The organism is Actinomycetospora sp., assembly GCF_036497245.1.
Lineage (GTDB): Bacteria > Actinomycetota > Actinomycetes > Mycobacteriales > Pseudonocardiaceae > Actinomycetospora.
The window spans coordinates 1-55,738 of sequence record NZ_DASXJS010000095.1; the positions used below are offsets into that span (position 1 = coordinate 1).

The window sequence follows — 55,738 nt, forward strand, 5'->3', positions numbered from 1 at the left end:
TGACGATCGCGGAGAGGCCGGTGCGGATGCCAGTGCCGGAGAGCAGGTCGTCGGGCAGCGAGTAGCCGAGGAAGCCCTCGATCATGCCGGTGAGCAGCAGGACGACGCCGAGCACCCAGTTGGTCTCGCGCGGGCGGCGGAACGCTCCGGTGAAGAACGTCCGCATCATGTGCGCGATCATCGCGGCGACGAACAGCAGCGCCGCCCAGTGGTGCAGCTGGCGGATGAACAGCCCGCCCCGCACGTCCATCGAGATGTCGACCGCGGACTCGTACGCCTTGGACATGATGACGCCGCGCAGGCCCGCGTACGAGCCCTCGTAGGTCGTCTCGGCCATCGACGGGTCGAAGAAGATGGCCAGCCAGGTGCCCGTGAGCAGCAGCACGATGAAGCTGTAGAGCGCGATCTCGCCCAGCATGAACGACCAGTGCGTGGGGAAGACCTTGTTGATCTGGCGCCGGACGGGCCCCGCGGGGTGGACGCGGCTGTCGACCTCGTCCGCAGCCGTCCCGAGGAGCTTCATCGCTGCGCTCCCGCTGCGCTTCGGCGTGGTGATGGCACTCATGGTCTGCGCTCCCAGAAGCCGGGCCCCACCGGCTCGATGAAGTCACTGCGGGCGTACAGGTACCCCTGATCGTCCACGGCGATGGGCAATTGCGCCAACGGGCGGGCCGCCGGTCCGAAGACCGGGCGGGCGTACTCGTTGGCCTGGAACTGCGACTGGTGGCACGGGCACAGGATGCGCATCGTCTGGTCCTCGTAGAGGGACGTCGGGCACCCCATGTGACTGCAGATCTTCGAGTACGCGAAGAGCGAGCCGTAGTTGAAGTCCTCCTGGCCTGCCCGCTTGATCACCGACACGTTCGAGCGCAGCCGGATGAGCATGACGGGGGAGTCGGCGGATCGGACCGTCTCGGCGAGCTTCTCCGGGTTGTTCCGGTCCGACTCCTTGAACGGGAAGACCGTCTCCATCGAGCCCGGCTCGAGGTCGCCCGCCCGCACCAGGACGACGTCCTCGGCGTCTCCGTTGAACTTGCGGACGTAGACCCGCTCCCCGTTCTCCGAGCGCCACTCCGTGACGAGGAGGGGCGACTCGTCGCCCTCCTTCCACGGGTTCTTCACCAGTCCGCCGAACGCCGCGACCGCGACGCCCGCCCCGAGGATGCCCCCGGCGGCGCCGATCGAGCGGACGATCAGCTTGCGGCGGCCGAGGCCGCTCTGCTGCCCGGCTTGGACCAGGCGGGCGGTGGCGGTGCGACGCTCGAGCTCCTGCGACCGGCCGTCGTGGCGCTGCTGGATCGTCAGGTCCTCGGGCAGCAGCTTCTTCGAGTAGGCGATGACGCCCATGCCGGTGGCGAGGACCGCGACGCCCAGTGTGACGCCGATGATCGGGGTGTAGAGGGCGTACGCGACCGCGCCGGCGTCCGTCGGGGACACGTACTCGTGGGGCCACGCGATGAAGGCGACGATGAACGCCAGGCCCATGACGGCGGCGATGATGAACCAGCCGGCCACCTGCCGCTCCGCCCGCTTCTCGGCCCGGGTGCCGGGCACGGGGAAGCGGGGACGGTCCGAGACGACCTCGATGTCGTCGATGCGGTTGCCGAGACGCACCAGGTCGTCGGTGCTCATCTCGGCGAGTTCGGCATCGCTGGGGATGCGCAGCTCGTCGGAGGCGTGACTGCTGCCGGACTCGGTGCCGGAGCCGTGGTCTCCGGACCGGCCGGACGGGGTTTCGGGTGGTGCACTCACTGGCGGGATCCGATCCAGAGGGAGATTCCGATCAGGGCGGCGAGGCCGACGAAGAAGGCGACGAGGCCCTCGGGCACCGGGCCGAAGCCACCGAGGCCGTTGCCGCCGGGGTTCGAGCCGGTGTTGTCCGAGCTCACCGACTTGACGTAGCCGATGATGTCCCGCTTCTCCTCGGGGGACAGCTGCGAGTCCGCGAAGGTCGGCATGTTGCCGGGGCCGGCGAGCATGGCCGCGTAGATCTGGTGCGGGCTCGCCGGGTCGAGCACCGGCGCGAACTTGCCGGAGGACAGCGCCCCGCCGCGGCCGGTGAAGTTGTGGCACTGCGCGCAGTTGAGGCGGAACAGCTCGCCGCCACGCCCCAGGTCGGATCCGACGACCGCGTCCTCCGGGCCGGCCGGGACGCTCGGACCGCCGCCGTTGGCCTCGATGTAGGCGCCGAGGGCGTCGGTCTGGGCCGCGTCGAACGCGGGCTTCTTCCGGTCGGCCTGCGCGCCCTGGACCTTCAGCGGCATGCGGCCGGTGGACACCTGGAAGTACACGGACGCCTGTCCGACGCCGATGAGGCTCGGGCCGCGCCCCTGGACGCCCTGCAGGTTCGAGCCGTGGCACGTGATGCAGGAGTTGTCGAAGAGCGACTGCCCCTCGCGGACGAGGGCCGCGTCCTGGCCGGCGGCGGTCTGCGGGGCGGGCTGCACCGCCGCGTAGATACCGCCGACGGCGAGCAGCGCCACGCCGAGGGCGAGGAACCCCGCGACGCGACGGCGCGTCCTGGTGCCCGCTCGCGCCCACGGCCTCCTGCGCGAGGGTGGCGTCCGGTCGCTCATCTCCTGCCCAACCCCTGACTCTCGTGGTGGAAAAGTCACCGCGGCGGTGCCGGTTCCTGCCGTTATCGGATGAAGTAGATGACCGCGAACAGGCCGATCCAGACCACGTCCACGAAGTGCCAGTAGTACGAGACGACGATCGCCGCGGTCGCCTGTGCCGGGGTGAACCGGCTCAGGAACGTGCGGCTGATCAACAGGATGAACGCGACCAGGCCGCCCGTGACGTGCAGCGCGTGGAACCCGGTCGTGATGTAGAAGACCGAGCCGTAGGCGCCCGAGGCCATCGTCGTGCCGTGCTCGGTGACGAGGGTGTGGTACTCGTTCACCTGGCCCAGCACGAAGATCAGGCCCATCACGAAGGTCACCGCGTACCAGCGGCGCAGGCCGAACACGTCGCCGCGCTCGGCCGCGAACACGCCGTACTGACACGTGAACGACGACGCCACCAGGATGATCGTGTTCACGAGCGCGTACGGGACGTTGAGCTCGGTCGGCGGCGGCGGCCACTCGCCCACGTTCTGGGCTCGCGCCACGAAGTACATGGCGAAGAGACCGGCGAAGAACATCAGCTCACTGGAGAGCCAGATGATCGTCCCGACACTGACCACATTGGGCCGGTTGAGGGAGTGGATCCGCGCGCTGAAGGAGGGCGCCGGCGCACTCGGGGCGGTCGTCACGGGCGACATCATGTCACCTCGTCCCGACATCAGCCGGTCGGGGCGACGGGTGGTGATCAGCCCGCCGACCTGCACCGCCGCTCACCTGCGGATACTCCTACTGGGCGTCGTACGTCGTGTCGTAGTCGAGACCCGGATCGCGGGTCGGGCCCCGCCGCGCGTGGTCTCCGGAGCGACGTGGGCCACCCCGCGGCGCGCCTCCCGACTAGGCTGCGGCGCACCGTTCGTACGCGCCTGGGAGGGCCCGCGAGATGACCGCCGACAGTGGTGCCGGACAGCCGCTCGACGTCGTGGTGATGAGCCACCGTCCCGAGGTCCGCGAGGCCGTGATGTCCGCGGTCGGGAGGCGCCCGGCCCGCGACGTACCGCGGTTGACCTTCACCGAGGCCGACGGCATCGCCGGGGTGCTCGGCGCGGCCGACGGCGGCAGGCTCGACCTCGCCGTGCTCGACGCGGAGGCGCAGCCGACCGGCGGGATGGGCGTGTGCCGCCAGCTCAAGAACGAGCGGACCGACCCCGCGCCGGTGATCGTCGTGGTCCGGCGTGAGGACGACCGCTGGCTCGCGACGTGGTCCCAGGCCGACGCGGTGCTCGTGCAGCCGCTCGACCCCGTGACCGCCGCCCGCACGGTCGCCGACGTCCTGCGCGCCGGGCAGCCGGTGCCGGCCCCCCAGGGGTGACCGAGCCGGTGGTCGGGCTCCGCTCCGGCGCCGGGCCCGCCGCGGCGACGGCCGGGGCGTCCGCAGCCGGGGTGACTCCTCAGCCCGTCGCGGTGACGCCGACCTGGCCGTCCCTGCTCGGCAGGCTCCTGCGCGGCGAGGACCTCGCCGGGCCCGAGGCGGCCTGGGCGATGGACCGGATGATGTCCGGGGAGGCGTCGCCCGCCCAGGTGGCCGCCTTCGCCGTGGCACTGCGCGGCAAGGGGGAGACCGCCGAGGAGATCGGCGGCCTCGCCGAGGTCATGCGCGCGCACGCGCGGGAGGTGACGGTCGACGGCGTCGTCGTCGACATCGTGGGCACCGGCGGCGACCAGGCGCACACCGTCAACATCTCCACGATGGCCGCGGTGATCATGGCGGCCGCGGGCGCGCGGGTGGTCAAGCACGGCGGGCGGGCCGCGTCGTCCGCGTGCGGCTCGGTGGACCTGCTCGAGGAGCTCGGGGTCCCCGTCGACCTCGGCCCGGAGGCGGTCGCGGCGAGCGTGGACCAGGTCGGCATCGGGTTCTGCTTCGCCCAGACCTTCCACCCGGCGATGCGCCACGTCGGTGGGGTGCGCCGCGAGATCGGCGTGCCGACCGCGTTCAACCTGCTCGGCCCGCTGACCAATCCGGCGCGCCCCGCGGCGGCGCTCATCGGCTGCGCCGACGCACGGTTCGCGCCGGTCCTCGCCGCGGTGCTGGCGGACCGGGGCGACACCGCCCTGGTGGTGCGCGGCGACGACGGGCTCGACGAGATCACGACGACGACCACCACCACCGTGTGGCGGGCCCGCCCCTCGGGCGTCACCGTCGAGACCCTCGACCCGACGCGGATCGGGGTGCCCGTCTCGGCCCCCGGCGAGCTGCGCGGTGGGGACGCGGGCGTCAACGCCCGCGTCGCGCGCTCGGTGTTCGCCGGCGACCCCGGGCCGGTGCGCGAGGCCGTCCTCCTCAACGCCGGGGCAGCGCTGGCCGCCCACGAGGAGGCCGAGACCGGGCGGACCGACGAGCTGCACGACGCCGTGGCCCGCGGGCGCGATCGGGCGGCGGCCGCGGTGGACGCCGGGGCGGCGGAGTCGCTGCTGGAGCGCTGGATCGAGGTCGCGACCCGCCTGCGGGGGTGAGCCCGTGGGTGGCGTGAGTGGCCCGGTCCGGCCGCTCGCGACGAGGGGCACAGTGCGCAGCTCGCGGGGCGTGTTGAGCTGCCTGGTGTGCTGTTGATCAGCGGGGCCGGGTGGGGCCAGGCGGGAGGCCCGGGCCTCAGTCGAGCCCGACCGCGAACGCCGCGTCCGTGTCGCCCGCGGAGTACGAGCGGAACGCGATGTGGGTGGACGTCGACTGCACCCCGGGCACCCGGCTCAGGCTGCCCGCGATGACGTCGGCGAGCTGCTCGTGCTCGCGGACGCGGACCATCGCGACGAGGTCGACGTCCCCGGCGCAGGAGTAGACCTCCGCGACCCCCTCGAGGTCGGCGATGGCCTGCGCGGTCTCGGGGATCCGGTCGGCGTTCGCGTGGATCATGACGATGGCCGTGATCACGGGGGCTCCCTGGGTCGGCGCCGCGGTCGGCGGTCGGCGGGGGTGGAGCCGGCGGGCATCCTGCGCGGGGCGCCGGGTCCGGCGGGAAGCCTAGGCCCCGCCGCGTCGTCCGGCCCGGAAGCCCGGCCCCGCTGCCTGGTCCGACTCCGGCCCCGACGTCGGCCCGGGTGCCGGACGCCCGGCCTCCCGGGCCTGCGACACCCACCCCGACCACGCGCCCGCACCGTGGGCCGCGACCGCCCACGGCGTGGTGGTGCGGACCATGCGGGTGCCGGGTCGCTCCAGCCAGCGGATGATCACGGCGACCTCCTCCGGCGGTGCCCCGCGCAGCGGCCCCGTCCCCGGCCGCACCGTCTCCGCCGAGACCACCAGCGAGTCCACCACCGGCATCGGCGGCACCCCGCGCCGCGCGGTCCCGGCCGCGGCGAGGCGCCCGTGGCGCACGACGGCGAGGTCCCAGCCCCCCGCGCCGTCCGGGCGCGCGGCGATCAGTTCCTCGGCGCGGGCGAGGCCCGAGAGGCGCTGGACCCGAGCCAGGGCGCCCGCGAGCTCGGCGAGCCGGTCGCGGTGGGCGGCGGCGTCGTCGAACCGCTCGCCCACCGCCAGGGCCGTGACCTTGTCGCGCAGGCGGACCAGGCCGTCGTCGGACCCGCCGTGGACCAGGGCGAGGGCTCCGGCGACGGCGGGGGAGTAGTCCTCGGCGGTCTGCAGCCCCGCGCAGGGCGCCCCGCAGCGGCCCATCCCGTGCAGCGCGCAGGGGCTGCCGTGGCCGCCCCGCGCCGGGATCCGCTGGGTGCAGGGTCGTAGCCGGGAGGCGTCCGCGAGCGCCTCCACGGCCCGAACCGCGTCCCGGCGCCGCCCGAACGGGCCCACGGCGTCGTCGCGAGGTGTGCGCACCACCGACCACCGCGGGAACGGCTCGTCGGTGAGCGCCACCCACCAGCCGCGGTGCGGGTAGCGGGAGCGCCGGTTGTAGCGCGGCGCGTGCCCGGCGAGCAGGCGCAGCTCCCGGACCTCCGCCTCGAGGCCGTGGGCGCACTCCACCCAGTCCACCCGCTCGGCGAGCCCCACCATCTCCTTGACGCGCGCCCGTTTCTCCGAGCCGGTGAAGTACGACCCCACCCGGCGGCGCAGGTCGGTCGACGTGCCGACGTAGAGCACCTCGTCGGCGGGCCCGCGGAAGAGGTAGACGCCCGGGGTGTGCGGCACCGCTTCCGCGAGGTGGCGCTTGCCGCGCTGGGCCGGCGTGGTCTCGACCTGCAGCGCCAGGAGGTCTTCGAGGGTGGCGACCCCGTGCCCGCCGACCCGCTCCAGGAGCGCGTGCAGCACGTCGACGGTGGCCTGCGCGTCGTCGAGCGCCCGGTGGATCGGCCGCGTCCCCGCCCGGAAGAGAGCCGCGAGGGCGGAGAGCCGGCACGACGGCGCCTCGTCGCGCGTGAGGACCTTGCGCGCCAGCCGGGCGGTGCAGACCACCGGCGGGCGCGGCCAGAGCTCCCCGTGCCTGCGGCACGCGGCGCGCAGGTGCCCGACGTCGAAGGGCGCGTTGTGCGCCACCACCACCGCGCCCGCGCAGAACTCGAGGAACCCCGGCAGCACCGCGTCCAGGCGCGGCGCATCGCTCACCATCGCCGTGGTGATGCCGGTCAGCGCCACGATCTGCGGCGGCACGGCCATCCCCGGGTCGACCAGCGTGGCGTACTCGCCCACGACCACCCCGCCCCGGACCTTCACCGCGCCGATCTCGGTGATGGCGTCGGGGCGCGGCGCGGCCAGCGGGTCGGTCCCCTCGGGGTCCGGTCCGGCGGGCGGCCCCCCGGTGGTCTCGAGGTCGAGCACGACGAACGTCGCCGTGTGCAGCGGCGTGCCCAGCTCCTCGAAGGTGAGCTGCGGGTCGGGCCCCGTCACCGGGCGTGGTGCGTTCATCGCGGCGGACGCTAGGACGAGCCCCCGACAGTCACCCCCGCGAGTACGCCCCGGCCGCCGCTAACCTGGGCTAATGGTCGACGGGGAGGTGTCGGGGGCGGACGGGGACGACTCCGCCGACCCCTCACCGGCCGTCGCGCCCGCGGTCCGGGCGGCGCTTCTGGACGCCGCGCCCGAGACCGTCCGCGGCCGCGTCGCGGACCTGGTTTCCCAGGCGGTCGGCCAGATGCCCGCGTCCGAGCTGCCGGCCCCGGTGCGCCCCGTCGCCCGCTTCGCCCCCGCCAAGCGGGCGAAGGTCGGGGCCGGGCCGATGCTCGCCGCCCTGGGCAGCGCCGAGGGGTTCGCCGACGAGGTCGTGTCGTGGTGGCGCGAGCACCGCCCCGACGAGTGGGCGCCGCCGATCGCGGAGCCGGTCCACGCCGCGGCGGTCGCGGTCCTGACCGGCGACGAGGACGCCGCCCGCGGGCTGCTGCGTGACGCGGGAGAACGGGCCGACGTCGGGCGGCTGCGGGCGGAGCGCGACGCCGCGGTGGCCCGGGCGGACAAGCTCGCCGCGGACCTCGAGCGGGTCACCGCCGAGCGCGACGAGGCGCGGGCCGCCTCCCGGGTGGCGACCCCCGACCTGTCCGACGAGGTCGCGAAGCTGCGGTCCCGGCTGCGTGAGCAGGGCGTCCGGGTCCGTCGGGCGGAGGACACCGCGGCCGAGGCCGCCGCCCGCCTGGAGGACGACCGGGGCGACCTGCAGCGCGAGGTCGAGGATCTGCGCCGCGAGCGCACCCGCGGCCACGAGGCGGTGGCCGCCGCGGAGGCGCGGGCGCGGCGGGCGACGGCCGAGCTGGAGTCGGCCCGCCGGGCGGCCAACGAGGCCCGCCGCGCCGACGACGCCCGGCTCGCGCTGCTCGTCGACACGGTCGCGGGCGCCGCGTCCGGCCTGCGCCACGAGCTGGGCCTGCGCGCCGACGACCGGCACGTGGGGCCCCGGCCCGCCGAGCTCGTCGGGTCGATCGCCCGCGCCCCGATGGCCCGCGTCACCGACCCCGCCACCCTCGACCGCGTGCTCGCGCTGCCCGAGGTGCACCTGCTGGTCGACGGCTACAACGTGACCAAGACCGGCTGGCCGAGCCTCTCGCTCGCCGCGCAGCGCGACCGGCTGGTGGCCTCGGTCGCGCCGCTCGCGGCCCGCACCCACGCCGAGACCACGCTGGTGTTCGACGGTGCGGGCATCACCGGGGTGCCCACCGCCTCGGTGCGGGGGGTGCGGGTGCTCTTCTCCGACCCCGGGGTGATCGCCGACGACCTCATCCGCCTGCTGGTCGACGCCGAGCCCGAGGGACGGCCCCTCGTCGTGGTCACCTCCGACCGTGCGGTGGTCGACTCGGTGCGCCGCCGCGGTGCGCACCCGGTGCCCTCGAGCGTCCTGCTCGACCGGCTCGCCCGGATCTGAGACCTGGGTCACATCGACTGCTTCCGACGGCCGAGGCTGTCGGACCCCCCTCCTACCGTCCGCCACGACTCCCCCGGAGAACCCGGGGCCGGACCGGCGGAGGCCGCGATGATCATCGACTGCGACACGTGCGTGGTGCGCCACCAGGCCTGCGACGACTGCGTCGTCGGGGTCCTGCTCGGCGTCCCGGAGGTCCCTGAGCGGGCCGTGGACGAGGGTGTGGGGGACGGGGCCGGGGCGCCGCGCGAGCCCGCCGCCCCCGGGGCGCCGCTGCCGGTGGAGTTCGGGGCCGTGGAGCGCAGAGCGCTCGAGGTCCTCGCCGACCACGGGCTCATCCCGCACCTGCGACTCGTGACGGCGGGCCCGGAGACGGCCGCACCGTCGACGACGGGCGTCGAGCGGGTGCCCGCTCCGCGCGGGCCCGGGCGGCGCCGCGACGTCGGCTGACGGGCGCCGGGGAGCGGCCGTCCGGCGCACACCGGGGCCGGGGCGGGCACCACGCGGACGGGCGCGCGGGGTGGTCCGTTACCGTCCTGTCACCTCTCGCGGACGCGCTCCCCGAACCGACCGTCGAGCAGGCGGTCACTGTTCGAGAAAAGGACTCCCCGCCCGTGATGCCCGGACCGTCTCCCCGTCGTGCGCGGCTGATGACCGCGTCCGCGGTCCTCGTGCTGCTCGCCCTGCTCGGTCTGGTGGCCCCGGCCACCGCGGCGGCCGACCCGATCGTCCCGCCCGGCGCCAGCGACGTCGTCCGCCGCCTCGCCGACGCCAACGCCCGCGCCGAGGCCGCGAACGAACAGGCCATGGGCGCCCGCGAGCAGCTGCCGGTCAAGCGGGCCGAGGCCGGCCGCACGACGAAGGCCGCCGCCGCGGCGCGCACCGCCGTCGACGCGGCCCACGCCCGGCTGGACAAGGCCTACGTGGCCGTCGACCAGTTCACGCGCAGCTCCTACCAGGGCGGGGACCTGAACCAGCTGGGCGCGCTGCTGTCCAGCCCCTCCCCGCAGTCCTACCTGGACAAGGTCAGCCTGCTCGACACCGTCTCGGAGTCCAACCGGGCGGCCCTGCAGAGCTATCTCGACGCCTCGTCGGCCGCGGATTCCGCTCAGCGCGACGCCGACGCCCGGGCGCTCGACGCCCGCCGGGCCGCCGACGACGCCCAGCAGGCCGTCACCGACGCCGCTCGCACGAAGTCCGACGCCGACCGCGACGTCGCGGCCGCGAACGCCGTCCTGTCGCGCCTCTCGTCGTCCGACCGGTCGCAGCTGCGCAGCGGCGGCACCACGAAGTTCCCGACGAACATCGCGGGCGACTCGCTCGGCATCGCCGCCCTGCGGGCCGCGCTGAGCCGGCAGGGCCTGCCCTACGTGTGGGGCGCGACCGGGCCCGGCACGTTCGACTGCTCGGGGCTCGTGCAGTGGGCCTTCCGGCAGATCGGGATCGGGATGCCCCGGGTCGCCGCCGCCCAGCAGCAGGTCGGCCAGTCCGTCACCCCGGACCAGGCCCAGCCCGGCGACCTCGTGTTCTTCGGTGATCCCGCCTACCACGTGGGCTTCTACGTCGGCGGCGGCCAGTTCCTGGAGGCGCCGCAGTCCGGGGACGTCGTCAAGGTCGCGCCCCTGCGGGGCAACGTCTCGTCGATCCGGCGCATCGCGCCGCCGCCGGCATAGGGGCCGCGCCGCCGGTGTCCGTGCCCGACGCCGCGAGGACGCTCCTCGTCACCAACGACTTCCCGCCGCGGCCCGGCGGCATCCAGTCGTATCTGCACGAGCTCGCGGTGCGCCTGCCTCCGGGCGCGCTCACCGTGCTCGCCTCGACCTGGCCCGACGCCCATGACACCGACGGCCGGTGTGCCCGCTTCGACGCCGAGCAGCCGTTCGCCGTGCACCGGCTCCCGACGACGATGATGCTGCCCACCCCCGCCGCGGTCCGCCGCGCGACCGAGATCGCCCGGTCGGAGGGCTGTGACACGGTGTGGTTCGGCGCGGCGGCGCCGCTGGGGCTGATGGCGCCGACCCTGCGCCGCCGGGCGGGGGTGTCCCGCCTCCTGGCCAGCACCCACGGCCACGAGGTCGGCTGGTCGATGCTGCCCGGGTCGCGGCAGGCGCTCGGGCGCATCGGGCGGGACGTCGACGTCGTCACCACGGTCAGCCGGTACACCCGCGGGCGCATCGCCGCCGCGCTCGGCCCGGACGCGGCGCTCGAACCGCTGCCCCCGGGTATCGACACCCGCCGCTTCGCGCCCGACCCGGGCGCGCGGGCGACGATCCGCGCTCGCCACGGGCTCGGGGACCGCCCGGTGGTCGGGTGCGTGTCCCGGCTGGTCCGGCGCAAGGGGCAGGACGTGCTGATCCGCGCGCTGCCCGCCCTCCGGAGGCGGGTGCCCGGGGCGGCGCTGCTCATCGCGGGCGACGGGCCCGACCGTGACCGGCTCCACCGCCTCGCCCGCGAGCACGACGTCGTCGAGCACGTGGTGTTCACCGGACCGGTCGCGCACGAGGAGATCCCCGCCCACCACGCGGCCCTCGACGTGTTCGCCCTGCCGTGCCGCACCCTCGGGCGCGGCCTCGACGTCGAGGGGCTGGGGATCGTGCTGCTCGAGGCGTCCGCGAGCGGGGTGCCCGTCGTCGCCGGCCGCTCGGGCGGCGCCCCGGAGACGGTCCTCGGCGGCCCGCCCGGCACCCGCACCGGCCGGCTCACCGACGGCCGTGACCCGGCGGACGTCGCCGAGGTCGTGGGGGACCTGCTCGCCGACCCGGACGCCGCCGCGACCGCGGGCGCGGCGGGCCGACGATGGATGCAGGCCGCGTGGACGTGGTCCTCGCGCGCCCGCCGACTCGGCGCGCTCGCCCGTCCGGAGTAGCGCCCCCGCGTTCGGACGATCACCCCTTCCGAACGAACGACTCGTTCGTGCACATAGAAGCCACGAACGAGTCGTTCGTTCCGAAGGGGGGAGGGCTCAGCGCTGGGCGTACACCTGCTCGATGTCGGCCGCGCGCTCCTCGGCGATGACGTTGCGCTTGAGCTTCATCGTGGGCGTGAGCTCGCCCGAGTCCTCGGTGAAGTCCGAGGTCAGGATGCGGAACTGGCGCACCGACTCGGCCTTCGACACCGCGGCGTTCCCGTCGTCGACCGCGGCCTGGATCTCGGCGCGCAGGTCGGCGTCCTCCGCGAGGTCGTCGGCGGTCGTCCCGGACTTGCCGTGCTCGGCGGCCCAGTCCGGCAGCGCCTCGGCGTCGAGGGTGACCAGCGCCGCGACGTAGGGACGGTTGTCCCCGACGACGAGCGCCTGGCTGACCAGCCGGTGGGCGCGGATGCGGTCCTCGATCACCGCGGGGGCGACGTTCTTGCCGCCCGCGGTGACGATCAGCTCCTTCTTGCGCCCGGTGATGGACAGGAAGCCGTCGTCGAGGGCGCCGATGTCACCGGTGTGGTACCAGCCATCGACGATCGTCTCCTCGGTCGCCTCCCGGTTGCGCCAGTAGCCCGGGAAGACCACGTCGCCCTTGGCGAGCACCTCGCCGTCGTCGGCGATCGCGACCGTGATGCCCGGCAGCGGGCGCCCGACGGTGCCGACGCGCAGCCCGTGCTCCCCGTTGGCGGTGATGGCCGCCGAGGTCTCAGTCAGGCCGTAGCCCTCGTAGATCGGCACCCCGACGCCGCGGAAGAAGTGCCCGATGCGCGCGCCGAGGGCGGAGCCGCCGGACACCGCACCGCGGCACTGCCCGCCGAGGGCCTCGCGCAGCTTGCCGTACACCAGCGCGTCGAACACCGCGTGCTTGGCGCGCAGCAGCAGGCCGGGGCCCGAGCCGTCGAGCGCGGTGCTGTACTCGACCGCCGTCGCCTCGGCCATGTCGAAGATCCGGCCCTTGCCGCCCTGGTAGGCCTTCTGCTTGGCGGAGTTGTAGACCTTCTCGAACACCCGAGGCACCGAGAGGATGAAGTCGGGCTTGAAACGGGGGAGTTCGGCCGAGAGCTTCGACGTGTCGGCGAAGTGCCCGACGACGTAGCGGTGCTCCTGGGCGGCGATCTGCACGACGCGGGCGAAGATGTGCGCGAGCGGCAGGAACAGCAGCGTCGAGTTCCCCGCCTGCATCAGCGAGCCGAAGACCTCGCCCGCGGCGCGCACCTCGAACAGCAGGTTGCGGTGGGTGATCTCGCAGCCCTTGGGGCGGCCGGTGGTGCCGGACGTGTAGATGAGCGTGGCCAGGTCGTCGGCGCGGACCCCGGTGCGGCGGGCCTCGACGTCGGCGTCGGACACGGCGGCGCCCGCGGACTTCAGGGCCTCCACGGCCGGTGTGGCGCCGTCGATCTGCCACACATGGGCGAGGTCGGGCAGCGAGCCGATCACCTGGTCCAGGGTGGCGCGGTGCTCGTCGGTCTCGAGGACCACTCCGCGGGCCCCGGAGTTCGACAGGCACCACTCGTACTGCGTGGCCGAGGACGTCTCGTAGATCGGCAGGCCGGCACAGCCCGCGGTCCAGAGCGCGTAGTCCAGCACCGTCCACTCGTAGCGGGTCCGCGCGACGATCCCGACCCGGTCACCGGGCTGCAGGCCGGCGGCGACGAAGCCCTTGGCGACGGCGACGACGTCGTCGCGGAACTCGCGGAAGGTCACCGGCGTCCACTCGCCCCCGACGGAGCGGCGGTAGGCGACGTCGTCCGGGTGCTCGTCGGCGTTGGCCCACACCGCATCGGTGAGCCGGTCGTCGTCCGCCACTTTCGCCGCGGCCGGCACGCTGTACTCCTGCACCCCGCACACACCCTCTCGAGACGACCGAGGTCCTCGACGACCCCCGGTCAGCGCAGCCTAGGGCGAGGGCGACGGTCCGTCACTACCCCCTGGTAACCGAACGAAACGCCTGAACAGGACGAATCGTTCAGGACTCCCGGTGCGGAGCAGGTGATCGTCGGGCAGGCTGGGTCCGTGGCCGCCCTGGACGTGATCGACGAGACGTTCGTGCTCGCCGCACGGGCGGAGGTGGCCGCCGCGTTCGCGGACCCCGACGAGTGGCCGCGGCTGTGGCCGGACCTCGATCTCACGGTCTTCGACGACCGCGGCCCGGCCGGTATCCGCTGGTCGGTCACCGGGGGCTGGGTCGGCAGCGCGGAGGTGTGGTGCGAACCGATCGCGCTGGGTCCCGGACCGGAGGCGGGCGGGGAGGAAGGCACCCTCCTGCACTGGTTCCTGCGCGTCGACCCCGCGCCCGGACCCGATGGCGCGCCCGCCCGGCGCCTGCTGCGCGGACGGTCGGGCGCCACGCGCGAGGGCCTGCGTCGGCAGCGCGCGGCGAAGCAGATCGCCTTCGGCCTCAAGGCACGGCTGGAGCGGGGACGCCGGCCCGGCGAGCCCGCGATCCCGGCGACCGCCTGATCCACGACGGGACGAGTGCCAGACCGTGTTGGTTCATGTCGTCTCCGACATCCACGGCAACGCCGCCGACCTCGCCCGGGCCGCCGACGGGGCCGAGGCCCTGGTCGTGCTGGGCGACCTCCTGGACTTCGTCGACTACGACGACCCGGCGCAGGGCATCCTCGCGGAGATCCTCGGGCCGCAGGCCACGGTCGAGTTCGCGCGGCTGCGCTCCGAGGGCGGCCCCGGGGCGCTGCGCGAGTACACCCGGCGGCTCTGGGCGGACCTCGACGATCCCGCGGCGCTGGTCGACGCGGCCGTGCGGCGCCGCTACGAGCAGATGTTCGCCGTCCTCGGGGCCATCGACGTCCCGGTGTGGCTGATCCCCGGCAACGTCGACGTCCCCGCGCTGTGGCCCGAGTTCCTCGCCGCGTACCCGCACCTGCGCAGCGTCGACGGCGAGGTCGTCGAGATCGGGGAGCACCGGGTCGGGTTCGTCGGCGGGGTGCCGCTGCCGCCCGGGATGGAGCCGCGCGCCGGGGTGTTCCGCGCCTACATGCGCGAGGCGGGGGAGTACGCCGCGGCGGTGGAGGCGCTCGGTCCCGTCGACGTGCTCTGCAGCCACGCGCCGCCTGCGGTCGCGGAACTGGCCTACGACGTCGTCGCGCGCACCCACGAGCTGACCTCGCCCACGCTGGTCGAGCACATCCGGGAGTACCGCCCACGCCTGGCGCTCTACGGCCACGTGCACGCCCCGCTCACCGGTCGTGCCCGGATCGGGCCCACGGAGTGCGTCAACGTCGGGCACTTCCGCCGCCGGGGGACGCCCGCGGCCGTGCGCTGGTGAGCTGGACGACAGCCGCAGCCTTGGCGTGTTCCACATCGTGAGATGCGTCGCCCCCGGGTGGGGTGGCCTGGATGACGGCGGGGACGAACGCGTGAGGCGACGGCGGTAGCCTCCGCGCCATGGCGGACGAGTCCACGCAGTCCATCACCGTCGCGGCAGCTCCGGCGGCCGTGCTCGACGTGATCGCCGACTTCCCCGCCTATCCGGAGTGGGCGGACTCGATCACCTCGGCCAAGGTCCTCACGCACGACGAGGAGGGCCGACCCGAACAGGTCCGCTTCACCCTGGACGCGGGTCCTCTCAAGGACACGTATGTCCTCGCCTACGACTGGGTCGACGACGGCGTCACCTGGGACCTCGTGTCCGGTCAGATGCAGCGCGGACAGCGCGGCCGCTACCGGCTCGAGGGCTCCGAGAAGGAGACCACCGTGACCTACACCCTGGCCGTCGACCTGGCGGTCCCGATGCCCGGGCTGATCAAGCGCCGGGCCGAGAAGAAGATCATGGACACGGCGCTGACCGGCCTCAAGCGGCGCGTGGAGAACTGATGCGGGTCCTGCTCTTCACGGGCAAGGGCGGAGTGGGCAAGACGACGACCGCCGCCGCGACCGCGGTGGCCCTCGCGCGCTCGGGGCGCAAGGTCCTCGTGCTCTCGACCGACCCGGCGCACTCCCTGGGCGACGCCTTCGGCACGGACCTGGGCAGTGAGCCGACCGAGGTCGCGGGGAACCTGCCCGGCCTGTTCGCGGCGCACGTCGACACCCGGGCCCTCGTCGACGAGGCCTGGGAGCCGCTGCGCGCGCAGTTGCGGACGCTGCTGGCCGGGGCCGGGGTCGAGGAGCTGGTCGCGGACGAGATGACCGTGCTCCCCGGGGTCGAGGAGCTGCTGGCCCTCGAGCAGGTCCGGCGGGCCACCGAGGACGGTCCGTGGGAGGTCGTCGTCGTCGACTGCGGGCCGACCGCCGAGACGTTGCGCCTGCTCAGCCTGCCCGAGGCCTTCGGCGGATATCTGGAGCGGCTCTTCCCGGCGCACCGCCGCGCCGTGCGCGGGGTGCTGGCCGGGCTCGCGGGCAGCGGCGCCCAGGTCGCGAAGTGGGACGCCGCCGCCGGGGCCCTCTCCCGGCTCGCCGAACAGCTCTCCGGCCTGCGGGAACTGCTCGCCGACCGGGAGACCACGACGATCCGGCTCGTCCTCACCCCGGAGCGCGTGGTCGCCGCGGAGACCCGGCGCACGCTGACCGCCCTGGCCCTGCACGACCTGCACATCGACGGCGTCGTCGCGAACCGCCTCGTCCCGCACCCCGGCTCCGGGCGCGGTGCCGCCGCGGCCTGGATGCGGGAGCGCCGCCAGGAGCAGGACGAGGTGCTCGCGGAGCTCAACGAGCTCACGGCGGGGGTCGGGGTGCCGGTGCGCTCGGTCGGCTACCGGGCGGGGGAACCGGTCGGGACCGACGACCTCGCCGGTCTCGCCGAGGACCTCTACGGCGACGACGACCCGCTCGAGGGCGGCGGCGGCCGCCCCCTGCTCGACGTGCGGCGCACCGCGGGAGAGGGCACGTCCGCGGACAGCGAGTACGTCCTGGACCTGCAGGTCCCGGGCATCGGCGACGGTGACGTCGACCTCGCCCGGATCGGCGACGAGCTCGCGGTGACCGTCGCGGGCAGGCGTCGGACGGTGGCGCTGCCGCCGGTCCTGCGCCGCTGCGACGTCGTGACCGCCGACCTCGACGACGACGTGCTCTCCATCGCCTTCCGTCCCGACCCGGCCGTCTGGATGCGGTGACGTGACGGGACCGGGGGGAACCGAGGCCGACCGGGCGGCCCGCGAGCGGCTGGCGCGGGAGGCACGCGAGGCGGCGACGGCGCTGCTGGACTGGGTGGGGACCCGCGTCGACGGCGCCGCGGCGGCGGACACCTCCGGACGGCCCCGGCAGAGTCCCGGGCCGTGCACGTGGTGCCCGGTGTGCGCGCTGGTCGCGGCCCTGCGCGGGGAGCAGCCGGAGCTCACGGCCACCCTCGCCGAGCAGGCGTCCGGGCTGCTCGTCGTCCTGCGCCTGATGGTCCAGGCGCACGCGACGGGCGCGCACGAGCACGCCACTCACGAGCACGGCGCCCACGAGCACGGCACCCACGAGCACACGACGCCGGAGCCCTCCGGTCCGGCCCGGCCGATGGCCGGCGCCGCGCCCACCCCCGCGCCCACCGCCGCGGCGGAGGAACCCCAGGTGCCCTGGGACGTCGCCCCGCACGCACTGTTCGACCCCGGTCCCCGGGCCGCCGCCGCCGGACCCCGGCCCGACGAGGCCCCGCGCCCGGCCCCGGAGCGGCCGACCGGGAAGCGCGGGCCCCGGCCGAGCCCCCGCAGGCAGACCGCCGGTGCGGACTCCCCGACGGAGCCCGACGACGTCGCCGCGTCCGTCCCCGCTGCCGCCGCCGAGCCCCGGCCGTTCCCCCAGCCGCAACCGCAGACGTCTTCCGTCGCGGCGGCGCCGACCGCAGCCGCGACCGCGGCCCCGACGGCCGACCGCTCCGGCCGCGGCGTGCAGCGCATCCCGGTCCGCCGGCGGACGCGACCGTGCTGACCGTCGGCGTCGACGTCGGCGGGACCTCCGCGAAGGCAGGCCTCGTGGACTCCGGGGGCACCCTGGTCGCCACCCGCGTCGCGCCCACCCCGCGCACCGCCCACGAGCTCGACGACACCGTGGCGGGCCTGGTCGACCACCTCGCCGGGCACGCGCGCGCGGACGGTACCGACGTGGCCGCCGTCGGCCTGGCCGTGGCGGGGTTCGTCGACCCGGAACGGCGCTCGGTGTCCTTCGGCGCCCACCTGCCGTGGCGCGACGAACCCGTCGTCGCCCGCATGTCCGAGCGGCTCGGGCTGCCGGTGACCCTCGAGCACGACGCCAACGCCGCGGGGCTCGCGGAGCACCGGGTCGGGGCCGCCGCGGGTGCCCACGTCGCGGTGCTCGTCGCGCTCGGCACCGGGATCGGTGCGGCGCTGCTCGTCGACGGCACCGTCTTCCGCGGGGCGCACGGGGTCGCGCCCGAGCTCGGCCACCTCGTCGTGGTCCCGGACGGGCGACCGTGCCCGTGCGGGAAGCGGGGCTGCCTCGAGCGCTACTGCAGCGGCACGGCCCTGGGGACCGGCGCGGACGAGCTCGTCACGGCCAGCGAGGACTTCTCGACGCTGCGCGCCAGCTGGGAGCGCGGGCTCCCACTCACCGGGCGCGAGGTCGCCGACGCGGCCGCGGCCGGGGACGGGCTCGCGCGCCGCGTGATCGCCGACTTCGCGAGCTGGCTCGGCCGGGGTCTCGCGCTGGTCGCCGACGTCTTCGACCCCGACGTCGTGGTGGTCGGCGGCGAGGTGTCCGCGTCGGCCGCGCTGTTCCTCGAGGACGCGGTCCGCACCTACGGCGAGCAGGTCACCGGCGCGGGGCACCGTCGTCTGGCGGAGGTCCGCCCGGCCGTGCTGGGCGGGGACGCGGGCATGATCGGCGCGGCACTGGACGCCCGCGAGCGGTGCGCCGCGGAGCGCGCCTAGAGCGTGCCTGCCTCGTCGGGTCCGGCGTCGTGCTCGTCGTCCGACGGGCGCCGCATCCCGACGACGAGCCATCCCAGCCCGGCCGCCATCGCCAGCAGCCCCGGGACGATGCCGAGCCCGGCGAGTCCGCCCCCGACCAGGGCGGGCAGCGCGAGCAGCACGACCCCGGCCACCAGCAGCAGCAGACCCAGCAGGCTCGAGAGCCCGATCCGTGGGAGCGGCGGCGGCTCCGGCGGCACGAAGTGGTCGTCCGAGGCGTCGCGCCGCGTGGTCGGCGGCTGCTGGGCCCCCGACGGTCCGGAACCGGTCTTGCGTTGCGGGGTCGGCGGTGCGCCGGGGGACTGCGGTCCCGGGGCCGTCGGCCCGGTGAACAGGTCGTCGTCGCGGCGTTCCGGGTGCGCCTGCGGCTGGCCCTGCGGCGGCGTCGTCAGGCCCACCCCGGAGGACGGGCCGTCCTCGCTCGGGTCCTGCGGCCACCGCGGGGCGTCGGCGCCCGCCCATTCGGCCACGATCGCCGCGAACGCCGCGTCGACGTCGTCGGGCATCTCGAAGCGGCGGGCGTCGGCCGACCCCGACGACAGGCCGGCGTCGTCGGAGCGGCGGGGAGTCTCCGGCCGGGGGGTCTCCTCGGGATCGGGCGAGCTCATGCGGGGTTCCCTGCCGTCGAGCCGGTGATCGGGGTGGAGGTGGAGGTGGAGCCGGCGGTGCGGGCCGCGTCGACGCGGCGCACGAAGGCGGTGCTGCCCGCGAAGATCGTCGGGGCGCCGTGGTCGAGCGTCGCGACGTGGTAGCTGTCGGGCAGGACCACCTCGGAGACGTCGGTCGAGGAGATGCCGTCGAGCACCAGGCGCGCGTTCACCGGCTCCACGACGTGATCGGCCGCGGACCGGTAGAGCAGCGTCGGCTGGTCCACCCGGCCCAGGTCGCCCCGCACCAGGTCCCACAGCTCGCGCAGCGACACGAACGCCTTGAGCGGCACGCGGTCGTAGGCGAGCTCGGTCACCCCGGGCTTGGCGATGTCGTTCGCCACGGCACTCGCCCACGGCCACACCCGGGCGAGGTAGGGAGCGACGGCGGCGTCGCGCCGCAGCGTCGTCACCGAGGGGTTGACCAGGCAGATGCCGGCGATCGCGTCGCCGTACTCCTCGGCGAGACGCAGCGTCAGCGTGCCGCCCATCGACAGCCCGAAGACGAACACCGACCGGCAGCGGCCCGCCAGCTCGTCGACCGCGCGGGCCAGCTCGCCGTACCAGTCCGGCCAGCGGGTGGCCTGCATGTCGCGCCAGGCGGTGCCGTGCCCGGGCAGGCGCGGGCCGCGCACGGCGAAGCCCTCGGCCGCGAGGTGCTCGCCCCAGGGACGCATGCTCTGCGGGGTGCCGGTGAAGCCGTGTGAGAGCACGATCCCGATGCCGGGTTCGCCCACGGGATCGGCGGAGAAGGGCTCCGCCCCGGGCATCACGGGCACGCGCGCCTCCAGCACCAGGGTCTCGGGCGCCGCACGGCCGGGCTGCCCGCGTTCATCGTGGCACGTCCCACACGCCCGCGATACGGCCAGGTGCCCGAACAGGTGGTGGAGTCGACACTCTCTTCGGGGACCCGCGCGACGCGGCGTCGTTGTCCGCGCGGGGAGGGCCTGCCTACGCTGCGACATCCGGGGACCTCGGGCCCGTCGGGGAGGGAGAACGGTGCTCTACTGGCTGATGAAGTGGGTGTTCCTGGGGCCGCTGATGCGCGCCGCGTTCCGCCCCGAGGTCCGCGGCGCGGAGAACCTCCCGCGCTCGGGCGGAGCCCTCGTGGCGTCGAACCACCTGGCGGTCCTGGACTCCTTCGTGCTGCCGCTCATGGTGCCCCGGCGGATGGCCTTCCCGGCCAAGGCGGAGTACTTCACGACGCCGGGTCTGGTCGGCACCCTGCAGCGCTGGTTCTTCTCCGGGATGGGGAACGTCCCGATCGAGCGCGGGAACGGGCGCGCCGCCCGCGCCGCCCTCGACACCGGCATCGGCGTACTGCGCGAGGGGCGGCTGTTCGGGATCTACCCCGAGGGCACGCGGTCGCCCGACGGCAGGCTCTACAAGGGCCGCACCGGCGTCGCCCGGATGGCGCTGGAGGCGAAGGTCCCCGTCGTCCCCGTCGCGATGGTGGGGACCGACCGTGCCAACCCCGTCGGCTCCCGGTTCTGGCGGCCCGTGAAGATCCGCATCGTGATCGGCGAGCCGCTCGACTTCTCGCGCTACTTCGACATCGCCGACGACCGCCAGGTGGAGCGCGCCATCACCGACGAGGTGATGTACACCCTCATGGATCTCGGCGGCCAGGAGTACGTCGACGTGTACGCCTCCAAGGCCAAGGAGGAGGCCGGGACCTCGGACCAGGCCGCCTGACCGGCGGTGGGGGACCGCGCGTACCGGGTGGGGGAGAATCCCCGTCCGTGGCACGGATCTTCTACGACTGCGAGTTCATCGAGGACGGGACGACGATCGAGCTCGTCTCGCTGGGCGCGGTGGACGAGGCGGGCCGCGAGTTCTACGCGGTCTCGCGCCAGTTCGACGCGCTGCGCGCCGGCCCGTGGGTGCGCAAGAACGTGCTCGACAAGCTCCCGGCCATCTCGGACCCGGTCTGGCGCAGCAGGTTGCAGATCCGCGAGGACTTCTACGCGTTCGTGACGGCGGGCGAGGGCGAGGTCGAGCTGTGGGCATGGAACGCGCCCTACGACCACGTCGTCATCGCGCAGCTCTGGGGTGCCATGCCCGACCTGCCGCGCGCCCTGCCCCGGTTCACCCGCGACCTCCGGCAGCGCTGGGACGACGTCGGGCGGCCGGCGCTGCCCGCCGCGCCCGACGACGCCCACGACGCGCTCGCCGACGCCCGGCACAACGTGCGCAAGTGGGAGGTCATCGACGCCCGCTGGCACGAGCTGGGGATGGCCGACGTCGAGGGGCGCGCCGCCCGACGCTGAGCGGCGGCGCGGGAGGGCGGGGACGGCCGACCGCGTGGCATCGTGATCGTCATGCGCATCGGACTGGTGGGGGGCGGGTTCCCCGAGGTGCGGCGCTGCCTCACGGCGGCGCTCGACGAGCTCGCGATCCCGGAGCTCGCCGGGACCGAACTGGTGGACGTGCCCCATGCCGCGCCCGTGCCGGTCGACGTGCTGTCCCCGCTGGGCAGCACCATCGACGGGCCGCTCATGGATGCGTGCGGGGCCCGGTTCGTCCAGCAGTTCGGGGTCGGGGTCTCGGGCGTGGACCTCGACGCCGCCCGCGCCCGGGGCCTCCCCGTGGCCAACGTCCCGGGCGGCGACTCCGGCAACGCGACCGCCGTCGCCGAGCTCGCGGTGCTCCTGCTCCTGGCCCTGCTGCGCCGTTTCCCCGAGGCGCGCGCGAACGTGGCCGAGAAGGCGGTCGGTGCGCCGATGGGGACGATGCTGCGCGGCCGGATGGTCGCCGTGCTCGGCACCGGGGACATCGGCGTCGAGGTCGCGACGCGGCTCGCGGCGTTCGGGGTCCACGTCGTCGGGATCGGCCGCCGGGAGGCCGAGGCCTACCCGGCCGCGGCTGCCGTCGTCGAGACCTACCGGCGCGCGGACGACCTGCCCGCCGCGCTCGACGGCGTCGACGACCTCGTCGTGGCCTGCCCGCTCACCGAGGACACCCGCGGCATCGTCGACGGCGACGCCCTGGCCGCGCTGCGTCCCGGCGGGCACGTGGTGAACGTCGGGCGCGGCCCCGTCGTCGACCGCGACGCGCTGCTCGCGGCCCTGCGCGCGGGGCAGCTCACGGGAGCAGGGCTCGACGTCGCCTGGCAGGAGCCGATCGACCCGCACGACGAACTGCTCGGCGAGAACGTCGTGGTCACCCCGCACATCGGCGGGATCACCGAGGAGTCGTACGCGGGGATGGCGCGCGGCTTCGTCGCCAACGTGGGCCGTTTCGTCCGCGACGAGGAGATCCACCACCGCGTGTGCTGAGAGCCGGTCGGGCCGCGCCCGTAAGCTCATGCCTCGTGTGGTCCGTCGATCTGCCCGTGGATGCCCTGCCCGGCCTGCCCCCGCTGCCCGCCGAGTTGCGGGAGCGCCTGGACACGGCGCTCTCCAAGCCGGCCACCCAACAGCCGGACTGGCCGGATCCGGGGGCGGTGCTGGACGCGCGGACGGTGCTCGAGCACGTACCGCCGATCACGGTGCCCTCGGAGATCGACCGGCTGCGGGGCCAGCTGGCGGCGGTCGCGCGGGGTGAGGCGTTCCTGCTGCAGGGCGGGGACTGCGCGGAGACCTTCGCCGACAACACCGAGCCGCACCTGCGGGGCAACATCCGCACGCTGCTGCAGATGGCGGTGGTGCTGACCTACGGCGCGTCGACGCCGGTGGTGAAGATCGCGCGGATCGCCGGGCAGTACGCGAAGCCGCGCTCGGCGGGCACCGACGCGTTCGGGCTCCCGTCGTACCGCGGGGACATGGTCAACAGCCTGGCCGCGAACGCGGAGCTCCGGGTGCCGGACCCGGGCCGGATGATCCGGGCGTACGCGAACGCGTCGGCGGCGATGAACCTGACCCGGGCGCTGACCTCCGGTGGGATGGCCGATCTGCACGAGGTGCACGACTGGAACCGGGAGTTCGTGCGGACCTCGGCCGCGGGGGAGCGCTACGAGGCGGTCGCGGGGGAGATCGACCGCGCGCTGCGCTTCATGTCGGCGTGTGGGGTGACCGACCACTCGCTGCACTCCACCGAGATCTACGCCTCGCACGAGGCGCTGGTGCTGGACTACGAGCGGGCGCTGCTGCGGCTGGACTCGGCGCGCCGCGACGACCCGAGGCTGTTCTCGCTGGGCGCGCACTTCCTGTGGATCGGGGAGCGCACCCGGGCCCTGGACGGGGCGCACATCGCGTTCGCGGAGCTCTTGGCGAACCCGATCGGGGTGAAGATCGGGCCGTCGACGACCCCGGAGCAGGCCGTGGAGTACGTGGAGCGGCTCGACCCGCGCCAGGAGGCAGGCCGGCTGACGCTGATCTCGCGGATGGGCGCGGGCAAGGTCCGCGAGGTGCTGCCGGCGATCGTGGAGAAGGTGACCGCGTCGGGGCACCAGGTGATCTGGCAGTGCGACCCGATGCACGGCAACACCTACGAGGCCACCACCGGGTTCAAGACGCGGCACTTCGACCAGGTCGTCGACGAGGTGCAGGGGTTCTTCGAGGTCCACCACCGGCTGGGCACCCACCCCGGCGGCATCCACGTCGAGCTGACCGGGGAGAACGTCACCGAGTGCCTCGGGGGCGCGCAGGACATCTCCGACTCCGACCTCGCCGGGCGCTACGAGACCGCCTGCGACCCCCGCCTGAACACCCAGCAGTCCCTCGAGCTGGCGTTCCTCACCGCGGAGATGCTGCGGACGTAGGTGCGCTGCGCGCTCGTGAGCACGACGGATCGTGGCGCGGTGCACCCGACGGTGCGCAATCCGTCGTCTGCCCAGCCCAATGCTTAACCCTGATGGGTGAACTCTTGGAGATCTACTAACACGCGCTGTCATTGCCCCGATCCCGGAGGTGCGAATCACGCACCTTCGACCGACGGAGCGACGACGTCATGACCACCCTTGCGCAGCCGCCCACGTCCGTCCCGGCGCCGGCGCCCAAGCGGCGCCCGAGGGTCGGGCGCACCCTCGCGGTCGTGAGCGGGCTCGCGCTCGCCTACTTCGTCGGTGTCGGCGTGGGTCACTCGGGTCAGACGGTCGAGGCCCGACCGGCGGCGCAGCCCGCACCCGTCGTCATCACCCGTGACGTCCCGGTTCCTGGGCCCACGGTCACCGTTCCGGGACCCACCGTCACGGTGCCCGGCCCGACGGTCACCGTCGAGGCACCGGCTCCCGCGACCGCTCCCGAGCCCGCCGTCGGGGCCACCTTCAGCGCCGGGACCTACGAGGTCGGCACGGAGATCAAGCCCGGCACCTACAAGACCACCGGCTCGTCGTTCTGCTACTTCGAGCGGCTCAAGGACCTGAACGGTGACCTCGACTCGATCGTGACGAACGAGATCGTGAACGGGCAGGGGTCGATGAAGGTCGCCTCGTCGGACAAGTACGTGAAGTTCGACGGTAGCTGCACCTGGACGAAGCAGTAACCGCTCGTCGCTCACAGACCTCCGGCACCCAGGAACCACCCGGCGATCCCCGCGGCCACGGTCGCCGCGCTGACGAGCACGACCCAGGCGGAGAACACCCGCCGCGAGCGGATCCGGTCCCGACGGCGGGCGTGGCGCTCGACGCGGTCGACGACGTCGTCGACGTGGCCCGCGCGGCCGGTGCCGCCGGAGTCCTGGGCGGCCGGCTCGTCGGCCTCCTCGTCCTCGTCGTCGTCCGGCTCGTCGTCGACGGGATCCGGCGCGGGGTCGTCCGCGGGCGCCTCGCGGGGGATCGGGCCGCTGAAGCGCCGGGTCCCGGTGTGCGGGGGTGGCGGGGTGGCCGACCCCGCCCGGGGCCGCCGGGGCGGCGCCACCGGGGCGAACGGCAGGCCCTCCTCCTGGCGCACCCGCCGGGCCGCGTCGAGGAACGCGGCCGCGGAGGCGAGTCGCTCGGCCGGGTCGCGGCGGGTGGCGGCGACGACGAGCCGGTCCAGCGCGCGGGGAATCCCCGGGGCGCACGTGGACGGGGCGGGCACGTCGGCGTTCACGTGCCGGTAGGCGACGGCCAGGGCGGTCTCGCCGCCGTGCGGGGGTGCCCCGGTGAGCAGTTCGAAGAGCACGACGCCCGCGGCGTAGACGTCGCTGCGCTCGTCGGTGCGCCCGTGCTGGACCTGCTCGGGCGCGAGGTAGGCGGCGGTGCCGAGGATCATGTCGTCGGAGGTGGAGCCGCCGGTGTCCAACGAGCCGCCCGCCGCGCCGTCCCACGCGGCGGCCACCAGCCCGAAGTCGGCCACCTTCAGCTGGCCCGACCGCGCCACCAGCACGTTCTCCGGTTTCACGTCCCGGTGGACCATGCCCTGCCGGTGCGCCGTCCGCAGGGCCGCGAGCACCTGCTCGACGACCGTGAGCGCCGTCGCCGGAGCGAGCCGCACCTGCTCGCGGATGACGTCGCGCAGGGTGCCGCCCTCGACGAGCTCGAGGACCAGGAAGATCGTGCCGTCCTCGTCGCGTCCCTGGTCGTGGACCGCGACGATCCCCGGGTGCGAGAGCCGTGCCGCCGCCCGGGCCTCCCGCTCGAAGCGGCGGACGAAGGTCGGGTCCTGCGCGAGCGACGGCTCCATGATCTTCACCGCGACCGGCCGGTCGAGTCGCAGGTCGGTCCCGCGGTGCACCGTGGACATGCCGCCCCGCGCGAGGACGTCGCCGACGCGGTAGCGCCCGTCGAGCATCGTGCGCGACCCGGTCCGCGGGGGACCTGAGGTGTCGCGGGGCATGGGCGGATGCTACGAGCGCAGGACGGTACTGCCCCGCCCGACGCGCGGACTCCTCGGTGGAGCAGGCGATTCCCGACGAGCTCGGTGATGCCGGACGGAGTCCTCTGGCACAGTGTCCCGATGACCGCCGCACTCAACGCTCTCGTCGGACGGGAGATCGAGACCCTCACCCTCGCCGAGGCGGCCGAGCGCCTCGACGTGCCCCGCACCCGTGTCAGCCAGATGATCAAACAAGGCCAGCTGCTCGGGGTGCGCGAGGGCGACCGGTGGATCGTGCCTGCCGCGTTCCTCGGCGAGACCGCGGTGGTGAAGGGCCTGCCCGGCACCATCACGGTGCTGCGCGACGGCGGCTACTCCGACGAGGAGATCCTCCGCTGGCTCTTCCTCGAGGACCCGACGCTGCCGGGCGCACCCATCGAGGCCCTCCGCTCGGACCGCGGCGGCGAGGTCAAGCGCCGCGCGCAGGCGATGGCCCTGTAGGGCAGAGCGCGCCCCAGCTCACCGAGCACCTGACGCAGCGCGGGTGCCAGCGCGGCGGCGCGCCGCGGGCCCAGGGTCGCGACGAGCCCCGCGGCCACCGCCGGGCCGTGCCAGGCCCGGACCTCGTCGGTGCCGTCGGGGCGCACCGTGACCGCGAGCAGGGTCGGCGCCCACGGCGGGTCGGCCCCGTAGGCCTCGGCCCGCCAGGCCCGCACCCGGTAGTCCCGCAGCGGCGCCACCTCGAGCTCGGGGACGCGGCGCGCGGCCGCCGCGCCCGCCGTCCGGCACCGCCGACAGTCCGCGTCGACGGCGAGGACCAGCTCGTCGACGGCACGGCGCACCGGCTCAGCCTACGGTCGTCCGTCGTCCGGGACGCTCCACCCGCGGGCGGGTCGACGGCGGGCGGGTCGACGGCGCGCGAGCACCGCCCGCACCAGCCCGGGGCCCGCCACCGCGGCCCGCCGGGCGTTGCCGACCAGGACGCGGTGGGCGAGCACGTCGTAGTCCACGGCGACGATCTCGTCGAGGATGCCGCCGTAGAGCACCGCCGCGGTCCGCACGCAGGGACGCGACACCGGGTCGAGCTGGGCGATCCCGGGCTCGGCGCGCCGGTAGATCGCGCGGGTCCGGGCCACCAGGTGGGCCAGGGCGCGCCGCACCCGCGGGTCGGTCCGCTGCCGGGCCCGGCACCACAGCAGCAGGTCGCGGTCGACGCCGAACGCGGCCAGCTCGTCGCGCGGCAGGTAGACCCGCCCGCGGTCGAGGTCCTCACCCACGTCGCGCAGGAAGTTCGTCAGCTGGAACGCCACGCCCAGCGCGGCCGCGGCGGGCTCGGCCTCGGCGCGCGGGACCACGGTCCCCAGCACCGGCAGCACCTCCAGCCCGATCACCGCCGCGGAGCCGTGGACGTACTCGCCGAGGTCGTCGAAGGACTCGTAGCCGGTGACCGAGAGGTCCATGGCCATCGAGTCCATGAAGTCCTCGAGGTGGCGGTGGTCGATCCCGTAGCGCTCGACGGTGTGCGCGAGCGCCGCGACCACCGGCTCGTCGGCGAGCAGCGTCGCCGCGTCGGTCGTACCGGCGAGCGCGACCCGCATGCGCGCCCGGACCTCCTCGAGGCGCGCCACCACCTCGTCGGGGCCCGCGGCGCCCGGCGCGTCGACGACGTCGTCGGCCATGCGCGCGAAGCCGTACAGCGCGTGGATCGCCGGCCGCTGCGCCGGGGTGAGCAGGCGGGTCGCGAGGAAGTAGGTGCGCCCGTGGGCCGCGTTGAGCGCCCGGCAGCGCGCGTACGCCCCGCGCAGTTCGGGCGTGGTGATCCCGGCGGCGTCCAGCTCGCCCGCCGCGGCCCGCGGCGCCGCCACGCCCGAGGTCATGCGGCGTCCCCCACGATGCGCTGCGCGGCGAGCTTCCCGGACACGACGACCGTCGGGACCCCGACGCCCGGCGTCGTCCCGCACCCGGCCAGGACGACGTTCTCGACGCCGCGCGGGAGGTTGCCGGGACGGAACGGCCCGGTCTGGGCGAAGGTGTGCGCCGCCGCGAACGGGGTGCCCGCGGCCATCCCCGCCCGCGCCCAGTCGGCGGGGGAGATGCGGTGCTCGGCGACGACGGACGAGGGGTCCAGGTCGATGCCCCGGCCGGCGAGCACGCCGAGGATCTCGTCGCGGTAGCGCGGCCCGATCCGGTCCCAGTCCAGGTCCGGCGCGCTTTCCAGGTGGGGGCACGGAGCGAGCACCGAGACGTAGTCGCCACCGGGTGGGGCGAGCGCGGGGTCGGTGGCGGTCGGGCGCGTGACCAGCAGCGACGGGTCGCTCATCAGCGTTCCCCGGTTGATGATCTCGTCGAAGGTCGACGCCCACGCCCCGCCGAAGGAGATCGTGTGGTGCCCGAGCGTCGGCACCGGCCGGTCCAGCCCGAGGTGCACCACGAACGCCGACGGCGACCAGCGCAGCGGCACCGGGCGCCGCGGGGCACGGCCGAGCAGCCGGTGCACCACCGGCAGGTCGGGAGTGAGGACGACGGCGTCGGCCGCGAGCCGCTCCTGCGCCGTCACGACGGCGGTGACCCGGTCCCCGCGGCGTTCCAGCTCCGTCACCTCCGCCCCGTAGCGGAACGCGACCCCGGCGTCGGCCGCCGCGTCCGCGTAGGCCTGCGGCAGGGCGCGCACGCCCCCCGGCCTCCCGTCACGACCCCGCGGGAAGTACACCCCCGCGATGGTGTCCATGTAGGCGATCACCGCGTAGGCCGCGAGCGCCCGCTCGGGCGGGACCCCGGCGTAGAGGGCCTGGAACGAGAAGATGCGGCGCAGGCGCTCGTCGTCGACGAACCGTCCGATCCGCGGGCCGAGCCTGCCGAACCCGCCGAGCAGGCCCAGTCGGGCCAGGTCAAGGGAGACGACGTCGAACGGGGAGTCGAAGTTGGCGTCGATGAACGTCGACATCTGCACCCGGTAGAGCTCGCCGAGCCACTCGCGCAGGCGGCGGTAGCCCGCCGCGTCGCGCGCGGAGACCTTCTCGCGGATCTCCTGTTCCATCGCGTCGGCCCCGGTGTGCACGTCGATCGCGGAACCGTCGGCGAAGCGCGCGTGGTATGCCGGGTCGAGGGGCACCAGGTCGAGCCGGTCACCGAGCTTCTCCCCGACGGCGGCCAGGGGCGCCTCGAGCAGGTCGGGCATCGTCAGGACGGTCGGCCCGGTGTCGAGGCGGAAGCCCCCGTCGGCGTGCGGCCCTTTCCCGGGGAGGTCGAGGCGGCCCGCCCGGCCGCCCGGGAACTGCTCGCGCTCCACGACGGTGACCTCGCACCCGGCGCCGCGCAGGTGCAGCGCGGCGGTCAGCCCGGCGAGCCCGGCCCCGACGACGACCACGTGGCGCGCCGGCGGCACCGTCCTACGTGGGGGCATCAGCTCTTCCGACGGGTGGAGGCCGCGGCCAGGGCGACGAGACGCTCCCGCCCGTGCGGATCGAGGTCGACCTCGGCGAGGGCCTCGAGCGCGGAGCCGGTGAGCGTCCCGATGCGTTCCTCGACCTCGTCGACCACCCCGAGCCCCACCAGGGCCGTGCGCGCCGCCTCCACCTCCCCGGCGGTGAGGTCCTGCTTGCCCAGCGCGTGCTCGAGCGGGGCGGCGCCGTCCTGGTCGGGGTGGCGGCGGGCGAGGGCGACGAGCAGCGTCCGCTTGCCCTCGCGCAGGTCGTCGCCCGCGGGCTTTCCGGTGACCGCCGGATCCCCGAACATCCCGAGCAGGTCGTCGCGCAGCTGGAACGCGATCCCGAGGTCGGTCCCGAAGCGCCGGTAGGCGGACACGACGTCGTCGTCGGCACCGGCCAGCGCCGCACCCAGGTGCAGCGGCCGTTCGACGGTGTACGCGGCGGTCTTGTACCGGCTGATCCGCAGCACCCCCTCGGGCGTGGCGAGATCGGTGGCGTGGCCGACGACGTCGAGGAACTGCCCGGTGAGCATCTCCGTGCGCATCGCCTCCCACACCGGCGTGGCCCGCGCGAGCACCGCCGGGTCGAGGCCTGCCGCGCGCAGCATGTCGTCGGCCCAGGCCAGGGCGACGTCGCCCACCAGCACCGCGACGGCCGCGCCGAGGCGCTCCGGCGGGCCGATCCAGCCCCGCTCCCGGTGCCGCGCGGTCCACCGCGCGTGCACCGTCGGGAAGCCGCGGCGCAGCGCCGAGTCGTCGATGAGGTCGTCGTGCACCAGCGCGCAGGCCTGGATCAGTTCGAGGGCGGCCACGGCACGGCGCACCACGTCGGGATGGGGCGCATCGGGCGAGGCCGGGCCTCCCGCGGCGCGCCAGCCCCACCACGCGAAGGTGGGGCGCAGTCGTTTGCCCCCGCCGAGCGCGAGCGCGGCGAGGTCGTCCACGGCGTCCACGAACTCCTCCGCCATCTCGGCGCACGCCGCACGGCGGACGTCGAGGAAATCACGGAGGGCATCCGTCACGGCCGCGGGCAGATCGGCGTCGACGGAGGCGAGGACCTCGGTCACGTCCCGGGTCCCGCGCGCTCGCCGAGCCGTCGACCCGTCGTCGGGCCCGAAATCGTCGCCGGTCAGGGCGCTGCTGGGGGTCGCGAGCGTCCGGCCACCCGTCATCCGTTCTCCTCTCGGCGTGTCGCCGGGTTCAGGGTAGGCACGACCGGTCGGACCGGCCGGACGGGCGTCCGGGCGGGCGGCGGCCGTCACACGAGACCCCCATATCGGAGGGGGGGCCACGTATGGTCACCGGATGGCCACTGTCACGGAACGCATCCAGCGTGGGACGCCGACCTTCTCGGTGGAGTTCTTCCCGCCCAAGAACGACGAGGGCGAGCGGACCCTGTGGGAGACGGTGCGCTCGGTCGAACCGCTCGACCCGGCCTTCATCTCGGTGACCTACGGCGCGGGCGGCTCGAGCCGCGATCGCACCGTGCGCACCACGGGCCGGATCGCCACCGAGACCACGCTCACCGCGATGGCCCACCTCACGGCGGTCGACGCGTCCATGGACGACCTGCGCCACGTCATCGGCTCCTACGCCGAGGCGGGCATCTCCAACGTCCTCGCGATCCGGGGCGACCCGCCCAACGACAAGGACGCCGACTGGGTGCCGCACCCCGCAGGCCTGCAGTACTCCGACGAACTGGTCCACATGGTCCGGCGTCTCGGCACGTTCTGCGTCGGCGTGGCGGCGTTCCCGTACCTGCACCCGCGCTCGGAGGACGAGGACGTCGACACCCGGTTCTTCGTGCAGAAGGTGAAGGCTGGCGCCGAGTTCGCGATCACCCAGATGTTCTACGACGCCGACCAGTTCCTCCGGATGCGTGACCGGATCGCGGCGGCGGGGTGCGACATCCCGATCATGCCCGGCCTCATGCCGATCACCACGCCCAAGGCGATGGAGCGCGGCGCCGACTTCTCCGGGGCCGCGCTGCCGCAGGCGATGACCGACCGGCTCGAGCCGCTGACCGACGACACCGCGGCCTTCCGCGAGGCGGGCATCGACCTGTGCGTCGAGCTCTCGCAGCGGATGTACGACGAGGGCGTCGGCAACATCCACTACATCAGCATGAACCGCCACCCCGCGGTGGTGGACGTGGTCAACCGCCTCGGCCTGGTGCCCGACCCCGCCACGGACTGACCCGCTCGCGCCCGGTCAGCGGCGCGCCCGCCGGTCCACCCGGGGGCGCGTCGCGGCGGCCAGCGCGAAGACCACGCCCGCGGCCACGAGCACGACCAGCGTCAGCAGCAGCGCCCAGCTGACCCACGAGGGCGCGTTGGGGTCCGGGTACTCGGCGACGGCGTTGACCTCGCCGACCTCGCCCGGCGCGAAGGTCCACCCGACGACGCCCTGCGAGACCGTGCCGTCGGTCTGGCGCACCGTGCCCGGGAACGCCATCTTCAGCTGCACGTCGGCGCTCTCCGCCGACACGCGCGTCAGGTCCACCTGGCCAGAGAGGATCACCCGGTCACCCGCGCGGCGCAGCTGCAGCCGGATCGCCGACGACGTCGTCGGGCTGATCTGGGGGAGCAGCCGTGACACGTCGTCGAAGGTCAGGTCCTCGAACGACAGGTGCGAGCCGACGTAGCCGTCCTGCTCGTAGCGGGTGACCGTGACGTCCCCGGAGAGGTCCGAGGGCACCTGCAACGGCGGCCCGTTCCCGCCCGGGGCACCGTCGGGGGTCCCGATGTCGATCGTCCCCGACACCGTGTCCTCCGGCGAGACCGCGAGGCCGGCGCGGACCCGGACGCACCCGGTGCTGAGGAGCGCCACGATCGCGAGCATCGCGGCGAGGAGAACGAGGGAGCGTCGACGCGTCGGTCGTCGCGTGGGAGGGGAGCCCAGGGACACGAGCGTCATCGTGCCAGGCACCCCCGACGGTCCCCGGGTGGCCGAGGCGGCGCGTCCGGTTCAGCTCCCGGGATCGGGCTCCATCGGGAGCGGGCGGCCCAGGACCGCGAACGGCCGCGGGTCGCTCGAGAAGCGGTGGTGGCGCAGGAGGTCCCGGAACCCGCACCGGCGGTAGAGCAGCCAGGCGCGGGTCGGGACCGGCGCCTCCGGGGTGGAGAGCAGGACGTGGCCCGCGTCGGCGCGGTCGAGGAGGCGTCGCAGGAGCCCGTGGCCCAGCCCGTGGCCCTGGGCGTCGGTGCGGACGTGCAGCTCGGTGAGCTCGAAGTAGTCCGCGAGGTAGGACTCGGGGTCGTCCTCGAGGGGCCAGGGGTCGAGGTCGGCGGTGGCCGGGACCTGGTTGTTGCCGTTCCCGGTGCGCGCGGCGTCGCCGAGCAGGCGCCCGAGGCCCGCGCCGAGCAGTCCGCCCCCGGCTCCCGTGGACCGGGCCGGGCGTGCGGCCCGGCGCAGCCCGCGGCGCACCTCCTCGTACCACCACTGGCCCGCGGCGCCGGGGTAGCCGTAGGCGATCCCGCGCAGGACGTCGTGCCGGTCGAGGGCCGCGACGCCACGCCAGCCGGGCCTGCGGGAGTGCTCGAGCCACATCGGTGCCCGCTGCCGGGCGGTGCCGGGCGGGTAGCCCATCGCCGCCACGTACAGGTCCAGCGCCTCGTCGAGCCGCGCGGCGAGCTCGGTGGGGTCGAGATCGACCAGCCGGGCCTCCTCGGGCGCAGCCGTCATCGCCGCCCCTCCACCCGGTCGGGGGCCGGGATGCCGCGCGCCCGCGCCCCACCGTCCATCGCGCCATCTCATCACGCCCGTCGAGTCGGGTTCACCGCACGGCAGGAGCGGCCCGGCCGGACGACTTGACGCGCGCCGGGAGGCAGGGTTCACTCGTCTCTGTCGAACACATGTTCGACTCGGGTGCGGCGGGCCGTGGGGAAGCGTCTCGCCGTACCCGGCGCCGCCGGCTTCCCCACGGTGGCTGGCACAAGGCCCGTCCCGCGCCCGGCGGGGCGGAGTAGCGCGCCGCCGTGGAGGACGCATGGTTCGTAGCCCCTCGCCGGTCGGAGTGCGGTGCGTCGACGGCGACCCCGTCGAGTTCCACCGCCGCCCCAACCGGCGTGACAGCCACTACCTGGTCACCGAGGTCCAGGAGCGCTGGATCGAGCAGTCGCGGTGGCCGTTCCGGTCGGTGATGCCGATCGGGGGCGATCGGTGCCGCTGCTGGCGGGTGCTCGCGCGTCGCTCCGACGAGCCGCACCTGCCGGCAGGCGAGTTCGTGCTCCGCATGCGCTCCGGGCCGGGGGTCTGGGACCTCCGCTGGCTGACCTGATCCCCGCTCCGAGTCCCCGGGAGGACACCGTGACCACTCCGACCACCACCCCCGACCGCACCGCCGAGTCCGCGGGCCTGTTCGACACCGGCCTGGCCCACACCCCGGCGCCCCGCCCGGCGCACCGCGCCCGGTCCACCGGCGCCCGACGCCCGGGCGGCCCGGCGGCCGGCCCGCGCCCGCCCGGCCCGCCCCCGTCCCGGTCCGTGGTGACGCTGCTCGGAGCGGCCCGGGACGGGCTCCGCGAGGCCCAGGCGGCCGAGACGTCCGCCGAGCGCTTCCGCCTCGCGCACCTGTCCGCGCTGCGCTCGGCGGCCGCGGTGCTCGCGGCGCGGGCGCGGACCCGCCGTTCCGGGCGCCCGACCGACGCCTGGACGCTGCTCGCCTCGGTCGCCCCGGAGTACGGGGAGTGGGCCGCGTTCTTCGCCGCGCACTCGGCGACCCGCTCGGCGGTCGAGGCCGGGGCGCGCAGCCGGGTGTCCCAGCGCGACGCCGACGACATGGTCCGCGAGGCCGACCTCTTCCTCGCCCTCGTGACGCGGACGGTGGCCGGTCGGCGGCCGTCGTGATCGTCAGCCGGTGCGGCGCGACCCCTTCTGGTCGCCGGCGCGGTGCCCGGCCCGGACGATGCGCCCGAGCAGGTTGTCGAACTGGTGGGAGATCTCGCGGGCGCCCGGGGTGTCCCAGCGCTGGATCGGCACGCCCGCGCCCTGGGCCTGCTGGACCGCGGTGCGGTCGGGCAGGACGCCGGGCAGCACCAGCGGGCCGAACAGTTCGCGGAGCTCGTTCACCCGGAACTCGTGCTCGGCCGAGCGTGCCCGGTAGCGGTTGATGAGGACGCCGAGGGGTTGCAGGGTCGAGTTGTGGGCGCGTTCGGCCTGCACCGCCTCGAACGCCCGCTGGACCCCGGACACCGCGAAGATCGTCGGCTCGGTCACCAGGACGGCGCGGTCCACCGCCACGAGCGCGGAGCGGGTGAGCTGGCCCAGCGAGGGCGGGCAGTCGATGAGGACGAGCTCGTACTGCGGGAGGCGGGTGGATCCGGACCGCGACGTCCCGCCCTCGTCCGCACCCGTGCCGCGCGGGAGGGCCGCGAGGAGGCGCGACAAGCGGCCGAGGCGCTGGGAGCCCGGATCGGGGTGGTTGTGACGCTCGATGTCCTCGGAGCCCACGAGCACGTCGATGGTGTCGTCCCAGCTGCTCGGGGCGATCGAGGTCAACAGCGTCGCGGGTGAGGGGTTCTCGAGCGCGTCCGCGATGGTGGTCTCGCTCTCCGCGGGCTCGAGGGCCGTCGTGGAGTTGCCCTGGGGATCGAGGTCGACCACCAGGGTGCGCAGCCCCTGTCGTCCGGCCGCCCCGGCCAGACCGAGGGTGACGGTGGTCTTGCCGACCCCGCCCTTCAGGCTCAGCACACCTGTCACGTACACGGGGGCAACGTACCGGCTCGCGCACGAATCCCCGATGGGTGAGCACTACGGTGTGGCCGTGAACGCTCGCCCGTCCGCGCCGACGACCGTCGACGTCGTGGCCCGTGCCCTGCACGACGAGCTCGCGGCCGCCCGCGCCCGACGCGGTGGCGCCGCACCCCGCGTGCTCGACGTCGGTGGGGGCAGCGGGACCTGGGCCGTCCCCTTGGCGGCCGATGGCTGCGAGGTCACCGTCGTCGACTCCAGCGCGAACGCCCTCGCCGTCCTGCGCAGCCGTGCCCGCGACGCCGGCGTCGCCGACCAGATCCGCGCCGTGCAGGGGGATGTCGACGCGCTCGCCGAGATCGACGGTGACGTAGGGGCCGACCTGGTGCTCGGCCACGGGCTGCTGGAGTACGTGGACGACCCGGCGTCCGCCGTCCGGGCCCTCGCGGCCGCGACGGCGCCCGGGGGAGCGGTGTCGGTGCTCGTGGCGGGCCGCTGGGCCGCGGTGCTGGGCCGGGTGGTCTCCGGACGGGTGGCCGAAGCCCGGCGTCTGCTCGCCGACCCCGCCGGCCGCTGGGGGCGCGGCGACCCGCTGCTCCGCCGGATGGACACCGGGGAGGTCCGGGCCCTGCTCGAGCAGGACGGTGCGCTCGTCGTCGAACAGGTCCGCGGCCACCGGGTGCTCGCCGATCTCGTCCCCGAGGCTCCCGACGGCGGGGGAGGGGCCTCCGACCTCGCCGCGCTCGAGGAGCTCGCGGCCGACACGCCACCCCTGAGGGATCTCGCCTCACGCATCCACGTGATGGCTCGACGTCCCGATCAGCGGTGATCGTCGCGAACCGGCACGCTGCGCGCCGGGATGATCGCGCCGCGTCGCCGCGTGAGGCTTCTCACCGGCCGAAAGAATGATCGTCGGGGCAACACACCGGTCCGGGTAGTCGGAGTGCCGGACGCCTCGTACGATGAGGTCAGCCATCCCGATGATGTGCCGATCGTCCCTTCACTGGGCCGATCACCGCTCTCGTTCCGGTGCCGGAGGAGAACCATGCCGCTCTCCGAGCACGAGCAGCGCTTGCTCGACCAGATCGAGCGCGCGCTCTATGCCGAGGATCCGAAGTTCGCGTCGACGGTGCGGGGTGGTCGACTCCGACGTCCGTCCCGGCGCCGCCGGGTCCAGGGCGTGGTGCTCTTCGTCCTGGGTGTCGTCGCCCTGGTGCTCGGGCTGGTCTTCCAGTGGTTCGTCGCCGGCTTCCCGATCGTCAGCGTCGTGGGCTTCCTGTTGATGTTCGCCGGCGCGGTCCTCGCGATCACGGCGACCGGCGGGAAGAAGGGCGAGGCCGCCGCCGGTGAGGGCGACGGCAAGTCGGCCCCGGCGGGCGACAAGGAGAAGAGCAGGTTCACCAGCCGGATGGAGGAGCGCTTCCGGAAGCGCTTCGAGCAGGAGTAGCACTCCGTTCGTCTTCCCGACGCGCCGTCGACCCACCGTGGTCGGCGGCGCGTCGTCGTGTGTGGGGGGCGCTCCACCTCGCCCCACCTCGGTCCCCACTCGACCCCACCGCGCCCCCTCCGCTCGCCCTTCGTGTTGATCAGGAGCACGTCAGGCAGCTGTGCGGGCCTCGGGGGATGCGCTGTGTGCCCCTCGCGGGCGCGGGCGCCGGCCGGCCGCGCGTCCGGGTTGATCAGGAGCACGTGAGGCAGGCGTCGAGGGCTCCCAGGCTGCGTGCTGTGCCCCTCGTCGGGACGCGGATGCGCTGGTCGGGCCACAACACCCCAGCTCGCCCCGCCGCGCACCCCACCTCGCTCCACCCCGCACCCCACCGGGCCCCACCGCCGGCCCCGCGCCTCCCCACGGGCCCCCACCGGACGCCCCACGGCGCCCCACACCTCGCCCCGAGCAGGGCGAACAGGGCTGATCGCGCCCCGGAATCGCGTGTCGGAACCCCTGAGGACGCCCCCGATCGGAGATCGTCGCTGCACGCCCCCCACCTCCCCCCACCGCTGTTGACCTGCGCGAACTCCTCCCATCGGGTCATACACGCCCGCTCCCTGAGGTTGTGAGTGGAGCGATGTGGGGTATTGTGGTGAGCAGTGGGGCGCTCGGGGCCTCATCCGGGAGGTGGGGCCGTGTTCCTCGGCACCCACACCCCGCGCATGGACGACAAGGGCAGGTTGACGCTGCCCGCCAGGTTCCGCGACGAACTCGCAGGGGGGCTGATGATCACGAAGGGGCAGGACCACTGCCTGTACGTGTTCCCTCGCGACGAGTTCGAGCAGATGGCCCGCAAGGTCGCCGAGGCGCCGTTCACCGACGAGCGGGTACGCGCCTACCAGCGCTACCTCTTCGCCGGTACCGACGAGCAGCGTCCGGACTCCCAGGGGCGCATCCCGATCACCGCCGAACTGCGGCGCTACGCCGGCCTGGACCGGGACTGCACGGTGATCGGCGCCGTGAACCGTCTCGAGATCTGGGACTCGACGGCGTGGCAGCAGTACCAGGACGCCCACGAGGACAGCTACGCCCAGGCTCAGCAGGAGGTGCTCCCCGGGGTCTTCTAGACCCCCGAGAGAACGATCGAGCCCACCGACGGTGCGGGTGCCGTGAGGCCCCGGTCCGCAGGGTGACGGCCCTGGTGCACCTTCCCCGGTGCCAGGTCCGCCCGCCCTGCGGACCGGGACGTGACGACATCCGCCCGGCCGGGCCGGGGTGCGGCCGGGGGGGGGGCCGAGGTCCCCCGGCCGCACTCGCACAGCGACATGGCGGCGTACTGACACCGCGGCAACCCGGCGACGAGCGGCGGAGGCGACGATGGAGCCACGGGGTGGGGACGATGACGCGTCCGCGTTCACCCACACGCGCACCACTGGTGCCGAGGGTGAGCCCCGTCCGACCGCGGGCCGCCACGTTCCGGTCCTCCTCGCCCGCGTGCTCGAGCTCCTCGACCCCGCGCTGACCGGACCGGACGCGGTCGTCGTCGACGCCACTCTCGGTCTCGGCGGCCACGCCGAGGCGCTGCTGGCCCGGCACGCCGGGCTCACGCTCGTCGGACTCGACCGCGACCCGGAGGCGCTGCGGCTCGCCACCGAGCGGCTCGCTCCCTACGCCGACCGCGTCCACCTCGTGCAGGCGGTGTTCGACGAGCTCGCGGACGTCCTGGACGACCTCGGCCTCGGGCCCGTGCAGGGTGTGCTGTTCGACCTCGGGGTCTCGTCGCTGCAGCTCGACGAGGACCAGCGCGGCTTCTCCTACTCGCGCGACGCACCGCTCGACATGCGGATGGACCCGACGACGGGCCCGAGCGCGGCCGACGTCCTCAACACCTACGCGCCCGGCGAGCTGGTCCGCGTCCTGAGAGACCACGGGGAGGAACGACAGGCCAAGCGGATCGTCGCGGCCGTCGTCCGTGCCCGGCGGCGGGCTCCGTTGCGCACCAGCGCGGAGCTCGTCGCCCTCCTCGAGCAGGCGCTGCCCGCCGCGACCAGACGAACTGGGGGAAACCCCGCCAAGCGGACCTTCCAGGCCCTGCGGATCGAGGTGAACGGCGAGCTCGACGCCATCGCGGGCGCCGTGCCCGACGCCGTCGACGCTCTCGCGCTGGGTGGGCGGGTCGTCGTCATGAGCTACCAGTCCCTCGAGGACCGGATCGTGAAGCGGGCGCTGGGGGAGCGCTCGCGCACCACGGCGCCACCGGACATGCCGGTGCTGCGCCCCGAGGACGAGCCCGAGCTCGCACTGCTCACCCGCGGTGCGGAGAAGGCCGACGAGTCCGAGATCGCCGCCAATCCCCGGGCGGCATCGGTGCGGCTGCGTGCCGCGGAACGCGTCCGGGAGGCGGCATGAGCTCGAGCACGCTCGAACGCGGGACACGGACCGCCGAACGCGGCCGGTCCGGGTCGGGGAGTGGGTCCCGGACGGCGGGGACGACGACGGGCCGCGCCGGGACGTCCACCACCCGGGGCGGGTCCCGCGCGACGGCGTCGCGGACCCGCGCGCGGGCCGAAGCGGTCACCGACACCTCCGGCGGCACCGCCCCGTTCGTGCTGCTGATCATGGTGCTGCTCACGACCGGCCTGGTCGCGACCCTCTGGCTCTCCACCGCGGCCGCCGCCGACTCCTACCGTCTCGACGACGCGCGGCAGGCCACCCGGGACCGTTCCGAGGAGGTCGAGCGGCTGCACCGTGACGTGGCCGCGATGCAGTCCGCCCCCGCGCTCGCGGCGGCCGCCCAACGGATCGGCATGGTCCCGGCCGGCGTGCCCGCGGTGATCCTCGTGCACCCGGACGGGACGTCGCAGGTCGTCGGCACCCCGGCGAAGGCCCGCGCAGCAGCGCCGTCACCCGCTCCTGCCGCCCGACCCGCCGCTCCAACGACGCCCGGCACCGCGCCGCCGTCCGGGGCGCCCGATCCCGAGGCGCTCGCCAACGACCCGCGCTCCGGTGTGCAGGCCTCCAGCGGAGGCACCCCCGCTCCGGCGCCCGCGGGCGCCGGGACGACCGGCGCCACCAGGTCCCCGGGTGCCGCCATCGGCCCGACGACCCCCGCGACCCCAGGAGGCCGTTGATGGCACGCCTGCCCGCGACGCTCACCCGCCCGCCGTCACGGCAGGGCGGGCGCAGCGACCGGTACGGGCAGGCCGCACCGGGGCCCCGCCGTGCCGCACCGCCGCCGGGCCCGCCCCGGCGCCCGGGCCCGCCGCCGGGACCTCCGCCGAAGGCGCGGCGCACCCCGACCCCGCCCGATCCCCGTCGCCGGCTGCGGATCGGACGGCTCCTGCTCGTCGTGCTGCTGCTCGTCGCGGCGGGCAAGCTCGTCGAGGTCCAGGCGCTCAGCGCGGGCGATCTCGCCGCCGACGCCGCGAAGCAGCGGATGACCAAGCTGGTCGTCCCGGCCGAGCGCGGCGCGATCCTCGACCGCAACGGCACCCCGCTGGCGTTCTCGGTCGAGGCCAAGGCGCTGGTCGCGAACCCCCGCCGGATCACCGCCGACTGGTCGAAGCCCGAGGTCCGCGCCGTGCCCGGCTCGCCGACCCCGGACCAGCGGAAGGCCACCATCGCGCAGGGGATGGCCGCCGTCCTGCACGCCGACCCGCTCGCGCTGTTCCAGTCGCTGATGAGCGACAAGAGCTACGTCGTGCTCGCCCCCCTCGTCGACCCGACGGCGGCGCGCAGCATCCAGGACCAGTTCCCGGAGATCGCCTCCGAGGACCGGGAGTCGCGGCAGTACCCGGCGGGCGACGTCGGCGGCTCCGTCGTCGGCAGTGCGTCATGGAGCCTGGACAAGGGCCGGGTCAGCGGGAACGTCGGCCTCGAGAGCGCCCAGGACCGCGCGCTCGCGGGCTCCGACGGGTTCCGCGTCGTCGACACGGCCGAGGGCAGCGACGCCGTCATCCCCGGCAGCACCCGGGCCGAGCAGCCCGCCCAGGCCGGGCGCGACGTCGTGCTCAGTCTCGACTCCGACCTGCAGTACACCGTGCAGCAGAAGCTCTCCGCCTACGTGGCGCGCACGGGCGCCAAGGACGGCAGCGCGGTCGTCCTCGACGCGAAGACCGGGCAGATCCAGTCGCTGGCCAACAGCGGGCCGGGCGGGGCTCCCGGTCAGGGCGACGCCGCGGTGACCTCGCCCTTCGAGCCGGGCTCGGTGAACAAGGTGGTCACCTTCGCCGGCGCGCTCGACGCCGGGCTGATCAGGCCCGAGGACGTCCTCACGGTGCCAGGCAGCATCAAGGTCGCCGACCGCACGATCAACGACGCCTGGTCCCACGGGAACATCCAGCTGACGATGAACGGGATCCTGGGCAAGTCGTCCAACGTCGGGACGCTGATGACCGCGCAGCGCCTCGGCCCGGACCGGTTCGCGACGATGCTGTCGAACCTCGGCGTCGGCGCCCGGACCGGCGTCGAGCTCCCCGGGGAGAGCTCCGGTGCGGTCCCCCCGCGCAAGGACTGGTCGGGGTCGACGTTCGGCAACCTGCCCATCGGGCAGGGGCTGTCGATGACGACGCTGCAGATGGCGAGCATCTACCAGGCCGTCGCCAACGACGGCGTCCGCGTGCCGCCGCGGGTGATCTCGGCGACGGTCGGGCCGGACGGGGTGCGCACGCCCACGCCGCAGCCGCCCGGGGTGCGCGCGATGTCCCCGCAGACCGCGCAGACCCTGCGACAGATGCTGCAGTCGGTGGTCCAGGGCGGGAAGAGTCCCAACGAGGGCACCGGCACGAAGGCCGCGATGGACGGTTACCCGGTGGCGGGCAAGACTGGGACCGCCCAGCAGGTCGATCCCTCGTGCGGCTGCTATGCGAAGTCGACCTACTGGATCACGTTCGCGGGCATGTTCCCGGCCGACAACCCGCGCTACGTCGTGGCGCTGATGCTCGACGCGCCGCCCGGCGGGGACTCGGCCGCGCCGCTGTTCCACGACATCTCGACCTACCTCGCGGCGCACGGGAACGTGCCGGTCTCGACCGCTCCGCCGCGCGTGGTCCCGCTACAGCTGCCGCAATGAGGGGTGCTCCGGGCTCGTGAGGCCCTCCCGCCCCCGGAACGCCCTCGCCCGCCCGGAACGAACGACTCGTTCGTGCATATAGAAGCCACGAACGAGTCGTTCGTTCCGGAGGGGGTGGGGCTGTTCCAGCGGGGTGGGGCTGTTCCAGCGGGCCGGGGCTCACAGGCGCAGTACATAGGACTGGCCGAGCAGGTCGTCGCCGAACCCGGTGTGCCGCTCCTCGTCCACGAGCTCGAACCCGGCAGCGAGGTAGAGGCGCCGGGCCGACGCGAGCGGCTCGTTGGTCCACAGCACCAGGCGCCCGTAGCCGGCGTCCCGGGCGAAGGCCACGCAGCGCTCGACGAGCAGCCGGCCGACGCCGAGCCCGCGGGCGTCGGGCTCCACGAGCAGCAGCCGCAGCTTCGCCGTCGTCGCGTCCTGGCGCACGCACAGCACGGATCCGACGCGGCGCCCGTCGAGGTCGGCCACCCATGCGGCGTCCCGTCCCGGTACGGCGTCGGCGGCGAAGTCCGCCACGATCCGCGCGGTCACCGGCTCCACCGACCACCCGTACTCGGCGGCGTAGCGCTCGCCGTGGGCCGTCAGCACCCAGCCGAGATCGCCCGGGCGGTCCGCGTCCCGGAGCACGACATCACCCACGACCCACGCCCCCTTCACTGAAACGACTGTTTCAGTCAAGCACACTGTCCGCGTGACGGCGACCGATTCGGCGAGAACGGACGAGGCGCCCGGGCCGGGCGAGGGATCGGCCCGACGTCGCGAACTGCTCGACGCCGCCTACCGCTGGGTCCTCGCGCACGGGCTCGCCGACATGTCGCTGCGCCCGCTCGCGGAGGCGATCGGCTCGAGCCCCCGGGTGCTCCTCTACCTGTTCGGGAGCAAGGACGGTCTGGTCCGCGCCCTGCTCGGCCGCTCGCGGGCCGACCAGCTGCGGGTGCTCGAGGACCTCCCCGACGACGCCGGTCTGGGAGCCGTCGCCCGGGGCGTGTGGCGGTGGCTGGCCGCCGAGGAGCACCGCCCGCTGCTGCGGCTCTGGCTCGAGGCGTACAGCCGGTCGGTGGCGGGGGAGCCGGGGCCCTGGGAGGGGTTCGCGGTGGACACCGTCACCGACTGGGATCTGCTGCTCGCCGCCCACCAGCCCTCCGCCCGTGTCGGCACGCCCGCCGGGGCGGCCGAGCGTGCGCTGCTGCTCGCGGTGCTGCGCGGCGCGCTGCTCGACCTGCTCGCCACCGGCGACGTCGGCCGCACCGGGTCCGCCGTCGAGGCCCACCTGCGCGCCGTCTCCGCGGGGCCCGGGGGCGCGGAGGGCGCGGGTGGGGGCGACCGGGACGGTGAGTAACCTTCCGCGGGTGCCGCCCGCGCCCAGCCGGACCGCCGGTGAGACCTCCGGGGACCCCGTCCCCGCAGGCCTCGACGTGATCCGCCCGCGCCACGTAGCTCCCACCCGGGTCCAGGCGCTCGCCGCCCGGATCTCCGAGGTCACGGGCACCCCGCCCGCGATCCACGGCGACCCGTCGGTGGCGGTCACCGGGGCCTGCCTGCGGGCCCACGACGTCGCGGCGGGCGAGCTCTTCGCCGCTCTGCCCGGGGCACGCGCCCACGGGGCGGACTTCGCCTCGACCGCCCTGCAGCGCGGTGCGGTCGCGGTGCTCACCGACGCCGAGGGGGCGCAGCGGCCGGGCCTGGGAGAGGCCGTGGACGCGGGCCTCGCGCTGCTGGTGCACCCGGCCCCGCGGGAGGCCCTCGGCCCGGCGTCGTCGCTGATCTTCGGTGACCCGTCCCGGCGGCTCGCCCTGCTCGGGGTCACCGGCACCAGCGGGAAGACGACCACCGTCTATCTGCTCGAGGCCGCGCTGGCCGCGGCAGGCGCGACGACCGGGCTCATCGGCACCGTCGAGACCCGGATGCGCGGGCGCCACGTGCCGAGCGCGTTCACCACCCCCGAGGCCCCCGATCTCCAGGCGCTGCTCGCGGCCATGGTCGAGGAGGGCGTCACGCACGCGGCGATGGAGGTCTCCAGTCACGCCCTGGCGCAGGGTCGGGTCGGCGGCTCGACGTTCGCCGTGGGCGCCTTCACCAACCTCTCCGCGGAGCACCTGGACTTCCACCCGACGATGGAGGACTACTTCGCGGCCAAGGCGGAGCTCTTCAGGCCGGGCCGAGCACGGGCCTCGGTCATCTGCGTCGACGACGCGTGGGGACGGCGCCTGACCACGCTGGCGGACGCCGTCACGGTCAGCGCCACCGGGCAGCCCGCCGACTGGGCCGCGGCCGAGGTACATCCCCACGCCGACGGCACCCAGACCTTCCGCGCGCAGGGTCCCCGCGGGCTCGACCTGCCGGTCACGCTGCGCCTGCCCGGGGGGTTCAACGTCGCGAACGCCCTCGTCGCGCTGGCCTGCGGGGACGCCGCCGGGCTGGACCCCGTCCAGCTCGCCGCGGGGTTCGCGCAGGTCCAGGTCCCCGGGCGGATGCAGCGCGTGGATGCCGGGCAGCCGTTCCTCGCCGTCGTCGACTACGCCCACAAGCCCGCTGCCGTCCACGCGCTCCTGACCACGTTGCGGGCACAGACCTCCGGGGGCGAGCGGAGCGACGGGGAAGGGTCCGGGGGCGAGCGGAGCGACGGGGAAGGGCCGGGTCGCCTGCTCACCGTGCTCGGATGCGGTGGCGACCGCGACCGCGAGAAGCGGCCCGTGATGGGCGCGCTGGCAGCGGACCTCTCCGACCTGGTCTGGATCACCGACGACAACCCGCGCACCGAGGACCCGGCCGCGATCCGCGCGGCGATGCTGGACGGGGCGCGGGCCTCCGACTCGGCCCGTGCGATCGTGACCGAGGAGGGCGACCGACGGACCGCGATCCGGGCCGCGATCGCCGCGGCACGCCCGGGCGACGTGGTCGTCGTCGCCGGCAAGGGTCACGAGCCGGGCCAGAAGATCGGGGCCGAGACTCTGCCCTTCTCCGACGTCGAGGAGCTCGACGCCGCACTGCGCGCCACCATCACCGACCCGTCCACTCCGGAGGACCCTGCGTGATCGAGGAGACCCTCGCCGAGCTCGCGCGCCTCGTCGGCGGGCGGCTGCACCGGGCGACCGGGGACGAGCGCGTCACCGGGACGGTCGAGTTCGACAGCCGCGCGGTCGGCCCCGGCGGGCTGTTCGTGGCCCTGCCCGGCGAGCGCGTGGACGGTCACGACTACGCGGCCACCGCGCTGGGCCAGGGTGCCGCGGGCGTCCTGGCGGCCCGGGAGGTGGACGGTCCGGCGGTGATCGTCACGCCGTCCCCCGGCACGCACGGCAGCTACGTCCTCGAGGCCGACCACGACGGGTCGGGCGCCGCGGTCCTCACCGCGCTGGCGACCCTCGCCCGCCACGTCGTGGACACCCTGGTCGCCACGACCGGCCTGTCGGTCGTCGGGATCACCGGCTCCTCCGGGAAGACCTCGACGAAGGACCTGGTCGCGGCCCTGGTCGAGCGCGACGGCCCCACGGTCGCGCCGCCCGGCAGCTTCAACAACGAGCTCGGCCACCCGTGGACCGCGCTGCGCGCCGACGCGGCGACCCGCCACCTCGTGTGCGAGCTCTCCGCGCGGGGGCCGGGGCACATCGCGGCGCTGTGCCGGGTCGCGCCGCCCCGGGTCGGGGCGGTGCTCAACGTCGGGTCCGCGCACCTCGGGGAGTTCGGCTCCCGGGAGGCGATCGCCGCGGCCAAGGGCGAGCTCGTCGAGGCCCTCCCCGCCGCGGCGCAGGGCGGCGTCGCCGTCCTGGGCGCGGACGACCCGGTCGTCGCCGCCATGGCCGACCGCACCGCGGCCCGCGTCGTGCACGCGGGCCGTGCCCCCGGGGCCCACGTGCGCGCCGTCGACGAGTCCCTCGGCGAGGACGGCCGCGCCCGGTTCCGCCTGGTCACCGCGTCCGGCGAGGCCGAGGTTGCGCTGCGGCTGCGTGGCGCCCACCAGGTCGACAACGCGCTGGTCGCGGCCGCGATCGCGCTGGAGACGACGGGCATGACGGTGCCGCAGGTCGCCGAGGCCCTCGGCGCGGCCGAGCCGCGCAGCCGCTGGCGGATGGAGGTCGGCGAGCGCGAGGACGGCCTCACGGTCCTCAACGACGCCTACAACGCGAATCCGGAGTCGATGCGCGCCGCCCTGACCACCCTCGCCGCGATGGCGGCGGGAGCGGGCGGGCGCCACAAAGCCGTCCTCGGCCCGATGGCCGAGCTCGGCCCGGACGCCGAGGCCGCCCACACCGCGCTCGGCCGCCTCGCGGCGAGCACCGGCCTGCACCGGCTCGTCGTCGTCGGCGAGGCCGCGCGCGGGGTCCACGAGGCCGCCCGCGACGCCGGGCTCGCCTCCGACCTCGTGCCCGACGCCGAGGCCGCGGTCGCGGCCCTCGACGCAGGCCCCGGGGACGTCGTGCTGGTCAAGGCCAGCCGCTCGGCCGGTCTGGAGTCCGTCGCCGAGGCGCTCCTGGCCGGCGCCACGCTCGACACGGCGAAGGGCGGCGCCCGATGAAGGGTGTGCTGGTCGCGGCCGGGGTCGCGCTCGCGGTGTCGATCCTGCTGACGCCGTACGTGATCCGGTTGTTCATCAAGCAGGGCTTCGGGCAGGAGATCCGCGAGGAGGGCCCGCAGAGCCACCAGGGCAAGCGCGGCACCCCGACGATGGGCGGGGTCGGGATCCTCGTCGCGATCTGGGTCGGCTACCTCGCCTCGCACCTGGCCGCGGACGTGTCGATCTCGGTGTCCGGCCTGCTCGTGCTGCTGCTCATGACCTCGCTCGGGGTCGTCGGCTTTCTCGACGACTTCATCAAGATCCGGCGCCAGCGCAACCTCGGGCTGAACAAGACCGCGAAGCTCGTGGGCCAGTTCGTCACCGCCGTGATCTTCGGGACCCTCGCGCTGCAGTTCGCCGACGAGCAGGGGCTGACCCCGGCGTCGACCAACCTGTCGTTCGTCCGCGACATCGCCGTGGTCGGCTTCGGCAGCGTCGGGTTCATCCTGTTCTGCTACCTGATCGTCACGGCGGCCTCGAATGCGGTGAACCTGACCGACGGGCTCGACGGGCTCGCGGCGGGCATCTCGGCGATGGTGCTCGCGACGTACCTGATCGTCTCGTTCTGGCAGTTCCGCAACGCGTGCGGCACCGCCATCGAGGCCGGCTGCTACCAGGTCCGCGACCCGCTGGACATCACGCTCGTGGCGGCCGCGGGCATGGGGGCCTGCATCGGGTTCCTGTGGTGGAACGCCGCGCCCGCCCGCATCTTCATGGGCGACACCGGGTCGCTCGCCCTCGGCGGGCTGTTCGCCGGGCTCGCGATGGTCACCCGCACCGAGCTGCTGCTGGTCGTCCTCGGCGGCGTGTTCGTCGTCGAGGCGCTCTCGGTGGTCCTGCAGGTCGCGGTGTTCCGGACGACGCGGCGCCGGCTCTTCCGGATGGCGCCGTTCCACCACCACTTCGAGCTGGCCGGATGGGCGGAGACCACCGTCATCATCCGCTTCTGGCTGCTCGCGGCGATCTGCTGCGCGCTGGGACTGGGCCTGTTCTACAGCGAGTGGCTCGCCGCGTCGGGCGGGTGAGCATGAGCGGAGCACAGGGCGCCGCACGGCTCGCGGGCGCGCACGTGCTCGTGGCCGGGGCGCGCCGCACCGGGGCGTCGGTCGTCGACGTGCTGCTCGAGGTGGGCGCGACGGTGACGGTCGCCGACGGCGACCCCGGTCAGCTCGCGTCCCTCGGTGACCGGAAGGTCGCCACCACCACGGACCTGACGACCCTGCCTGCGGGCTGCGACCTCGTCGTCACCAGCCCCGGGTTCCGCCCGGACTCCCCGCTGGCCGGGGCGGCCCACGCCGCGGGGATCGAGATGATCGGCGAGCCCGAGCTCGCCTGGCGTCTCGGGAACGACCCGGCGGTGTGCCCGGACGGCCCGCCGCGCTGGCTCGCGATCACCGGGACCAACGGGAAGACCACGACGACGGGGATGCTCGAGGCGATCCTGCTGGCCGCAGGCGAGGACGCCGTGGCCTGCGGGAACATCGGGCTGCCCATCGTCGACGCGCTGCGTGCCGGGCACCGGGTGCTCGCCGTCGAGCTCTCCAGCTTCCAGCTCGAGTGGTCCCCCTCGGTGGCGCCCTACGCCGGGGCGGTCCTCAACGTCGCCGACGACCACCTCGACTGGCACGGCTCCATGGCCGCGTACGCGGGCGCGAAGGCGCGGGTGCTGCGCGGCGAGGTCGCGATCGCCGGTCTCGACGACGAGCGCGCCGCCGGCCTGCTGCGCACCGCCCCCGCCGCCAGGCACGTGGGCTTCACCCGCGGTGATCCGGGGCCGGGCGAGCTCGGCATCGTCACCGAGCGCGGCCAGGGTCTGCTGCTCGACCGGGCCTTCGCCGACGACGGGGTCCGCCGCGGCACCGTGCTCGCCGGGCTCGACGACGTCGCGCCACCCGGCCCGCCGGGGGAGGCCAACGCGCTCGCCGCCGCCGCCCTCGCGCGTGCCCACGGTGTCCCCGCCGAGGCCGTCGCGGCAGGGCTGCGGGCCTACGCGCCGGGCGCGCACCGGGGCGCCGTCGTCGCGGAGTCGAACGGGGTGCGCTGGCTCGACGACTCGAAGGCGACCAACCCGCACGCCGCCGCGGCCTCGCTCGCCGCGCACGACCGCGTGGTGTGGGTCGCGGGCGGGATGCTCAAGGGCGCACTGGTCGACGACCTCGTGCTGGCCCACCGCGGCCGCCTGGCCGGGGTGGTGGTCCTCGGCGTCGACCGGACCGCGATCCTGGCCGCCCTCGCCCGACACGCCCCCGAGGTGCCGGTCGTGGACGTCGGCGGGGGCGACGATGGCCCGATGAGCCCGTCACAGCCCGACGCCATGACGCGGGCGGCGCACGCCGCGGCGTCGATGGCGCATCCCGGCGACGTCGTCCTGCTCGCGCCCGCCGCGGCCTCGATGGACATGTTCCGCGACTACGCCGCGCGGGGGGACGCGTTCGCGGCGGCCGCGCAGCAGGTGGCGGGACTCGGCGAACCCACGACGGACCCGTCGTCGTGAGCCCGTCGACCAGCACGGGCCGGGAGCGGCGGGAGGACGGGGCCACCCGCTCGTCGGGTGGCGGCGATGCGCCACGGCCGGCGCGACCGCGCGGCGAGGCCCCACCCCGGGTCCGCGCGCTCGGCGCGGCGCTGCAGCAGTGGCTGGGCAGGCCGCTGACCTCCCTGCACCTGGTGCTCGCCGTGTTCGGCCTGCTCACCGCGCTGGGCCTGGTCATGGTGCTCTCGGCGTCCTCGGTGAACGCCTACGCCGCCGGTGGCTCGTCGTACGGGGTGTTCTTCCGCCAGCTCGCGTTCGCGGTGCTCGGCGCGGTCCTGTTCTGGATCGGCGTGCGCGTGCCGCCGCGGCGGTGGCGGGCGGCGAGCCCGTGGCTGCTCGCGGCCTGCCTGGTGCTGCTCGTCCTGGTGCTCGTGCCGGGCCTGGGCGCGTCGGTCAACGGCTCGCGGTCCTGGTTCCGGATCGCGGGGGTCTCGCTGCAGCCCTCGGAGATCACCAAGGTCGCCCTGGCGCTGTGGGGCGCACACGTCCTGGTCCGGCACCGCCCCGCGCCCCGGCGCTGGCGGCAGGCGCTCATGCCGGTCATGCCGGTGGCGCTGCTGATCTTCGTCCTCGTCATCCTCCAGCCCGACCTCGGCACGACGATCTCGCTCGCCGTGATCGTCGCCGCCCTGCTCTGGTTCGCGTGCGCCCCGGTCGGGCTGCTCGCCCTGCTCTCGACGGCGGGTGTCCTCGGGGCCGTGGTGCTCGGCGTCGTGGCCTCGTACCGGCAGAGCCGGATCACGGCGTTCCTCGACCCGACCAACGCCGACCCGCTCGGACCCGCCTACCAGGCCCGCCAGGCGCTCTACTCGCTCGCCGACGGCGGCCTGTTCGGGCAGGGCCTCGGGCAGGGCCGGGCGAAGTGGAGCTACCTGCCCAACGCCGACAACGACTTCATCTTCGCGATCATCGGCGAGGAGCTCGGCTTCCTCGGGGCGTTCGCGGTGATCGTGCTGTTCGTGACCCTGGCCTACACCGGGCTGCGTATCGCCGCGCGCTCGGTCGACCCGTGGATCCGCGTCGTCGCGGGCACGCTCACCGTGTGGCTCGTGGTCCAGGCCGCGATCAACATCGGCTACGTCGTCGGGCTGCTCCCGGTCACCGGCATCCCGCTGCCGCTGGTGTCCTCGGGCGGCACGTCCCTCGCGCTGGCGCTGTTCGCCGGCGGCCTGCTCGCGAACTTCGCCCGCCACGAGTCCGACGCGGCAGCGGTGCTGCGCACCCAGGGCCAGGGCCGCGTCGCGCGGGCCCTGCGCCTCCCACCACCCGAACCGGTGCGGGCCCGCCCGCGCACCCCCTGACCCCGACCGAGGAGGCACCCGGTGCCCGACCGGCCCCGTTCGCAGGCCCGCCCGCTGTCCGTCGTCGTCGCCGGCGGCGGCACCGCGGGCCACATCGAGCCCGCGCTCGCGCTGGCCGACGCGGTCCGGCGGCTCCGGCCCGACGCCGTCGTCACCGCCCTGGGCACCGAGCGCGGGCTGGAGACGACGCTCGTGCCCAAGCGCGGGTACGCGCTGGCGCTGGTGCCGCCGGTGCCGTTGCCACGCAAGCCCTCGAAGGATCTCCTGGCCCTGCCGTGGCGGGTGCTGCGCTCGGTCCGGCGGACCCGGAAGGTGCTGCGTGAGGTCGGCGCGGACGTCGTCGTCGGGTTCGGCGGCTACGTGGCGCTGCCCGCCTACCTGGCCTCGCGCCTGCCCGGCACCCGGGTCCCGGTGGTCGTGCACGAGGCCAACGCCAGCGCCGGGCTCGCGAACAAGGTCGGAGCGCGGCACGCGGCAGCGGTGGCCGCGGCGGTCCCCGGCAGCGGCCTCGACGGCCCCGTCATCGGGATGCCGCTGCGCCGCGCGATCACCACGCTCGACCGCGACGCCCTGCGCGCGAAGGCCCGTGCGCACTTCGGGCTCGACCCGGACGCCCCGACACTGCTGGTGTTCGGCGGGTCGCAGGGCGCGCGCTCGCTGAACGAGGCCATGGAGGGCGCCGCCGAGGCGCTCGGCGCCGCGGGCATCGGGGTGCTGCACGCGCACGGGCCGAAGAACACGGTTCACGTCGGGCAGGTCTCCGGGGCTCCGCCCTACGTCGCGGTGCCGTACCTGGAGCGCATGGACCTCGCCTACGCCGCCGCCGACCTCGCGATCTGCCGCTCCGGCGCGATGACGGTCGCCGAGGTGTCCGCGGTCGGCCTGCCCGCGATCTACGTGCCGCTGCCGCACGGCAACGGCGAGCAGCGGCTCAACGCGCTCCCGGTGGTCGAGCACGGTGGCGGTGAGATCGTCGAGGACGCCGACCTCACCCCGGAGCGGATCGTGGAGCTGGTGGTCCCGATGCTCACCAGCGGCGAGCGGCTCTCCGCGATGAGCGCCGGGGCGCGGCGGACCGGTCATGCCGACGCGGACGAGACCCTGGCGCGCATGGTGCTGGAGGTCGTCGAGGGCGATGCGGACGCCGACGACCCTAGGGGGACCATGGGTGCCGTGGCGCGGCACGAGGAGAACGACCAGTGAGTGAGCAGGAGCAGGCGCAGGCCCGGGCGGGCTCGACCATCGAGCCGGGAGACGCAGCGAAGCGGAGCTCGACCATCGAGCCGGGTGAGCAGGCGGTGATCCCGGAGCTGCCGCCGCTGCTCTCGCGGGTGCACTTCATCGGCGCGGGCGGCGCGGCGATGAGCGGGATCGCGCGCATCCTGCTCGCCCGCGGGGCGATGGTGTCCGGCTCCGACGCCAAGGACTCCCGTGCGGTGCTCGCCCTGCGCACGCTCGGGGCCGAGGTCGCCGTCGGGCACGACGCGTCCAACCTCGACCTGCTCCCCGGCGGCCCCAGCGCGCTCGTCACCACCAAGGCCGTCCACCAGGCCGACCCGGACAACCCGGAGCTCCTCGAGGCCGCCGCCCGCGGCGTCCCGGTGCTGCACCGCTCCGCCGTGCTCGCCGAGCTCATGGCCGACCACCGCGCGGCGTGCGTCTCCGGCAGTGCGGGCAAGACCTCCACGACGTCGATGCTGGTCGTCGCCCTGCAGGCGTGCGGCGCCGACCCGTCGTTCATGATCGGTGGTGACCTGCTCGCCTCCGGGTCGAGTGCCCACCACGGGCACGGGGACGTGTTCGTCGCCGAGGCCGACGAGAGCGACGGCTCGTTCCTGGCGTACTCGCCCGCGGTCGCGATCGTGACCAACGTCGAGCCGGACCACCTCGACCACCACGGCACCGTCGAGGCCTACGTCGCGGTGTTCGACGCGTTCGCCTCGCGCATCGAGCCCGGGGGTTGCCTCGTCGTGTGCGCCGACGACGCGGGCGCCGCCGCCCTCGGCGACCGCGCCGAGGCCGCCGGCATCCGGGTCCGCCGCTACGGCCGGGCCGCGACGGGGCCCGACGACGTCGTCGTGCTGGACTACACCGCGGAGGCCGCCACGGGTCTGCTGCACCTGCGGGTGGGCGGGACCGAGCACCAGGTCCGGCTCGGGGTGGCGGGGGAGCACCAGGCGCTCAACGCGTGCGCCGCGCTGCTCGCGGCCCTCGACCTCGGCGCGCCGATGGCCCGGCTGCTGGCGGGGCTCTCGTCGTTCACCGGGGTCCGGCGCCGCTTCGAGCTGCGGGGCCAGGCCGCGGGCGTGCGGGTCTACGACGACTACGCGCACGCCCCGACGAAGGTCGCGGCCCAGCTGCGGGCGGCCCGTCCGGTGCTGGGGGAGCGGGGCCGGCTGCTCGTGGCCTTCCAGCCGCACCTGTACTCGCGCACCAGGGACTTCGCGACGCAGTTCGGCGAGGCGCTCTCGCTGGCCGACGAGGTCGTGGTCCTCGACGTCTACGGCGCCCGCGAGCAGCCCGAGCCCGGCGTCAACGGCGACCTCATCGCCACCCGGGTCGGCCTGCCCGCCGAGCACGTGCACTACGAGCCCTCGTGGGGCGCCGTCCCCGGCCTGCTGGCCGATCTGGCGCGCCCCGGGGACCTGGTGATCACCATGGGTGCGGGCGACGTCACCGTCCTCGGGCCGGAGGTGCTCGCCGAGCTGGAGCGCCGCGAGACCCCGGACCGGCCCGACGCCGGTGTGGGTGCCCTCGCCGACCGCGTCGGAGGCTGATCCTCTGCCCTCCTCCCCGCGTCGTGGCTCCTCCGCCCGCAGCGGTGCCGCCGAGTCCGGCACCGGGCGCGGCGGGGGCGCGCACGGGGGCTCGTCGGGGCAGGCGGGGGGAGCCCGCCGCGGTGCCGCGCGCGGCGGGTCGTCGCGCGGCGGCACGGAGCGCCGCGCGAAGGCGGAGCGGGCGGCCCGACGCCGGCCGTCGAGCCGGCCGCCCCGCGACCGCGGCCCGCGGGACCACGCCGCGCTGGACGCCCGCACCGCCCGCCGTCGCACGCTGTGGCGGCGCACCGCGGGCGGGGTGGTCGCGGCGGCCGTGGTCGCCGGTCTCGTCTGGCTGCTCGGCTTCTCGTCGGTCCTCGACGTGACCGCGGTGCAGGTCGGCGGCGCGTCGCCGGAGACGCTGCCCGCGGTCCGCCAGGCGGCCGCCGTGCCGCCCGGCACCTCGCTGGTCTGGCTCGACACCTCGGAGCTCGACGCGCGGGTGCAGACGATCCCGCGGGTCGCCACGGTCGACGTCCGTCGGTCGCTCCCGCACACCGTGACCGTGACCGTGACCGAGCGGGAGCCGGTCGCGGCGGTGCCGGTGGGTGCGGGCGTCGCGCTCGTGGACGGCACCGGGTTCGCCTACCGGACGATGCCCGCCCCGCCCGCGGGGATCCCGCGGCTCGTCCTCGGCCTGGGGGTCGCCGCGTCCCCGTCCGACCCGACGACGGTGGCCGCGGTGCGGGTGCTGGCGTCGCTGCCCGCCGACCTGCGGGGCAAGATCACCGAGCTCCGGGCGGTCAGCCCCTACGACGTGTCGTTCACCCTCGACGCCGGGCGGACCGTCCGCTGGGGCGCGGACACCGACGACGCCCGCAAGGCCGCCGTGCTCGGCCCGCTGCTCTCGCGGCCCGGATCGACCTACGACGTCTCCACCCCGGACCTGCCCGTCGTCTCCTGACGGGTTCCCGCGACGGGGGTCGTCCCCCCCGGCCCGGCGGCCGGCGAGGGGCACCGGGCGCAGCGCTCGGGGCTCCGTGAGCTGCCTGGTGTGCTCCTGATCGACGAGATCGGGTGGGGGATCCGCGCCGTGGGTGTGACCGGGCGGGCGAGGGGTACAGGACGCTCGCGCCGAGGTCCCCCGGGCTGCCTGGTGTGCTCCTGAGCGACGCCGTCGGGCGGGACGTGCGGCGAGGAACACGTCCGTCGGGAGCCGTGTGCGCGGCGCGACGGGCCACGGCCCGCATCCCCGATTCGGTCACGGCCAGTCACCATTTTCCGCGACCGCGACGCTCACCGAGCGTCACGAATCGCGTGTCGATCACCCGAACGAGCCTCACGGTGATCTCGATCGGGGCACTTCACGACGCCTTGACCTGCGCGAACGCCCGTCACCTGGACGGTTATCACCCACGTGCACACCACCTGTCTCTCTTGACCCAGGCGTTTCACGGAGCGTCAACTCTGCGACGTCCCGGAGGCGGGTCGCGCGGCGATCGGGGCCGCGCCGCATCCCGGGGACGGCGGAGGAGAGATCGCGATGACCATGACGACCGCGCGAGCGGGGCGCGACCGTGGGCCAGGAGGTCGGGCGCCGCGTGGCCCAGGGACGGCACGGGCCGCTCTCGGGCCGCTGCTCGCGGCGGGCCTCACGGTGGTCGCGCTCCTGGGGGCGGGCCTCGCGCAGGCTCCGGCCGCGCGGGCGGCCCCGTCACCGGGGGACACGTGGATCGCCGAGCTCTCGGTGTCCGGCGGCGACGACACCAACGTCGTCGCGACCGACGGGGCCGTCCGCCTCGCCGGGAACACGGTCCGCGCGCAGAGCGCCCGCTCGTCGCTGGCCGAGGGCGAGCTGCTGCTGGCCCCGCGCCGCATGCCCACCCCCGTGGACCGGGTCGGTGCCGACGTCACCGCCGACCAGCCGCCCGGCTCGGAGGTGGCCGTGGACGTCCGCGGCCTGCGCGCCGACGGCACCTGGAGCGGGTGGGTGACCGCGAGCCCCGGCGGTCCGGCCGCGCTCCCCGAGGCCACCACCGAGGTGCAGGTCCGCGCCACCCTCGTCGCCGCCAAGGGTGGTGCCGGGCCCGCCCTGCAGCGGGTCTACCTGTCCGCCGACCGCTCCCGGGCCGCCACGGCCCCGTCCGCGACGATCCCCATCGTGCCGGGCGCCCCGGCGCCCGCCCCGCTGGCGGTCCCCGCGGTGAGCAGCAAGGTTTTCGCGACGCGGGAGGGCCTGGTCGGCGGCACCACGGCGAACGGGCACGTCATCACCCCCCGCGACCACTTCGTCGCGCTGCCCTCGCGCCGCGGCCTCTCGCCGCGCGGCACCGGGGACTACACCGTGAAGGTCTGCGCCCCGAACGGGCGCTGCGCCTGGTCGCCGGTCTGGGACGTCGGGCCGTGGAACACCACCGACGACTACTGGAACCCCTCCGCCGCCCGGCAGAGCTGGAAGGACCTCCCGCAGGGTATGCCGCAGGCCCAGGCCGCGTTCCAGCGGCGCCACAACGGCGGCAGGGACGGGTTCGGGCGCGCGGTGGCCAACCCGGCGGGCATCGACCTCGCCGACGGCACCTTCTCCGACGACCTCGCGCTGCGCGACAACAGCTGGGTCACCGTGACCTACCTCTGGACCGCCACCGGTCGGTCCGGGCTGGCGAAGCCGGCCGGCGCGCCGACCATGGTGGTCCGCTCCGCCCCGACCGACGCCTCCTCGGCCGTCGGCGCCGTCGCCGGCGGCGCGCGTGTGGCGATCCAGTGCACCGCCGCAGGCCAGCTGCGCTCCGGCGCCCAGGGCACGAGCAGCAGCTGGCTGCGCATCGGCCCGAACCAGTACGTCCCCGCCGCCGGTGTGGAGGCCCCCCGTGTCGCGTCCTGCTGATCTCGTCGACGACCTGGTCACCGAGCCCTCGACCGTCGAGGTGACCGGCGCGGCACCCGCGCCCGCCCGCCCGCGGCCGTCCCGGGACGACCGCCGCCACGAGCCGCTCGCCCCCCGCCCGCTGTCCCCCCAT

55 protein-coding genes (1 of these 55 cut by a window edge) are annotated in these 55,738 nt (G+C 75.2%); 38 read left to right on the forward strand and 17 right to left on the reverse strand.

The features are described from left to right. The 4 genes from VGI02_RS10455 to ctaE all read right to left on the reverse strand — a co-directional run. Positions 1-565, reverse strand: a 565-nt coding sequence (locus VGI02_RS10455) for a cytochrome b (protein WP_331627277.1), incomplete at its 3' end; no start/stop codon positions are given. After that, the gene (qcrA, locus tag VGI02_RS10460) at positions 562-1,752 is read right to left on the reverse strand and encodes a cytochrome bc1 complex Rieske iron-sulfur subunit (protein ID WP_414638238.1); all 1,191 of its coding nucleotides are present in this window, start codon (positions 1,750-1,752) and stop codon (positions 562-564) included. The genes VGI02_RS10455 and qcrA, both read right to left, overlap by 4 nt. Then, entirely contained in the window at positions 1,749-2,576 is an 828-nt protein-coding gene (gene qcrC, locus VGI02_RS10465; protein WP_331627278.1) for a cytochrome bc1 complex diheme cytochrome c subunit, read from the reverse strand. Before qcrC ends, qcrA begins: the two co-directional genes overlap by 4 nt. Before the next feature lie 62 nt (positions 2,577-2,638). Next, positions 2,639-3,262 (reverse strand): aa3-type cytochrome oxidase subunit III, encoded by a 624-nt coding sequence (gene ctaE, locus VGI02_RS10470; protein WP_331627329.1) that lies wholly within the window; start codon positions 3,260-3,262, stop codon positions 2,639-2,641. A gap of 242 nt (positions 3,263-3,504) precedes the next feature. On the opposite strand from ctaE, the gene VGI02_RS10475 reads away from it, so the two are divergent. Beyond that, positions 3,505-3,933: a hypothetical protein gene (locus VGI02_RS10475; RefSeq protein ID WP_331627279.1), complete on the forward strand. Its 429-nt coding sequence runs from the start codon at positions 3,505-3,507 to the stop codon at positions 3,931-3,933. Between the two features lie 92 nt (positions 3,934-4,025). Continuing rightward, positions 4,026-5,075 carry an anthranilate phosphoribosyltransferase gene (trpD, locus tag VGI02_RS10480; RefSeq protein ID WP_331627330.1) on the forward strand — a complete coding sequence of 350 codons (1,050 nt, stop codon included), beginning with the start codon at positions 4,026-4,028 and terminating at the stop codon, positions 5,073-5,075. 136 nt (positions 5,076-5,211) lie between these two features. On the opposite strand, the gene VGI02_RS10485 is transcribed toward trpD, so the two are convergent. Further along, on the reverse strand, positions 5,212-5,490 hold the full coding sequence (locus VGI02_RS10485) for an Lrp/AsnC family transcriptional regulator (RefSeq protein ID WP_331627280.1): 279 nt from the start codon (positions 5,488-5,490) through the stop codon (positions 5,212-5,214). 90 nt (positions 5,491-5,580) lie between these two features. Continuing rightward, on the reverse strand, positions 5,581-7,413 hold the full coding sequence (locus VGI02_RS10490; protein ID WP_331627281.1) for a DEDD exonuclease domain-containing protein: 1,833 nt from the start codon (positions 7,411-7,413) through the stop codon (positions 5,581-5,583). Positions 7,414-7,486: 73 nt separating this feature from the next. Here VGI02_RS10490 and VGI02_RS10495 point away from each other — a divergent pair, with 73 nt between their 5' ends. The 4 genes from VGI02_RS10495 to VGI02_RS10510 all read left to right on the forward strand — a co-directional run bounded on the left by VGI02_RS10495 (position 7,487) and on the right by VGI02_RS10510 (position 11,720). Then, entirely contained in the window at positions 7,487-8,857 is a 1,371-nt protein-coding gene (locus tag VGI02_RS10495) for an NYN domain-containing protein (RefSeq protein ID WP_331627282.1), read from the forward strand. Between the two features lie 108 nt (positions 8,858-8,965). Further along, positions 8,966-9,304 (forward strand): hypothetical protein, encoded by a 339-nt coding sequence (locus tag VGI02_RS10500; RefSeq protein ID WP_331627283.1) that lies wholly within the window; start codon positions 8,966-8,968, stop codon positions 9,302-9,304. Positions 9,305-9,504: 200 nt separating this feature from the next. Next, the gene (locus VGI02_RS10505) at positions 9,505-10,527 is read left to right on the forward strand and encodes a C40 family peptidase (RefSeq protein ID WP_331627284.1); all 1,023 of its coding nucleotides are present in this window, start codon (positions 9,505-9,507) and stop codon (positions 10,525-10,527) included. 14 nt (positions 10,528-10,541) lie between these two features. Continuing rightward, entirely contained in the window at positions 10,542-11,720 is a 1,179-nt protein-coding gene (locus VGI02_RS10510) for a glycosyltransferase family 4 protein (protein ID WP_331627285.1), read from the forward strand. Positions 11,721-11,816: 96 nt separating this feature from the next. On the opposite strand, the gene VGI02_RS10515 is transcribed toward VGI02_RS10510, so the two are convergent. Next, entirely contained in the window at positions 11,817-13,610 is a 1,794-nt protein-coding gene (locus tag VGI02_RS10515; RefSeq protein WP_331627286.1) for an AMP-dependent synthetase/ligase, read from the reverse strand. A 174-nt stretch (positions 13,611-13,784) separates the two neighbouring features. Here VGI02_RS10515 and VGI02_RS10520 point away from each other — a divergent pair, with 174 nt between their 5' ends. The 6 genes from VGI02_RS10520 (at position 13,785) to VGI02_RS10545 (ending at position 18,598) form a co-directional block, all read left to right on the forward strand. Next, positions 13,785-14,231, forward strand: a complete 447-nt coding sequence (locus VGI02_RS10520; RefSeq protein WP_331627287.1) for a polyketide cyclase / dehydrase and lipid transport — start codon at positions 13,785-13,787, stop codon at positions 14,229-14,231. Positions 14,232-14,256: 25 nt separating this feature from the next. Next, positions 14,257-15,057 (forward strand): metallophosphoesterase family protein, encoded by an 801-nt coding sequence (locus VGI02_RS10525; RefSeq protein ID WP_331627288.1) that lies wholly within the window; start codon positions 14,257-14,259, stop codon positions 15,055-15,057. Positions 15,058-15,176: 119 nt separating this feature from the next. Continuing rightward, positions 15,177-15,605: an SRPBCC family protein gene (locus tag VGI02_RS10530; RefSeq protein WP_331627289.1), complete on the forward strand. Its 429-nt coding sequence runs from the start codon at positions 15,177-15,179 to the stop codon at positions 15,603-15,605. Continuing rightward, entirely contained in the window at positions 15,605-16,840 is a 1,236-nt protein-coding gene (locus VGI02_RS10535) for an ArsA family ATPase (protein ID WP_331627290.1), read from the forward strand. The genes VGI02_RS10530 and VGI02_RS10535 overlap by 1 nt, the downstream gene beginning before the upstream one ends. A 1-nt stretch (position 16,841) precedes the next feature. Continuing rightward, positions 16,842-17,639, forward strand: a complete 798-nt coding sequence (locus VGI02_RS10540; RefSeq protein ID WP_331627291.1) for a hypothetical protein — start codon at positions 16,842-16,844, stop codon at positions 17,637-17,639. Further along, positions 17,633-18,598, forward strand: a complete 966-nt coding sequence (locus VGI02_RS10545) for an ROK family protein (protein ID WP_331627292.1) — start codon at positions 17,633-17,635, stop codon at positions 18,596-18,598. Before VGI02_RS10540 ends, VGI02_RS10545 begins: the two co-directional genes overlap by 7 nt. Here the strand turns inward: VGI02_RS10545 and VGI02_RS10550 are convergent. Together VGI02_RS10550 and VGI02_RS10555 are read right to left on the reverse strand one after the other, a co-directional pair. Further along, complete coding sequence (locus VGI02_RS10550; protein WP_331627293.1) at positions 18,595-19,245, reverse strand: hypothetical protein; 651 nt, start codon at positions 19,243-19,245, stop codon at positions 18,595-18,597. The two genes, VGI02_RS10545 and VGI02_RS10550, sit on opposite strands and share 4 nt — an antisense overlap. Beyond that, on the reverse strand, positions 19,242-20,063 hold the full coding sequence (locus tag VGI02_RS10555) for an alpha/beta hydrolase (RefSeq protein ID WP_331627294.1): 822 nt from the start codon (positions 20,061-20,063) through the stop codon (positions 19,242-19,244). The genes VGI02_RS10550 and VGI02_RS10555 overlap by 4 nt, the downstream gene beginning before the upstream one ends. A 220-nt stretch (positions 20,064-20,283) precedes the next feature. Between VGI02_RS10555 and VGI02_RS10560 the strand changes: the two genes are divergently transcribed. The 5 genes from VGI02_RS10560 to VGI02_RS10580 all read left to right on the forward strand — a co-directional run bounded on the left by VGI02_RS10560 (position 20,284) and on the right by VGI02_RS10580 (position 24,708). Next, the gene (locus tag VGI02_RS10560; RefSeq protein WP_331627295.1) at positions 20,284-20,979 is read left to right on the forward strand and encodes a lysophospholipid acyltransferase family protein; all 696 of its coding nucleotides are present in this window, start codon (positions 20,284-20,286) and stop codon (positions 20,977-20,979) included. A 47-nt stretch (positions 20,980-21,026) separates the two neighbouring features. After that, positions 21,027-21,554, forward strand: coding sequence for a polyadenylate-specific 3'-exoribonuclease AS (locus VGI02_RS10565; protein ID WP_331627296.1), 528 nt, complete (start codon positions 21,027-21,029; stop codon positions 21,552-21,554). Positions 21,555-21,605: 51 nt separating this feature from the next. Further along, complete coding sequence (locus VGI02_RS10570) at positions 21,606-22,562, forward strand: NAD(P)-dependent oxidoreductase (protein WP_331627297.1); 957 nt, start codon at positions 21,606-21,608, stop codon at positions 22,560-22,562. 35 nt (positions 22,563-22,597) lie between these two features. Further along, positions 22,598-23,986 carry a class II 3-deoxy-7-phosphoheptulonate synthase gene (locus VGI02_RS10575; protein ID WP_331627298.1) on the forward strand — a complete coding sequence of 463 codons (1,389 nt, stop codon included), beginning with the start codon at positions 22,598-22,600 and terminating at the stop codon, positions 23,984-23,986. A 188-nt stretch (positions 23,987-24,174) separates the two neighbouring features. Further along, positions 24,175-24,708, forward strand: coding sequence for an Rv1352/Rv1906c domain-containing protein (locus VGI02_RS10580; RefSeq protein WP_331627299.1), 534 nt, complete (start codon positions 24,175-24,177; stop codon positions 24,706-24,708). A gap of 11 nt (positions 24,709-24,719) precedes the next feature. On the opposite strand, the gene VGI02_RS10585 is transcribed toward VGI02_RS10580, so the two are convergent. Beyond that, entirely contained in the window at positions 24,720-25,982 is a 1,263-nt protein-coding gene (locus VGI02_RS10585; RefSeq protein ID WP_331627300.1) for a protein kinase domain-containing protein, read from the reverse strand. A gap of 120 nt (positions 25,983-26,102) precedes the next feature. Here VGI02_RS10585 and VGI02_RS10590 point away from each other — a divergent pair, with 120 nt between their 5' ends. Next, the gene (locus VGI02_RS10590) at positions 26,103-26,462 is read left to right on the forward strand and encodes an Rv2175c family DNA-binding protein (RefSeq protein WP_331627301.1); all 360 of its coding nucleotides are present in this window, start codon (positions 26,103-26,105) and stop codon (positions 26,460-26,462) included. Positions 26,463-26,812: 350 nt separating this feature from the next. On the opposite strand, the gene VGI02_RS10595 is transcribed toward VGI02_RS10590, so the two are convergent. The 3 genes from VGI02_RS10595 to VGI02_RS10605 are packed head-to-tail and all read right to left on the reverse strand — an operon-like array spanning position 26,813 to position 30,560. Next, positions 26,813-27,838 carry a phytoene/squalene synthase family protein gene (locus tag VGI02_RS10595; protein ID WP_331627302.1) on the reverse strand — a complete coding sequence of 342 codons (1,026 nt, stop codon included), beginning with the start codon at positions 27,836-27,838 and terminating at the stop codon, positions 26,813-26,815. Further along, positions 27,835-29,364, reverse strand: coding sequence for a phytoene desaturase family protein (gene crtI / locus VGI02_RS10600; RefSeq protein WP_331627303.1), 1,530 nt, complete (start codon positions 29,362-29,364; stop codon positions 27,835-27,837). The genes VGI02_RS10595 and crtI overlap by 4 nt, the downstream gene beginning before the upstream one ends. Continuing rightward, entirely contained in the window at positions 29,364-30,560 is a 1,197-nt protein-coding gene (locus tag VGI02_RS10605; protein ID WP_331627304.1) for a polyprenyl synthetase family protein, read from the reverse strand. Before VGI02_RS10605 ends, crtI begins: the two co-directional genes overlap by 1 nt. A gap of 133 nt (positions 30,561-30,693) precedes the next feature. Between VGI02_RS10605 and metF the strand changes: the two genes are divergently transcribed. After that, the gene (gene metF, locus VGI02_RS10610) at positions 30,694-31,584 is read left to right on the forward strand and encodes a methylenetetrahydrofolate reductase [NAD(P)H] (protein WP_331627305.1); all 891 of its coding nucleotides are present in this window, start codon (positions 30,694-30,696) and stop codon (positions 31,582-31,584) included. A gap of 15 nt (positions 31,585-31,599) precedes the next feature. Here metF and VGI02_RS10615 read toward each other — a convergent pair whose 3' ends face one another. After that, positions 31,600-32,217 (reverse strand): DUF3153 domain-containing protein, encoded by a 618-nt coding sequence (locus VGI02_RS10615; protein ID WP_331627306.1) that lies wholly within the window; start codon positions 32,215-32,217, stop codon positions 31,600-31,602. A gap of 138 nt (positions 32,218-32,355) precedes the next feature. Next, positions 32,356-33,072: a GNAT family N-acetyltransferase gene (locus VGI02_RS10620; RefSeq protein ID WP_331627307.1), complete on the reverse strand. Its 717-nt coding sequence runs from the start codon at positions 33,070-33,072 to the stop codon at positions 32,356-32,358. A 304-nt stretch (positions 33,073-33,376) separates the two neighbouring features. On the opposite strand from VGI02_RS10620, the gene VGI02_RS10625 reads away from it, so the two are divergent. Together VGI02_RS10625 and VGI02_RS10630 are read left to right on the forward strand one after the other, a co-directional pair. Further along, on the forward strand, positions 33,377-33,667 hold the full coding sequence (locus VGI02_RS10625) for a hypothetical protein (protein ID WP_331627308.1): 291 nt from the start codon (positions 33,377-33,379) through the stop codon (positions 33,665-33,667). 29 nt (positions 33,668-33,696) lie between these two features. Then, positions 33,697-34,236 carry an SAV_6107 family HEPN domain-containing protein gene (locus VGI02_RS10630; protein ID WP_331627309.1) on the forward strand — a complete coding sequence of 180 codons (540 nt, stop codon included), beginning with the start codon at positions 33,697-33,699 and terminating at the stop codon, positions 34,234-34,236. Between the two features lie 3 nt (positions 34,237-34,239). On the opposite strand, the gene VGI02_RS10635 is transcribed toward VGI02_RS10630, so the two are convergent. Next, the gene (locus VGI02_RS10635; protein WP_331627310.1) at positions 34,240-35,094 is read right to left on the reverse strand and encodes a ParA family protein; all 855 of its coding nucleotides are present in this window, start codon (positions 35,092-35,094) and stop codon (positions 34,240-34,242) included. 34 nt (positions 35,095-35,128) lie between these two features. On the opposite strand from VGI02_RS10635, the gene VGI02_RS10640 reads away from it, so the two are divergent. The 6 genes from VGI02_RS10640 to VGI02_RS10665 all read left to right on the forward strand — a co-directional run bounded on the left by VGI02_RS10640 (position 35,129) and on the right by VGI02_RS10665 (position 41,579). Further along, positions 35,129-35,908, forward strand: coding sequence for a methyltransferase domain-containing protein (locus VGI02_RS10640; RefSeq protein WP_414638240.1), 780 nt, complete (start codon positions 35,129-35,131; stop codon positions 35,906-35,908). A 216-nt stretch (positions 35,909-36,124) separates the two neighbouring features. After that, a complete protein-coding gene (locus VGI02_RS10645; protein WP_331627312.1) occupies positions 36,125-36,526 on the forward strand; it encodes an SCO2097 family morphological protein in 402 nt (133 codons plus the stop codon). Positions 36,527-37,203: 677 nt separating this feature from the next. Continuing rightward, positions 37,204-37,635, forward strand: a complete 432-nt coding sequence (mraZ, locus tag VGI02_RS10650; protein ID WP_331627313.1) for a division/cell wall cluster transcriptional repressor MraZ — start codon at positions 37,204-37,206, stop codon at positions 37,633-37,635. 250 nt (positions 37,636-37,885) lie between these two features. Continuing rightward, entirely contained in the window at positions 37,886-38,917 is a 1,032-nt protein-coding gene (rsmH, locus tag VGI02_RS10655; RefSeq protein ID WP_331627314.1) for a 16S rRNA (cytosine(1402)-N(4))-methyltransferase RsmH, read from the forward strand. Beyond that, positions 38,914-39,639 (forward strand): cell division protein FtsL, encoded by a 726-nt coding sequence (gene ftsL / locus VGI02_RS10660; RefSeq protein WP_331627315.1) that lies wholly within the window; start codon positions 38,914-38,916, stop codon positions 39,637-39,639. The genes rsmH and ftsL overlap by 4 nt, the downstream gene beginning before the upstream one ends. After that, positions 39,639-41,579, forward strand: coding sequence for a peptidoglycan D,D-transpeptidase FtsI family protein (locus VGI02_RS10665; protein WP_331627316.1), 1,941 nt, complete (start codon positions 39,639-39,641; stop codon positions 41,577-41,579). The genes ftsL and VGI02_RS10665 overlap by 1 nt, the downstream gene beginning before the upstream one ends. A 159-nt stretch (positions 41,580-41,738) precedes the next feature. On the opposite strand, the gene VGI02_RS10670 is transcribed toward VGI02_RS10665, so the two are convergent. Further along, positions 41,739-42,218 carry a GNAT family N-acetyltransferase gene (locus VGI02_RS10670; RefSeq protein WP_331627317.1) on the reverse strand — a complete coding sequence of 160 codons (480 nt, stop codon included), beginning with the start codon at positions 42,216-42,218 and terminating at the stop codon, positions 41,739-41,741. 52 nt (positions 42,219-42,270) lie between these two features. On the opposite strand from VGI02_RS10670, the gene VGI02_RS10675 reads away from it, so the two are divergent. The 11 genes from VGI02_RS10675 to VGI02_RS10725 form a co-directional block, all read left to right on the forward strand. Continuing rightward, on the forward strand, positions 42,271-42,918 hold the full coding sequence (locus VGI02_RS10675) for a TetR/AcrR family transcriptional regulator (protein WP_331627318.1): 648 nt from the start codon (positions 42,271-42,273) through the stop codon (positions 42,916-42,918). Between the two features lie 10 nt (positions 42,919-42,928). Then, complete coding sequence (locus tag VGI02_RS10680; protein WP_331627319.1) at positions 42,929-44,614, forward strand: UDP-N-acetylmuramoyl-L-alanyl-D-glutamate--2,6-diaminopimelate ligase; 1,686 nt, start codon at positions 42,929-42,931, stop codon at positions 44,612-44,614. Further along, a complete protein-coding gene (locus VGI02_RS10685) occupies positions 44,611-46,092 on the forward strand; it encodes a UDP-N-acetylmuramoyl-tripeptide--D-alanyl-D-alanine ligase (protein ID WP_331627320.1) in 1,482 nt (493 codons plus the stop codon). The genes VGI02_RS10680 and VGI02_RS10685 overlap by 4 nt, the downstream gene beginning before the upstream one ends. Then, positions 46,089-47,156, forward strand: a complete 1,068-nt coding sequence (mraY, locus tag VGI02_RS10690) for a phospho-N-acetylmuramoyl-pentapeptide-transferase (protein WP_331627321.1) — start codon at positions 46,089-46,091, stop codon at positions 47,154-47,156. Before VGI02_RS10685 ends, mraY begins: the two co-directional genes overlap by 4 nt. Before the next feature lie 2 nt (positions 47,157-47,158). Further along, complete coding sequence (murD, locus tag VGI02_RS10695; protein WP_331627322.1) at positions 47,159-48,625, forward strand: UDP-N-acetylmuramoyl-L-alanine--D-glutamate ligase; 1,467 nt, start codon at positions 47,159-47,161, stop codon at positions 48,623-48,625. Continuing rightward, on the forward strand, positions 48,622-49,965 hold the full coding sequence (gene ftsW / locus VGI02_RS10700; protein ID WP_331627323.1) for a putative lipid II flippase FtsW: 1,344 nt from the start codon (positions 48,622-48,624) through the stop codon (positions 49,963-49,965). Before murD ends, ftsW begins: the two co-directional genes overlap by 4 nt. A gap of 21 nt (positions 49,966-49,986) precedes the next feature. Beyond that, complete coding sequence (gene murG / locus VGI02_RS10705; protein ID WP_331627324.1) at positions 49,987-51,168, forward strand: undecaprenyldiphospho-muramoylpentapeptide beta-N-acetylglucosaminyltransferase; 1,182 nt, start codon at positions 49,987-49,989, stop codon at positions 51,166-51,168. Between the two features lie 158 nt (positions 51,169-51,326). Beyond that, positions 51,327-52,742, forward strand: coding sequence for a UDP-N-acetylmuramate--L-alanine ligase (gene murC, locus VGI02_RS10710; protein WP_414638241.1), 1,416 nt, complete (start codon positions 51,327-51,329; stop codon positions 52,740-52,742). Further along, positions 52,714-53,685, forward strand: coding sequence for a cell division protein FtsQ/DivIB (locus tag VGI02_RS10715; protein WP_331627325.1), 972 nt, complete (start codon positions 52,714-52,716; stop codon positions 53,683-53,685). The genes murC and VGI02_RS10715 overlap by 29 nt, the downstream gene beginning before the upstream one ends. A gap of 579 nt (positions 53,686-54,264) precedes the next feature. Then, a complete protein-coding gene (locus tag VGI02_RS10720; RefSeq protein ID WP_331627326.1) occupies positions 54,265-55,605 on the forward strand; it encodes a DUF8814 domain-containing protein in 1,341 nt (446 codons plus the stop codon). Continuing rightward, on the forward strand, positions 55,589-55,738 hold the 5' end (the start) of the coding sequence (locus VGI02_RS10725) for a heparin lyase I family protein (protein ID WP_331627327.1). 1,548 nt of this gene lie beyond the right edge of the window; 150 of the gene's 1,698 nt are visible here — the first part of the coding sequence; the start codon lies at positions 55,589-55,591; its stop codon lies beyond the right edge, outside the window. Before VGI02_RS10720 ends, VGI02_RS10725 begins: the two co-directional genes overlap by 17 nt.

What these genes read in the sequence shown, in the direction of transcription:
- qcrC (WP_331627278.1), bottom strand. Translation starts at nt 2,576, where the DNA reads ATGAGCGACCGGACGCCACCCTCGCGCAGGAGGCCGTGGGCGCGAGCG.
- ctaE (WP_331627329.1), bottom strand. Translation starts at nt 3,262, where the DNA reads ATGTCGCCCGTGACGACCGCCCCGAGTGCGCCGGCGCCCTCCTTCAGC.
- VGI02_RS10475 (WP_331627279.1), top strand. Translation starts at nt 3,505, where the DNA reads ATGACCGCCGACAGTGGTGCCGGACAGCCGCTCGACGTCGTGGTGATG.
- VGI02_RS10490 (WP_331627281.1), bottom strand. Translation starts at nt 7,413, where the DNA reads ATGAACGCACCACGCCCGGTGACGGGGCCCGACCCGCAGCTCACCTTC.
- VGI02_RS10495 (WP_331627282.1), top strand. Translation starts at nt 7,487, where the DNA reads ATGGTCGACGGGGAGGTGTCGGGGGCGGACGGGGACGACTCCGCCGAC.
- VGI02_RS10500 (WP_331627283.1), top strand. Translation starts at nt 8,966, where the DNA reads ATGATCATCGACTGCGACACGTGCGTGGTGCGCCACCAGGCCTGCGAC.
- VGI02_RS10505 (WP_331627284.1), top strand. Translation starts at nt 9,505, where the DNA reads ATGACCGCGTCCGCGGTCCTCGTGCTGCTCGCCCTGCTCGGTCTGGTG.
- VGI02_RS10530 (WP_331627289.1), top strand. Translation starts at nt 15,177, where the DNA reads ATGGCGGACGAGTCCACGCAGTCCATCACCGTCGCGGCAGCTCCGGCG.
- VGI02_RS10535 (WP_331627290.1), top strand. Translation starts at nt 15,605, where the DNA reads ATGCGGGTCCTGCTCTTCACGGGCAAGGGCGGAGTGGGCAAGACGACG.
- VGI02_RS10550 (WP_331627293.1), bottom strand. Translation starts at nt 19,245, where the DNA reads ATGAGCTCGCCCGATCCCGAGGAGACCCCCCGGCCGGAGACTCCCCGC.
- VGI02_RS10570 (WP_331627297.1), top strand. Translation starts at nt 21,606, where the DNA reads ATGCGCATCGGACTGGTGGGGGGCGGGTTCCCCGAGGTGCGGCGCTGC.
- VGI02_RS10580 (WP_331627299.1), top strand. Translation starts at nt 24,175, where the DNA reads ATGACCACCCTTGCGCAGCCGCCCACGTCCGTCCCGGCGCCGGCGCCC.
- VGI02_RS10585 (WP_331627300.1), bottom strand. Translation starts at nt 25,982, where the DNA reads ATGCCCCGCGACACCTCAGGTCCCCCGCGGACCGGGTCGCGCACGATG.
- VGI02_RS10590 (WP_331627301.1), top strand. Translation starts at nt 26,103, where the DNA reads ATGACCGCCGCACTCAACGCTCTCGTCGGACGGGAGATCGAGACCCTC.
- VGI02_RS10595 (WP_331627302.1), bottom strand. Translation starts at nt 27,838, where the DNA reads ATGACCTCGGGCGTGGCGGCGCCGCGGGCCGCGGCGGGCGAGCTGGAC.
- crtI (WP_331627303.1), bottom strand. Translation starts at nt 29,364, where the DNA reads ATGCCCCCACGTAGGACGGTGCCGCCGGCGCGCCACGTGGTCGTCGTC.
- VGI02_RS10605 (WP_331627304.1), bottom strand. Translation starts at nt 30,560, where the DNA reads ATGACGGGTGGCCGGACGCTCGCGACCCCCAGCAGCGCCCTGACCGGC.
- metF (WP_331627305.1), top strand. Translation starts at nt 30,694, where the DNA reads ATGGCCACTGTCACGGAACGCATCCAGCGTGGGACGCCGACCTTCTCG.
- VGI02_RS10620 (WP_331627307.1), bottom strand. Translation starts at nt 33,072, where the DNA reads ATGACGGCTGCGCCCGAGGAGGCCCGGCTGGTCGATCTCGACCCCACC.
- VGI02_RS10625 (WP_331627308.1), top strand. Translation starts at nt 33,377, where the DNA reads ATGGTTCGTAGCCCCTCGCCGGTCGGAGTGCGGTGCGTCGACGGCGAC.
- VGI02_RS10640 (WP_414638240.1), top strand. Translation starts at nt 35,129, where the DNA reads ATGGGTGAGCACTACGGTGTGGCCGTGAACGCTCGCCCGTCCGCGCCG.
- VGI02_RS10645 (WP_331627312.1), top strand. Translation starts at nt 36,125, where the DNA reads ATGCCGCTCTCCGAGCACGAGCAGCGCTTGCTCGACCAGATCGAGCGC.
- rsmH (WP_331627314.1), top strand. Translation starts at nt 37,886, where the DNA reads ATGGAGCCACGGGGTGGGGACGATGACGCGTCCGCGTTCACCCACACG.
- ftsL (WP_331627315.1), top strand. Translation starts at nt 38,914, where the DNA reads ATGAGCTCGAGCACGCTCGAACGCGGGACACGGACCGCCGAACGCGGC.
- VGI02_RS10665 (WP_331627316.1), top strand. Translation starts at nt 39,639, where the DNA reads ATGGCACGCCTGCCCGCGACGCTCACCCGCCCGCCGTCACGGCAGGGC.
- mraY (WP_331627321.1), top strand. Translation starts at nt 46,089, where the DNA reads ATGAAGGGTGTGCTGGTCGCGGCCGGGGTCGCGCTCGCGGTGTCGATC.
- murD (WP_331627322.1), top strand. Translation starts at nt 47,159, where the DNA reads ATGAGCGGAGCACAGGGCGCCGCACGGCTCGCGGGCGCGCACGTGCTC.
- murC (WP_414638241.1), top strand. Translation starts at nt 51,327, where the DNA reads ATGAGCGGGATCGCGCGCATCCTGCTCGCCCGCGGGGCGATGGTGTCC.
- VGI02_RS10720 (WP_331627326.1), top strand. Translation starts at nt 54,265, where the DNA reads ATGACCATGACGACCGCGCGAGCGGGGCGCGACCGTGGGCCAGGAGGT.